At 71.3% G+C, this 53,784-nt stretch carries 50 protein-coding genes and 1 pseudogene (1 of these 51 cut by a window edge); 28 read left to right on the top strand and 23 right to left on the bottom strand.

The window, feature by feature from the left end:
- Both malQ and ABZ624_RS13845 read left to right on the top strand, forming a co-directional pair.
- A protein-coding gene (gene malQ, locus ABZ624_RS13840) for a 4-alpha-glucanotransferase (protein ID WP_360086774.1) crosses the window boundary here: on the top strand, window positions 1–2,056 show its 3' portion. The gene continues 41 nt to the left of window position 1, outside the view; 2,056 of the gene's 2,097 nt are visible here — the last part of the coding sequence; the start codon falls outside the window, past its left edge; the stop codon is at window positions 2,054–2,056.
- A gap of 58 nt (window positions 2,057–2,114) precedes the next feature.
- Window positions 2,115–2,390, top strand: a complete 276-nt coding sequence (locus ABZ624_RS13845) for a hypothetical protein (protein ID WP_360086777.1) — start codon at window positions 2,115–2,117, stop codon at window positions 2,388–2,390.
- Window positions 2,391–2,940: 550 nt separating this feature from the next.
- Here ABZ624_RS13845 and ABZ624_RS13850 read toward each other — a convergent pair.
- Window positions 2,941–3,447, bottom strand: a complete 507-nt coding sequence (locus ABZ624_RS13850; RefSeq protein ID WP_360086780.1) for a MarR family transcriptional regulator — start codon at window positions 3,445–3,447, stop codon at window positions 2,941–2,943.
- Between the two features lie 119 nt (window positions 3,448–3,566).
- On the opposite strand from ABZ624_RS13850, the gene ABZ624_RS13855 reads away from it, so the two are divergent.
- The 4 genes from ABZ624_RS13855 (at window position 3,567) to ABZ624_RS13870 (ending at window position 7,969) form a co-directional block, all read left to right on the top strand.
- Window positions 3,567–4,931 (top strand): MFS transporter, encoded by a 1,365-nt coding sequence (locus tag ABZ624_RS13855; protein ID WP_360086783.1) that lies wholly within the window; start codon window positions 3,567–3,569, stop codon window positions 4,929–4,931.
- Window positions 4,928–5,854, top strand: a complete 927-nt coding sequence (locus ABZ624_RS13860; protein WP_360086786.1) for an EamA family transporter — start codon at window positions 4,928–4,930, stop codon at window positions 5,852–5,854. Before ABZ624_RS13855 ends, ABZ624_RS13860 begins: the two co-directional genes overlap by 4 nt.
- A 147-nt stretch (window positions 5,855–6,001) precedes the next feature.
- Window positions 6,002–6,853, top strand: a complete 852-nt coding sequence (locus tag ABZ624_RS13865; RefSeq protein ID WP_360086958.1) for a DMT family transporter — start codon at window positions 6,002–6,004, stop codon at window positions 6,851–6,853.
- Between the two features lie 213 nt (window positions 6,854–7,066).
- Complete coding sequence (locus ABZ624_RS13870; protein ID WP_360086789.1) at window positions 7,067–7,969, top strand: LysR family transcriptional regulator; 903 nt, start codon at window positions 7,067–7,069, stop codon at window positions 7,967–7,969.
- 110 nt (window positions 7,970–8,079) lie between these two features.
- Here the strand turns inward: ABZ624_RS13870 and pepN (ABZ624_RS13875) are convergent, their stop codons facing one another.
- Window positions 8,080–10,656 carry an aminopeptidase N gene (gene pepN, locus ABZ624_RS13875; RefSeq protein WP_360086792.1) on the bottom strand — a complete coding sequence of 859 codons (2,577 nt, stop codon included), beginning with the start codon at window positions 10,654–10,656 and terminating at the stop codon, window positions 8,080–8,082.
- 112 nt (window positions 10,657–10,768) lie between these two features.
- On the opposite strand from pepN (ABZ624_RS13875), the gene ABZ624_RS13880 reads away from it, so the two are divergent.
- Window positions 10,769–11,275 carry a DUF1203 domain-containing protein gene (locus ABZ624_RS13880; protein ID WP_360086795.1) on the top strand — a complete coding sequence of 169 codons (507 nt, stop codon included), beginning with the start codon at window positions 10,769–10,771 and terminating at the stop codon, window positions 11,273–11,275.
- Here the strand turns inward: ABZ624_RS13880 and ABZ624_RS13885 are convergent.
- The 3 genes from ABZ624_RS13885 to ABZ624_RS13895 all read right to left on the bottom strand — a co-directional run bounded on the left by ABZ624_RS13885 (window position 11,272) and on the right by ABZ624_RS13895 (window position 13,551).
- Window positions 11,272–11,394, bottom strand: coding sequence for an SDR family oxidoreductase (locus ABZ624_RS13885; protein ID WP_360086798.1), 123 nt, complete (start codon window positions 11,392–11,394; stop codon window positions 11,272–11,274). The genes ABZ624_RS13880 and ABZ624_RS13885 overlap by 4 nt on opposite strands.
- Before the next feature lie 163 nt (window positions 11,395–11,557).
- Window positions 11,558–12,577 (bottom strand): aspartate-semialdehyde dehydrogenase, encoded by a 1,020-nt coding sequence (locus tag ABZ624_RS13890; RefSeq protein WP_360086801.1) that lies wholly within the window; start codon window positions 12,575–12,577, stop codon window positions 11,558–11,560.
- A gap of 431 nt (window positions 12,578–13,008) precedes the next feature.
- On the bottom strand, window positions 13,009–13,551 hold the full coding sequence (locus tag ABZ624_RS13895) for a CGNR zinc finger domain-containing protein (RefSeq protein ID WP_360086804.1): 543 nt from the start codon (window positions 13,549–13,551) through the stop codon (window positions 13,009–13,011).
- 112 nt (window positions 13,552–13,663) lie between these two features.
- On the opposite strand from ABZ624_RS13895, the gene ABZ624_RS13900 reads away from it, so the two are divergent.
- The 6 genes from ABZ624_RS13900 to ABZ624_RS13925 all read left to right on the top strand — a co-directional run bounded on the left by ABZ624_RS13900 (window position 13,664) and on the right by ABZ624_RS13925 (window position 20,070).
- The gene (locus tag ABZ624_RS13900) at window positions 13,664–14,110 is read left to right on the top strand and encodes a VOC family protein (RefSeq protein WP_360086807.1); all 447 of its coding nucleotides are present in this window, start codon (window positions 13,664–13,666) and stop codon (window positions 14,108–14,110) included.
- 2 nt (window positions 14,111–14,112) lie between these two features.
- On the top strand, window positions 14,113–15,027 hold the full coding sequence (locus ABZ624_RS13905; protein WP_360086810.1) for a pyridoxamine 5'-phosphate oxidase family protein: 915 nt from the start codon (window positions 14,113–14,115) through the stop codon (window positions 15,025–15,027).
- 9 nt (window positions 15,028–15,036) lie between these two features.
- Window positions 15,037–15,513 carry an NUDIX hydrolase gene (locus tag ABZ624_RS13910; RefSeq protein ID WP_360086813.1) on the top strand — a complete coding sequence of 159 codons (477 nt, stop codon included), beginning with the start codon at window positions 15,037–15,039 and terminating at the stop codon, window positions 15,511–15,513.
- Between the two features lie 211 nt (window positions 15,514–15,724).
- Window positions 15,725–17,497, top strand: a complete 1,773-nt coding sequence (locus ABZ624_RS13915; RefSeq protein ID WP_360086816.1) for a TIGR03767 family metallophosphoesterase — start codon at window positions 15,725–15,727, stop codon at window positions 17,495–17,497.
- 91 nt (window positions 17,498–17,588) lie between these two features.
- Window positions 17,589–18,725 (top strand): serine hydrolase domain-containing protein, encoded by a 1,137-nt coding sequence (locus ABZ624_RS13920; protein ID WP_360086819.1) that lies wholly within the window; start codon window positions 17,589–17,591, stop codon window positions 18,723–18,725.
- A gap of 151 nt (window positions 18,726–18,876) precedes the next feature.
- A complete protein-coding gene (locus ABZ624_RS13925) occupies window positions 18,877–20,070 on the top strand; it encodes a glycosyltransferase (protein WP_360086961.1) in 1,194 nt (397 codons plus the stop codon).
- A gap of 3 nt (window positions 20,071–20,073) precedes the next feature.
- Here the strand turns inward: ABZ624_RS13925 and ABZ624_RS13930 are convergent, their stop codons facing one another.
- The 3 genes from ABZ624_RS13930 to pepN (ABZ624_RS13940) all read right to left on the bottom strand — a co-directional run bounded on the left by ABZ624_RS13930 (window position 20,074) and on the right by pepN (ABZ624_RS13940) (window position 24,884).
- Window positions 20,074–20,877, bottom strand: a complete 804-nt coding sequence (locus tag ABZ624_RS13930; protein WP_360086822.1) for an SGNH/GDSL hydrolase family protein — start codon at window positions 20,875–20,877, stop codon at window positions 20,074–20,076.
- A 170-nt stretch (window positions 20,878–21,047) separates the two neighbouring features.
- Window positions 21,048–22,097, bottom strand: a complete 1,050-nt coding sequence (locus ABZ624_RS13935) for a hypothetical protein (protein ID WP_360086825.1) — start codon at window positions 22,095–22,097, stop codon at window positions 21,048–21,050.
- Window positions 22,098–22,304: 207 nt separating this feature from the next.
- On the bottom strand, window positions 22,305–24,884 hold the full coding sequence (pepN, locus tag ABZ624_RS13940; RefSeq protein WP_360086828.1) for an aminopeptidase N: 2,580 nt from the start codon (window positions 24,882–24,884) through the stop codon (window positions 22,305–22,307).
- A 138-nt stretch (window positions 24,885–25,022) separates the two neighbouring features.
- On the opposite strand from pepN (ABZ624_RS13940), the gene ABZ624_RS13945 reads away from it, so the two are divergent.
- Window positions 25,023–25,667: a DsbA family protein gene (locus ABZ624_RS13945; protein ID WP_360086831.1), complete on the top strand. Its 645-nt coding sequence runs from the start codon at window positions 25,023–25,025 to the stop codon at window positions 25,665–25,667.
- Window positions 25,668–25,728: 61 nt separating this feature from the next.
- On the opposite strand, the gene ABZ624_RS13950 is transcribed toward ABZ624_RS13945, so the two are convergent.
- From ABZ624_RS13950 to ABZ624_RS13970, 5 genes are all read right to left on the bottom strand, one after another.
- On the bottom strand, window positions 25,729–26,367 hold the full coding sequence (locus ABZ624_RS13950; RefSeq protein WP_360086834.1) for a response regulator transcription factor: 639 nt from the start codon (window positions 26,365–26,367) through the stop codon (window positions 25,729–25,731).
- Window positions 26,364–27,536: a sensor histidine kinase gene (locus ABZ624_RS13955; RefSeq protein ID WP_360086837.1), complete on the bottom strand. Its 1,173-nt coding sequence runs from the start codon at window positions 27,534–27,536 to the stop codon at window positions 26,364–26,366. Before ABZ624_RS13955 ends, ABZ624_RS13950 begins: the two co-directional genes overlap by 4 nt.
- A 5-nt stretch (window positions 27,537–27,541) precedes the next feature.
- Window positions 27,542–29,758 carry an MMPL family transporter gene (locus ABZ624_RS13960; protein ID WP_360086840.1) on the bottom strand — a complete coding sequence of 739 codons (2,217 nt, stop codon included), beginning with the start codon at window positions 29,756–29,758 and terminating at the stop codon, window positions 27,542–27,544.
- Window positions 29,759–29,948: 190 nt separating this feature from the next.
- The gene (locus tag ABZ624_RS13965) at window positions 29,949–30,596 is read right to left on the bottom strand and encodes a superoxide dismutase (protein ID WP_360086843.1); all 648 of its coding nucleotides are present in this window, start codon (window positions 30,594–30,596) and stop codon (window positions 29,949–29,951) included.
- Between the two features lie 125 nt (window positions 30,597–30,721).
- Complete coding sequence (locus tag ABZ624_RS13970; RefSeq protein ID WP_360086846.1) at window positions 30,722–32,110, bottom strand: amino acid permease; 1,389 nt, start codon at window positions 32,108–32,110, stop codon at window positions 30,722–30,724.
- A gap of 383 nt (window positions 32,111–32,493) precedes the next feature.
- Here ABZ624_RS13970 and ABZ624_RS13975 point away from each other — a divergent pair, with 383 nt between their 5' ends.
- A complete protein-coding gene (locus ABZ624_RS13975; RefSeq protein WP_360086849.1) occupies window positions 32,494–33,075 on the top strand; it encodes a biotin transporter BioY in 582 nt (193 codons plus the stop codon).
- On the opposite strand, the gene ABZ624_RS13980 is transcribed toward ABZ624_RS13975, so the two are convergent.
- Window positions 33,072–34,406 (bottom strand): FAD-binding oxidoreductase, encoded by a 1,335-nt coding sequence (locus tag ABZ624_RS13980; RefSeq protein ID WP_360086852.1) that lies wholly within the window; start codon window positions 34,404–34,406, stop codon window positions 33,072–33,074. The two genes, ABZ624_RS13975 and ABZ624_RS13980, sit on opposite strands and share 4 nt — an antisense overlap.
- Window positions 34,407–34,477: 71 nt before the next feature.
- Window positions 34,478–35,902, bottom strand: a complete 1,425-nt coding sequence (locus ABZ624_RS13985; protein ID WP_360086855.1) for an amino acid permease — start codon at window positions 35,900–35,902, stop codon at window positions 34,478–34,480.
- A gap of 214 nt (window positions 35,903–36,116) precedes the next feature.
- Between ABZ624_RS13985 and ABZ624_RS13990 the strand changes: the two genes are divergently transcribed.
- Both ABZ624_RS13990 and ABZ624_RS13995 read left to right on the top strand, forming a co-directional pair.
- On the top strand, window positions 36,117–36,602 hold the full coding sequence (locus ABZ624_RS13990; RefSeq protein WP_351245896.1) for a ribose-5-phosphate isomerase: 486 nt from the start codon (window positions 36,117–36,119) through the stop codon (window positions 36,600–36,602).
- A gap of 449 nt (window positions 36,603–37,051) precedes the next feature.
- Entirely contained in the window at window positions 37,052–37,861 is an 810-nt protein-coding gene (locus ABZ624_RS13995; protein WP_360086858.1) for a DNA-formamidopyrimidine glycosylase family protein, read from the top strand.
- A 29-nt stretch (window positions 37,862–37,890) separates the two neighbouring features.
- Here ABZ624_RS13995 and ABZ624_RS14000 read toward each other — a convergent pair whose 3' ends face one another.
- On the bottom strand, window positions 37,891–39,132 hold the full coding sequence (locus ABZ624_RS14000; RefSeq protein WP_360086861.1) for a GNAT family N-acetyltransferase: 1,242 nt from the start codon (window positions 39,130–39,132) through the stop codon (window positions 37,891–37,893).
- Between the two features lie 211 nt (window positions 39,133–39,343).
- Here ABZ624_RS14000 and ABZ624_RS14005 point away from each other — a divergent pair, with 211 nt between their 5' ends.
- Together ABZ624_RS14005 and ABZ624_RS14010 are read left to right on the top strand one after the other, a co-directional pair.
- The gene (locus tag ABZ624_RS14005; RefSeq protein WP_360086864.1) at window positions 39,344–40,516 is read left to right on the top strand and encodes a PP2C family protein-serine/threonine phosphatase; all 1,173 of its coding nucleotides are present in this window, start codon (window positions 39,344–39,346) and stop codon (window positions 40,514–40,516) included.
- A gap of 517 nt (window positions 40,517–41,033) precedes the next feature.
- Complete coding sequence (locus ABZ624_RS14010; RefSeq protein ID WP_360086867.1) at window positions 41,034–41,507, top strand: HD domain-containing protein; 474 nt, start codon at window positions 41,034–41,036, stop codon at window positions 41,505–41,507.
- Window positions 41,508–41,562: 55 nt separating this feature from the next.
- Here ABZ624_RS14010 and ABZ624_RS14015 read toward each other — a convergent pair whose 3' ends face one another.
- The gene (locus tag ABZ624_RS14015; protein ID WP_360086870.1) at window positions 41,563–42,258 is read right to left on the bottom strand and encodes a GNAT family N-acetyltransferase; all 696 of its coding nucleotides are present in this window, start codon (window positions 42,256–42,258) and stop codon (window positions 41,563–41,565) included.
- Window positions 42,259–42,467: 209 nt separating this feature from the next.
- Window positions 42,468–43,652 carry an acyltransferase family protein gene (locus tag ABZ624_RS14020; RefSeq protein ID WP_360086873.1) on the bottom strand — a complete coding sequence of 395 codons (1,185 nt, stop codon included), beginning with the start codon at window positions 43,650–43,652 and terminating at the stop codon, window positions 42,468–42,470.
- A 439-nt stretch (window positions 43,653–44,091) separates the two neighbouring features.
- Between ABZ624_RS14020 and ABZ624_RS14025 the strand changes: the two genes are divergently transcribed.
- A complete protein-coding gene (locus ABZ624_RS14025; RefSeq protein WP_055703542.1) occupies window positions 44,092–44,286 on the top strand; it encodes a hypothetical protein in 195 nt (64 codons plus the stop codon).
- Between the two features lie 1,543 nt (window positions 44,287–45,829).
- On the opposite strand, the gene ABZ624_RS14030 is transcribed toward ABZ624_RS14025, so the two are convergent.
- Window positions 45,830–45,961 carry a hypothetical protein gene (locus ABZ624_RS14030; protein ID WP_360086876.1) on the bottom strand — a complete coding sequence of 44 codons (132 nt, stop codon included), beginning with the start codon at window positions 45,959–45,961 and terminating at the stop codon, window positions 45,830–45,832.
- Between the two features lie 164 nt (window positions 45,962–46,125).
- Entirely contained in the window at window positions 46,126–46,344 is a 219-nt protein-coding gene (locus tag ABZ624_RS14035; protein ID WP_360086879.1) for a hypothetical protein, read from the bottom strand.
- Between ABZ624_RS14035 and ABZ624_RS14040 the strand changes: the two genes are divergently transcribed.
- Window positions 46,334–46,795, top strand: coding sequence for a hypothetical protein (locus ABZ624_RS14040; RefSeq protein ID WP_360086882.1), 462 nt, complete (start codon window positions 46,334–46,336; stop codon window positions 46,793–46,795). The two genes, ABZ624_RS14035 and ABZ624_RS14040, sit on opposite strands and share 11 nt — an antisense overlap.
- Before the next feature lie 379 nt (window positions 46,796–47,174).
- Complete coding sequence (locus ABZ624_RS14045) at window positions 47,175–47,396, top strand: DUF397 domain-containing protein (protein WP_360086885.1); 222 nt, start codon at window positions 47,175–47,177, stop codon at window positions 47,394–47,396.
- 231 nt (window positions 47,397–47,627) lie between these two features.
- On the opposite strand, the gene ABZ624_RS14050 is transcribed toward ABZ624_RS14045, so the two are convergent.
- Window positions 47,628–47,840: a hypothetical protein gene (locus ABZ624_RS14050; protein ID WP_360086888.1), complete on the bottom strand. Its 213-nt coding sequence runs from the start codon at window positions 47,838–47,840 to the stop codon at window positions 47,628–47,630.
- 915 nt (window positions 47,841–48,755) lie between these two features.
- Between ABZ624_RS14050 and ABZ624_RS14055 the strand changes: the two are divergent.
- Window positions 48,756–49,013, top strand: a pseudogene (locus ABZ624_RS14055) (IS481 family transposase); the annotation flags it as partial.
- 60 nt (window positions 49,014–49,073) lie between these two features.
- Here the strand turns inward: ABZ624_RS14055 and ABZ624_RS14060 are convergent.
- The gene (locus tag ABZ624_RS14060; RefSeq protein WP_360086891.1) at window positions 49,074–50,309 is read right to left on the bottom strand and encodes a helix-turn-helix domain-containing protein; all 1,236 of its coding nucleotides are present in this window, start codon (window positions 50,307–50,309) and stop codon (window positions 49,074–49,076) included.
- Window positions 50,306–50,626 (bottom strand): antibiotic biosynthesis monooxygenase, encoded by a 321-nt coding sequence (locus tag ABZ624_RS14065; protein ID WP_360086894.1) that lies wholly within the window; start codon window positions 50,624–50,626, stop codon window positions 50,306–50,308. The genes ABZ624_RS14060 and ABZ624_RS14065 overlap by 4 nt, the downstream gene beginning before the upstream one ends.
- A gap of 192 nt (window positions 50,627–50,818) precedes the next feature.
- On the opposite strand from ABZ624_RS14065, the gene ABZ624_RS14070 reads away from it, so the two are divergent.
- From ABZ624_RS14070 to ABZ624_RS14090, 5 genes are all read left to right on the top strand, one after another.
- Complete coding sequence (locus tag ABZ624_RS14070) at window positions 50,819–51,148, top strand: hypothetical protein (RefSeq protein WP_360086897.1); 330 nt, start codon at window positions 50,819–50,821, stop codon at window positions 51,146–51,148.
- A 2-nt stretch (window positions 51,149–51,150) separates the two neighbouring features.
- Entirely contained in the window at window positions 51,151–52,491 is a 1,341-nt protein-coding gene (locus ABZ624_RS14075) for an FtsK/SpoIIIE domain-containing protein (RefSeq protein ID WP_360086900.1), read from the top strand.
- An 83-nt stretch (window positions 52,492–52,574) separates the two neighbouring features.
- A complete protein-coding gene (locus tag ABZ624_RS14080) occupies window positions 52,575–52,793 on the top strand; it encodes a hypothetical protein (protein ID WP_360086903.1) in 219 nt (72 codons plus the stop codon).
- Between the two features lie 5 nt (window positions 52,794–52,798).
- Window positions 52,799–53,452, top strand: coding sequence for a DUF2637 domain-containing protein (locus tag ABZ624_RS14085; protein ID WP_360086916.1), 654 nt, complete (start codon window positions 52,799–52,801; stop codon window positions 53,450–53,452).
- 17 nt (window positions 53,453–53,469) lie between these two features.
- The gene (locus tag ABZ624_RS14090) at window positions 53,470–53,658 is read left to right on the top strand and encodes a mobile element transfer protein (RefSeq protein ID WP_360086919.1); all 189 of its coding nucleotides are present in this window, start codon (window positions 53,470–53,472) and stop codon (window positions 53,656–53,658) included.
- The last annotated feature ends 126 nt before the right edge of the window (window positions 53,659–53,784 follow it).

A 53,784-nucleotide genomic window follows, 5' to 3' on the forward strand; every position in this document is an offset into this window, starting at 1 on the left:
CCGGCTCGCCGAGTTGCACGGGGTCGCCACCTCCTACAGCCCCGCCCCGGGCCGCAGCGTCCCGGTCCCCGCCTCCGCCGTGGTCGCCGCGCTGGCCGCCCTCGACGTCGACGCGGCCGGACCCGACGCCGTACGCACCGCGCTCGCCGCCCGCGAACGCGCACTGCGCGAACGCCTGTTGCCGCCGACGGTCGTGCACTGGGCCGGCGACCCGCAGGGCCCCGCCGCCCTCGCCGCGCTGCCGCCCGGCACCCGTCTGCGGGTCCGGACCGAGGAGGGAGAGGAGCGGGACGTGGACGGGACCTGGAACCTCCCGCTCGGCGTGCACCGCGTCACCGCCGTCGCCCCCGACGGCCGCACCGGCCACGCCCACCTCGTCGTCGCCCCCGACCGGCTGCCCGCCCCGCCCGGCCGCTCCCACGGCCTCCTCGTCCAGCTGTACTCCCTGCTCTCCCGCCGCTCCTGGGGCATGGGCGACCTCGGTGACCTCGCCGAGCTGGCCGGCTGGGCCGGACGCACCGCCGGAGCCGGATTCGTGCAGGTCAACCCGCTGCACGCGGCCGTACCCGGTGCCCCCACCGACCCCTCCCCGTACCGCCCCTCCTCCCGCCGCTTCCCCGACCCCGTGCACCTGCGGATCGAGGACATCCCCGAGTACGCGTACGTCGCGGACCGCGAGCGGCTGAGCGGGCTGCTGGAGCGGGCCGAGCGGCTGCGTACCGCCGTCCTCGACAAGGGCGCCCTCATCGACCGCGACGCGGTGTGGGAGCTGAAGCGGGAAGCACTGGAACCGGTGCTGGCCGTCCCCCTGGGCCCCGGCCGCCGGGCCGCCTACGACGACTTCCGTGCCGCCCACGGCCAGGCCCTCGACGACCACGCCACCTGGTACGCCCTCGCCGAGACCCACGGCTCCGACTGGCACACCTGGCCCGAGGGCCTGCGCGACCCCCGCTCGGCCGCCACCGCCCGCGCCCGCGCCGAGCTCGCCGACCGGGTCGAGTTCCACGCCCGCCTCGCCTGGCTCACCGACGGCCAGCTGCGCGCCGCCCAGCGCGCCGCCCGTGAGGCCGGCATGCCGGTCGGGATCGTGCACGACCTCGCCGTCGGCGTGCACCCGGTCGGCGCCGACGCCTGGGCGCAGCAGGACGTGTTCGCCGCCGGCACGTCCGTCGGCGCCCCGCCCGACGCCTTCAACGCCCGCGGACAGGACTGGGGCCTGCCGCCCTGGCGCCCCGACCGCCTGGCCGGCTCCGGATACACCGCCTACCGCGACCTCCTGCGCGCCCTCTTCCGCTACGCCGGCGCCCTGCGCATCGACCACGTCATGGGCCTGTTCCGGCTGTGGTGGGTCCCGCAGGGCAGCCCGCCCACCCAGGGCACGTACGTCCGCTACGACGCCGACGCCATGCTCGCGATCCTCGCCCTGGAGGCCACCCGCGCCGGGGCCGTCGTCATCGGCGAGGACCTGGGCACCGTCGAGCCCGGCGTCCGCGAGACCCTGCAGCGGCGCGGGGTGCTCGGCACCTCGGTGCTGTGGTTCGAACGCGACTGGGAGGGCGACGGCCGCCCGCTGCCGCCCGACCGCTGGCGCGCCGACTGCCTGGCCACCGCCACCACCCACGATCTGCCGCCCACCGCCGCCCGGCTCACCGGCGACCACGTCGACCTGCGCGACCGCCTGGGCCTGCTCACCCGCCCGGCCGCCGAGGAACGCGCCGAGGCTGTCGCCGACGCCGCCGAGTGGCTCGCCCTGCTCGGCAGCCTCGGCCTGCTGGACCTGACGGCCGCCGGGCCGCCCGGCAGCGACGAGGAGGAGGAGATCCGTGCCGTCCACCGCTTCCTGCTGCGCACCCCGGCCCGGCTGATCGGCGTCTGGCTCCCGGACGGCGTCGGCGACCGCCGCCCGCAGAACCTGCCGGGAACCTGGGACCAGTACCCGAACTGGCGGCTGCCGATCGCGGACCGCGAGGGCCGGCCGGTGCCGCTGGAGGAACTGACGGCCGCACCCCGGCTGCGCGCCCTGCTCGCTGTGTTCACGCAGCTCAGAGACGGGTGAAGGCCCGGTACGGGACCCCGCGCGCGCGGCCTTCCGGGTGATTCGCTAACTTGAGATCGTGGACAAGAAGAACGCCCTGCGCGCCGGCGCCCTGGCCGCCGGTACGACGCTGATGATGCTGCTCATGTCGTCCCCCGCGCTCGCGCTGACCCGCGACGACGGCGACGACCCCGGCCATGGCCTGAGCGTCATCCAGACGCTGGGCCTCTACGTGCTGATCCCGCTCGCGCTCTTCGTGGGCATCGCCGGACTGGTGATGGTGCTGGACAGGTCCAAGACCAGGGTCATCGCCCCCTCGTCCAAGGCGAAGTCCGAGGCCCGCGCCAAGGCCTGACCGGACACCGGTTCTGTCGCCGGGGGCGCCCCTCCTCCCGCCGGTACGCGCCCACCGCCGTACCCGGGTGAGACGGGCGCCCCCGGCGTTTTCCGTCCGGCGGGCACGGGCCTTTACGCCGGACGCGGTGCCGACCGGGACGCGCCGGCCCGGATTCCGTGTGGGTCACGGGCTCGGTGCCGTCAGATACCGCTGGACGGTCGGCCCGAGCCAGGCGGGCAGCTCCCCGTGGGTCAGCTCCCGGGCCGGCGGCAGTCGCAGCGCAGAGCGGGTCAGGGATGGACCTCGCCGCCCTCCCCTCCCGCTTCCGCCACCTCCTCGTCCGCCGGCGGCGGCCGGCTGCACGAGGCGCCGAGCGGCGGCCGGTTCGCGCCGATCACCGCCGAGCCGTACGAGCCGGACCCCGCCCGCGCGGCCCTGCTGTCCGTGGTCCGCTGGGCGGGCGACCGCCGTACGGCCGTGCTGGTCCGCCCCGACGATACGCGGCCCGGGCCGCCGACTCGGCCACCGCCGCGGACATCGAGGCGGCGGTCGCCGCGCACATCGGCGGTCAGTGCGGGGCCTCCAGGGTCTGGGCGAGCAACTCCCTCAACAGGTCGGCCAGTTGGCCGACCTGTTCGTCGTCGAGGCGTGACAGGGCCTCCGTCTGGACCGCGAGGCCCGCGCCGACCGCGCGGTCGATGACGTCCAGCCCCTTGTCGGTCAGCGTCACCTTCAGGCCCCGGCGGTCGTGCGGGTCGGGGGAGCGGCGCAGCAGTCCGGCCTTCTCCAGCTTGTCGAGGCGACCGGTCATCCCGCCGGTGGTGAGCATGAGGGTGCCCGACAGCTGGCGCGGCGAGAGGGTGTACGGCTCGCCGGCGCGGCGCAGGGTCGCGAGGACGTCGAACTCGCCGCGGGTGATGCCGTACGGCTGGTACGCCTTCTCCATGCGGTCGCCCATGGTCCGGGAGAGGCGGTAGATCCGCCCGAAGACCTCCATCGCCCTGGAGTCGAGGTCGGGCCGCACGGCCGCCCACTGGTCGACGATCGTGTCGACGGAATCCTTGCCTGCACTCATGTGCCGAGTATCGCCTCGCGGACGGTCGCCAGCAAGAAAGTAGCTTGACGGAAAGCAGCTTGACAGAAAGTCGCTTACAACTAAGCTACTTGCCACCAAGTGACTTCGAGGGGGCAGGTATGGCGACACGAAAGAACGAACGCATCCCCGGGGAATGGGCCCTGGCGCTCACCGCCGCCGTCAACGGCGTCGGCACCGGTATGTACGTCCCGTTCACGCTGGTCTTCTTCCGTGCCGTGACCGGGCTGTCCTTCACGGTCGTCGGCGCCGTGCTCACCGTCACCGGCCTCGCGGGCATCGCCGCACTGCCGCTCGCCGGGACGGCGGTGGACCGGTACGGCGCCAAGCGCGTGCTGTACGTGCTGTACGGCGTCCGGGTCGCCGGCTTCGCCCTCTACCCCTTCGCCCACTCCCTCCCCGCCTTCGCGGCCGTCGCCCTGGTCACGGCCGCCGCCGACCGGGCCTTCCCGGCGGCCCAGCAGTCCCTGATCGGCGAGGTGGCGCGCGGGACGGACCGGGACCGGCTGCAGGCGTCGACGCGCGCGCTGCAGAACGCCGGAAACGGGGCGGGCGCGCTGCTGGCCACGCTGGTCATCTCCCTGGCGGGCAGCGCCGGTTACACGTACGCGGCCTGGGGCAACGCCCTCTCCTTCGCGCTCGCCGCGCTGCTGCTGCGGCCCCTGCGGCCGGCGCCCGCGACCGGGGAGGGCCCGGTCCGGCACCGGGCGGGCGCCGGCTACCGGCTCGTCCTCGCCGACCGGCCCTTCCTGGTCGTCACCGGCGCCAACTTCCTGAACGCCCTGAGCTATTCGGCCCTGTCGGTCCTCTTCCCGCTGTTCATGGTGGAGTGGCTGCACGGGCCCTCGGTGCTCACCGGTACCGCCTTCACCCTCAACACCGTGCTGTGCGCGGTGGCCGGGGTCGGCGTCGGCGCGCGGGTCCGCCGGGCCGGTGCCCGGCGCACCCGGGCGGCGGCGCTGGGCGGGGGCCTGTTCGCGACCGCCTTCGCCGCGCAGACCGTGCTCGGCACCGTGCGGCCGACGTCGGTCACGGTCCTGGGCGGCGCCATGGTCGCCGTGGTCCTCGTCTACACCCTCGGCGAGCTGATCCACAGCCCCGCCGCCCAGGTGCTCGCGGTCGAGGCGGCGCCCGAGGCGGTGCGCGGACGGTATCTGGCGGCGTACCAGATGTCCTGGTCGCTGGCGAAGGCGGTGGCGCCCTCCCTGTTCACGGCCCTGCTCGCGCTGGACGGCCGGGCACCGTGGGCCGTCCTCGTGCTGACCTCGGCGGTGGCCGCCACCCTCCTGATCCGCGCGGAACGCCACCTGCCGCCGGAGGCGGTACGCCCGCTGCCGGCGGAGACGGTACCGGTGCTGACGCCAGTGATCCGCACCGGCGCCCCCGCCCCGGCCCGGGTCGCCGCCCCCGTTCAGGCCGCTGCGTTCGTTCCTGCCGTCGCCGACCCCGAAGGGATCCGGTCGTGAGGCGATCCGTCACCGTCCTGCTCACCGCGCTCGCCCCGGTCTCCTGGGGAACCACCTACGCGGTCACCACTGAACTCCTGCCGCCTGGCCGCCCTTTGTTCACGGCGCTGCTGCGGGCCCTGCCCGCCGGACTCGTCCTGCTGGCGGTCACCCGGGTGCTGCCGCGCGGCGGCTGGTGGTGGAGGTCGGCGGCGCTCGGCGCGCTGAACATCGGTGCCTTCTTCCCGCTGCTGTTCGTGTCGGCGTACCGCCTGCCCGGTGGTATGGCCGCCGTCGTCGGCTCGGTGCAGCCGCTGTTCGTCGTCGGCCTCTCGGCGCTGCTGCTCGGGCAGCGACCGGCCCCGCGCACGCTCGTCACCGGCGTCGTCGCCGCGTTCGGTGTCAGCCTCGTCGTCCTCCAGGGGACCGGCACGCTCGACGCCGTCGGCGTGCTCGCGGCCGTCGCCGCCACCGCCTCGATGGCCGCCGGTACGGTCCTGACCAAGCGGTGGGGCCGGCCGGACGGGGTCGGCCCGCTGGCGCTCACCGGCTGGCAGCTCAGCGCGGGCGGTCTGCTCATCGCGCCGGTCGCCTTCCTGACCGAGGGCACACCGCCCGCCCTGGACGGCCGGGCCGTCGCCGGCTATGGCTACCTCGCGCTGGCCAACACGGCGGTGGCGTACTGGCTCTGGTTCCGCGGCATCGGCCGGCTCAGCGCCCCCCAGGTCGCCTTCCTCGGCCCGCTCTCCCCGCTGACCGCGGCCGTCGTCGGCTGGGCGGCCCTCGGCCAGACGTTCACACCCGTGCAGATGACGGGCATGGCGCTGGCGTTCGGCGCGGCGCTGGCGGGCCAGCGCGGAAACCGCCCCGAATCGTTCAGTTTCTCTGAAAAGAACGGTCGGAAACTTTCGATGGACCTGACAGATGGTCCGCTGCGACGGTAGGAGCAGCACGAAGCACGGAGCACGGAGCACCACAGCGCCGGCACCCCGTTCCTCACCGAAAGGACCCCTGTGACAGCCGTCCTGCACCGGACCAGCACCACCGTCACCCCGGCCGCCGCCCGCCGCCCCCGCGAGGCCGCCGCCCCCCTGCTCGGCCTCGCCTGCGCCGCGCTCGCCACGGTCGTCTGGTCGGGCAGCTTCGTCACCTCCCGCGGCCTGCACGACAGCGTCCCGCCCGTCCAGCACGCCTTCTGGCGCTGGGTGATCGCCCTCCTCGCGGTAGCGCCCTTCGGTGCGAGGCAGGCCTGGCGCCAGCGGGCCCTGCTGCGCCGCCACGCCCGCTACGTCCTGCTCGCCTCTCTCCTCGGGGTGGCCGTCTACAACACCCTCGTCAACCAGGCCGGACTGACCACCCCCGCCCCCATCATGGGCATGATCATGGCCGCCTCGCCGGTACTCATGGCGGTGTTCGAACGGCTGGGCGGCGTACGGCTCGGCGCGCGCCGCACCACCGGGCTGCTCATCGCCTGCGCGGGCGTGGCCCTGCTGGTCGGCGGCGGCGCGCACTTCTCGCCCGGCGACCTGTGGATGATCGCCGCGGCCTGCTGCTTCGCCGGCTACAGCGCACTGCTGCGCCGCAGGCCCGCCGAACTCTCGGGCACCGGCTTCCTGTTCACCACGTTCCTGGCCGGCACGGTCCTGCTGCTGCCCGCGCAGGCGGTGAGTGTGACCGTGCAGGGGTCCTTCCACCCCACCCCCGGCACGGTCCTGCCCCTCCTCTATGTCGGCGTGGCCTCCTCCGCGCTCGCCTTCTTCGCCTGGAACAAGGCCATCACCCTGATCGGCGCGACCCGCGCGGGCATCGTCTACTACCTCCAGCCGGTCTGCGTGGCCCTGCTGTCCTGGGCCGTACTCGGCGAGACGACGGCCCTGCCGCAGCTGCCGGCGATGGCGCTGATCCTGGGCGGGGTCGTCCTGGGCGCCGGCTCCCGGCGCTGACGGCGGAGCCGTGCCGGCGAGTCCCAGCAGGATCACGGCGAAGTGCTTGCGGCCGACGGTCCGGCTGCGCACCTCGTACCCCTGCCACGGAGTGGCGAACTCCCCGCTCCTGGCGACCGGTTCGGCGACCACCGCGGTGACGCCCGGGGCGTCCGGGGAACGGCCGGCCGCCGCGCACGGGAGACCGGCCTGTCCGCCGTGTAGCGTGCCCGCATGGCCGAGTGGGACATCCGGAAGCTGCAGATCCTGCGCACCCTGCGGGAGCGCGGGACGGTGACCGCGACGGCCGAGGCCCTGCACATGACCCCGTCCGCGGTCTCCCAGCAGCTCACCAACCTGTCCCGGCAGCTCGGCGTGCCCCTGCTGGAGGCGCGGGGCCGCAGGGTCCGGCTCACCGACGCGGCGCGTCTGGTGCTGGCCCACACAGAGCCGGTCTTCGAGCAACTGGAGCGTACGGAGGCGGCCTTGGCGGCGTACAGCCAGGGGGAGGCGGGGGAGGTGCGGGTGGGGGCCTTCTCCACTTCGGTCCCCGCCCTGGTCGTACCGGCCGTACGGGCCCTGCGGGACACCCACCCCGGGGTGACCGTCCGCATACGGGAGGCGGAGGCCGCCGAGGCCTACGACCTGCTGGCCGCCGGTGAGGTCGACCTGGCCCTGTCCCTCGCGGCGTCGGCGCCCAGCGCCGCCGACCCCCGCTTCACCCGCGTCCCCCTGCTCACCGACCCCCTCGACATCGCCCTGCCCCCCGGCCACCCCCTGGCCACGGCCTCCGCCCCCACCCTCACCGACCTGGCCGCCGAACCCTGGATCTTCGGCGGCAGCGGCCCCTGGTCCGACATCACCCGCCGCGCCTGCGAATCGGCCGGCTTCAGCCCCCACCAGGGCCACTCGGCCTCCGGCTGGACCGCGATCCTCGCCATGGTGGGAGCGGGCATGGGCGTGGCCCTGGTCCCCCGGATGGCGGCGGTCCGCCGGGACGGGGTGGTCATGCGCGACCTCGGCCCGGACGGCCCGGTCCGCCATGTGACGGCGGCGGTACGCAGGGGCGGGGAGACGGGCCGGGCGGTGACCCACGTACTCGAAGCACTGCAGAACGCGGCCAGGGCCCGGACCTGAAGGGTACGCAGTGGTGAAAGGCGGTATGCCGAGGGCCCTGCGCCGAGGAGAACGCGCACGGGAAAGGGCGCCCGGCGTGCCGCCGGGCGCCCTTGTCGGCACAAGGAGTGTTACTCCGAGGCCGCCGCGTCCGCCGCCTGGGCCTTCAGCGCGCGTTCGATGCCCGCGCGGGACTCCGAGACGAGGCGGCGCAGGGCCGCGTTCGGCTCGGCTGTGGTCAGCCAGGTGTCCGTCTTGGCCAGGGTCTCCTCGGAGACGTGGACCGACGGGTACAGGCCGATGGCGATCTGCTGGGCGATCTCGTGCGAGCGCGCGTCCCAGATGTCCTTGACGACCTCGAAGTAGCGGTCCGCGTACGGCGCGAGCAGCTCGCGCTGGTCGGTCTGGACGAAGCCGCCGATCACGGCCTCCTGCACGGCGTTCGGCAGCTTGTCCGAGTCGACGACCGAGGCCCAGGCCTCCGCCTTGGCCTCCGCCGTCGGGCGGGCCGCGCGGGCGGTGGCCGCGTGCCGCTCACCGGCCGCGGTCTTGTCCCGCTCGTACTCGGCCGCGATCTCCGCCTCGTCGAAGCGGCCGACCGCCGCCAGCCGCTCCACGAACGCCCAGCGCAGCTCGGTGTCCACGGCCAGGCCCTCAATGGTCTGGGTGCCCTCCAGCAGGGCCTCCAGCAGGTCCAGCTGCTCGGGGGTGCGGGCGGTCGCCGCGAAGGCCCGGGCCCAGGCCAGCTGATGGTCGCTCGCCGGCTCGGCCGCGCGCAGGTGGGCCAGCGTGGCGTCGGTCCAGCGGGTCAGCAGGGACTCGCGGGCGGCCGGATCGGCGTACAGGTCGATGGCGAGCTTGACCTGGCGGTGCAGCGACTGCACGACGCCGATGTCGGACTCCTTGCCGATGCCGGACAGGACGAGCGAGAGGTAGTCACGGGCGGCCAGCTCGGCGTCCCGCGTCATGTCCCAGGCCGAGGCCCAGCACAGGGCCCGCGGGAGGGAGGCCTCGAAGTCGCCGAGGTGCTCGGTGACCACCTTCAGGGAGTCCTCGTCCAGGCGGACCTTGGCGTACGACAGGTCGTCGTCGTTGAGCAGCACGACCGCCGGGCGGCGCTTGCCCGTCAGCTGCGCTACGGCCGTCAGCTCGCCGTCGACGTCCAGTTCGACGCGCTCGGTGCGCACCAGCTTGCCGGAGCCGGCGTCGAGGTCGTAGAGGCCGATCGCGATGCGGTGCGGGCGCAGGACCGGCTCGCCCTTGGCGCCGGCGGGCAGCGCCGGGGCCTCCTGGCGGACGGCGAAGGAGGTGACGACCCCGTCGGCGTCGGTGGCGACCTCCGGGCGGAGGATGTTGATGCCCGCCGTCTCCAGCCACTTCTTCGACCAGGTCTTCAGGTCACGGCCGGAGGTCTCCTCCAACGCGCCGAGCAGGTCGGACAGGCGCGTGTTGCCGAACGCGTGCGCCTTGAAATAGGCCTGCACGCCCTTGAAGAACTCGTCCTCGCCGACGTACGCGACGAGCTGCTTCAGCACGCTCGCGCCCTTGGCGTACGTGATGCCGTCGAAGTTGACGAGGACGTCGTCCAGGTCGCGGATGTCCGCCATGATCGGGTGCGTGGACGGCAGCTGGTCCTGCCGGTACGCCCAGGTCTTCATCGAGTTGGCGAACGTGGTCCACGAGTGCGGCCAGCGCGAGCCGGGCGCGGCGGCCTGGCAGGCGATGGAGGTGTAGGTGGCGAACGACTCGTTCAGCCACAGGTCGTTCCACCACTCCATGGTGACGAGGTCGCCGAACCACATGTGGGCCAGCTCGTGCAGGATCGTCTCGGCGCGGACCTCGTACGCCGCGTCGGTCACCTTGGACCGGAAGACGTACTGGTCCCGGATGGTCACCGCGCCCGCGTTCTCCATCGCGCCCGCGTTGAACTCCGGCACGAACAGCTGGTCGTACTTCGCGAACGGGTAGGCGTAGTCGAACTTCTCCTGGAACCAGTCGAAGCCCTGCCGGGTCACCTCGAAGATCGCGTCCGAGTCCAGGAACTCGGCGAGGGACGGACGGCAGTAGATGCCCAGCGGCACGCTCTGCCCGTCCTTCTCGTACACGCTGTGCACGGAGTGGTAGGGGCCGACGATCAGCGCGGTGATGTACGACGAGATGCGCGGGGTCGGCTCGAAGACCCAGACGTTGTCCTTGGGCTCGGGCGTCGGCGAGTTCGAGATCACCGTCCAGCCCTCGGGCGCCTTCACGGTGAACTGGAAGGTGGCCTTCAGGTCCGGCTGTTCGAAGGAGGCGAAGACGCGGCGGGCGTCCGGGACCTCGAACTGGGTGTAGAGGTAGGCCTGCTCGTCGACGGGGTCGACGAAGCGGTGCAGGCCCTCGCCGGTGTTGGTGTAGGCGCAGTCCGCGACGACCCGCAGGACGTTGCGCCCCTCCAGCAGCCCCGGCAGGGCGATCCGCGAGTCCTTGAAGACCTCGGAGGGGTCCAGCTGGTCGCCGTTGAGGACCACCTCGTGGACGGCCGGAGCCACCAGGTCGATGAACGACTCCGCGCCCGTACGGGCGGCGTCGAAGCGCACCGTGGTCACGGACCGGTAGCTACCGCCCTCCTGCGCACCGGAGAGGTCGAGATCGATCTCGTACGAGTCAACGGTGAGCAGCTCGGCCCGCTGCTGCGCCTCTTCGCGAGTCAGGTTTGTGCCAGGCACGCGGTCATCTCCTCGTTATGTGTCGGTTGCGCCATCCTTCCATGGGACCCACAGGGAGCGCGATGTCCGGTTCCCGCCGGTCAGCGGTGCGCCGCGGCAGGACGCTGGACCCATGACGACGACACACACCCCGCGCCCCGTCCCGCCCCGGGTTCTGAAGGAGCTGCGGACCGCCGACGACGCGGGCCGCCCCCTGGCCCCCTTCACCGACGAGGAGGGCGGCGCCCCGCTGCGCTGCTGCCTGCGCCACAGCGAGCCGGGGGAGCGGATCGCCCTGGTCTCGTACGCCCCGCTGCGCCGCTGGGCCGCCGAGACGGACGCCGACCCCGGCGCGTACGACGAGCAGGGCCCGGTCTTCATCCACGCCGGGCAGTGCCCGGGCCCGTCCGGCACCGCCGCCCTGCCCTTCACGAACGCCCACCGCGTACTGCGCCGCTACTCAGCCGACGGCCGGATCCTGGGCGGTCGCCTGGTGGAGCCCGCGGAGAGCTTCGACGAGGCCTTCGCGGACGCCTTCTCGGATGCCTTCGCGGACGCCTTCGCGGACCCGGAGGTGGCGGTGGTGCAGGTGCGGGCGGTGGAGTACGGGTGCTTCCTGTACGAGGTACGGCGGGCCTAGCCCGGGAACATCCCCCCGGTCACATCGATGAACGTGCCGGTGATGCCCGCCGCCCCGTCGGAGGCGAGGAAGACGGCCGTGGCGGTGATCTCGGCGAGGGTGGGGTTGCGGCGGGTCATGCGCAGCCCTCGGCGCGCTGACCGGCGGCCGGCTCGCAGACGGGCCGGGCCTGACCGCCGTACTGGTGACGGGGCCGCTCGCCGGGCTGGCGGCGCTCGCCCCCGGGCCGGCGTGCGGAAGGGGCGGCCACGTGACCGTGACCGCCCCTTCCGTGCGGGTGACCTACTTCGCGGACAGCTCCGCCGCCACCAGCTCCGCGATCTGGACCGCGTTCAGAGCGGCGCCCTTGCGGAGGTTGTCGTTGGAGATGAACAGGGCGAGGCCGTTGTCCACCGTCTCGTCGCGGCGGATGCGGCCGACGTACGCCGGGTCCTGGCCGGCCGCCTGCAGCGGGGTCGGGATGTCGGAGAGGGCCACGCCCGGCGCCTTCGCGAGCAGCTCGGTCGCGCGCTCCGGGGTGATCGGGCGGGCGAAACGGGCGTTGACCTGGAGGGAGTGACCGGAGAAGACCGGGACGCGCACGCAGGTGCCGGAGACCTTCAGGGCGGGGATCTCCAGGATCTTGCGGGACTCGTTGCGCAGCTTCTGCTCCTCGTCGGTCTCGTGCAGACCGTCGTCGACGATCGAGCCCGCCAGCGGCAGCACGTTGAAGGCGATGGTGCGCTGGTAGATGTTCGGCTCGGGGAAGTCGACCGCCTGGCCGTCGTGGGTGAGCTTGTCGGCCTCGGCGGCGACCTTCTGCACCTGGCCGTGCAGTTCGGCCACGCCCGCGAGACCCGAACCGGACACCGCCTGGTAGGTGGCGACGACCAGGGCTTCGAGGCCCGCCTCCTCGTGCAGCGGCTTCAGGACCGGCATCGCGGCCATCGTCGTGCAGTTCGGGTTGGCGATGATGCCCTTGGGGCGGTCGGCGACCGCGTGCGGGTTCACCTCGGAGACCACCAGGGGCACGTCCGGGTCCCGGCGCCAGGCGGAGGAGTTGTCGATCACCACGGCACCCTGGGAGGCGACCTTTTCGGCCAGCGCCCTGGAGGTCGCGCCGCCCGCGGAGAAGAGCACGATGTCCAGGCCGGAGTAGTCGGCGGTCGCCGCGTCCTCCACCGTCACGCCGTCCAGCACGGTCCCGGCCGAGCGGGCCGAGGCGAACAGGCGCAGCTGCGTCACCGGGAAGTCGCGCTCCGTGAGGATCCTGCGCATGACCGTGCCGACCTGACCGGTGGCTCCGACGATTCCGACCCTCACAGTGACTCCCTCTTTGTGTCTCATGCATGACCGGGGCTTTCCATCATGCGGCCGACCCCGGTCCACCTGTCCAATTCTTTGCGAGGCGTGCCCGAAGGGTGGGACACCATCACCCGGCGGACGGTTCCGTACGTCCGCTCCGCACCCCGCTGAGCTGGAGAAATTCCCCCAGCCTGGCACCCCGGCCGCAAGCTGTGCCGTCCCGCCCCTGCCCGTCCGGGGCACGGCCACACGGCGGTGTGACGTACGCCTCTGCGGAAGGGGGCGGGACGGCAGGTACGGCTGCGGCTGCCGGAGCGGACCGCGAGCGGCCGGGAGGGGCCCTGGGGCAGGTCGGCGTGGGCGGCGAGGGCACGCTGAAAGCGATCCGCTCCTGCACGAGCCCGCGCACGGGCCGGCCGAGGCCGGTTTCCTGCTCGACGGCGGCGCCGTCAGTTCTCCTTCGAGCGCGCGTAGTGCCGGGACGCCTTCGCGCGGTTGCCGCACACGGCCATCGAGCACCAGCGGCGGGTGCCGTTCCGGGAGGTGTCGTAGAAGTGCAGGATGCAGCCGCCGCCGGAGCAGGTCCGGATGCGCTCCGGGCCCCGGGTGATCAGGTCCAGGTAGTTCCGGGCGGCGAGCCAGGCAGGCCCCCACGACCGATCGGCGAACTCCGGCTCTTCGGCGGGGCCGTCGGGCGTCAGCCGGGCCCGGATCCGCCCGTGCGCCAGTACGGCGTCCACGAGCGGTGCCGCCTCCCGCGGCGAGCCGTGCACCGCGACCCTGATCGCCTCGCGCGCCTCACGCAGATGCTCCAGCACCTCCGCGTCGGCCGCATGGTCCCCGGCCAGCCCGTTGCCCGCGAGCCACACCGCCAGCCCCTCGGTGCCGTCGAGCAGGTCCTGGGTGACGCCTTCCCGGTTCCACCGGGTGTTGAGCAGGTCGAGGGCGAGGGGCTCACCGGTGAGGGGCCGGGGGTCGCGAGGGGCGGTCATCGGGCACTCCTTCTCTTCTAACCGCTCAATTGTATGTGAGCGGTTGACCTTCCGAGGTCTAACCCTCTAACTTTGATGACGACGGTTATACAGTTGCTCGAAGGAGAACACCATGGCTCCGCGCATCGCGCACGCAGGTCTGAACGTCACCGACCTCGACCGCTCGCTCGCCCTGTACCGCGACCTCCTCGGCTTCACCGTGCTCGCCGAGGGCAAGGAGGACGACCAGCGCTGGGCGATGCTGGGCGAGAGCGGCGGCGCCCCGCTCGTCACGCTCTGGCAGCAGGCGCAGGGGTCGTACGACAGCGGTCGCCCCGGACTGCACCACCTCGCCTTCACGGTCGACTCGATCGACCGCGTCCGGGAGTACGAGACCGCGCTGCGGGCCGCCGGGGTGGACTTCGCCCACGACGGCGTGGTCGCCCACCGCGAGGGCGGCACCTCGGGCGGGATCTTCTTCCACGACCCGGACGGCATCCGCCTGGAGATCTCCGCACCCCTCGGCCCCGACGGCGCCCCCGCCCCCCACGCCTCCGCTCCGACCTGCGGCTTCTTCTAACCATGGGCACCTATAACGCGGGTTCGCTCGCCGTGCAGGAACTGATGGGTGCACGCGACCGCGCCGACCACGTGGGCCGCTCCCTCGGCCAGGACATCAAGCCGATAGCAGCGGCCTTCCTGGAACTCCAGCCCCTGCTGGTGGTGGGAGCGGCGGATCCGGGGACGGGGAGGGTGTGGGCGGCCGCCCTCACCGGCACACCGGGCTTCGTCCGGGCCACCGGCCCCAGGCAGATGTCGGTCCTCACACGGGCAACCACCAACAACCCGCACCCGCACGACGGCCCGCACGCCCCCCTCGTGACCGCGCTGAAAACCCCCGGCACTCCCCTGGGCACCATTGCCCTGGACCCCCGCACCCGCCGCCGCATGCGCCTGAACGGCCGGCTGAGGCCGACGGACCGCGGCTTCGCCGTCACCGCGGACCAGGTCTTCTCCAACTGCCCCAAATACATCCAGCGCAGAAACGCGTACGAGACACTCCCCGAGCGCCCGCCGGCCGGCCCGCGCCGACTCACCCGACTCGGCCCCGAAGAGACGGCGTTCATCAGAACGGCCGACACCTTCTTCCTGGCCACGGTCCATCCCGGCGGAGCCGATGTGAGCCACCGCGGCGGCAACCCCGGCTTCGTCCAGGTCACGTCACCCCACGAACTGACCTGGCCGGACTACCCCGGCAACGCCATGTTCCTCACCCTCGGCAACCTGCGCACCGACCCCCGCGCAGGCCTCCTCTTCCTCGACTGGACCACGGGCACCACCCTCCAGCTCACCGGCGAGGCGCACACCGCCCTCACCCCCGGAGGCGACCGCAGCGTCCGCTTCGGGCTCACCGAGGCTCTGTGGACCCCGGCCGCCCTGCCCCTGCGCTGGTCCGCGCCCGAATATTCACCGGCCAATCCGGACGTGCCGGGCTAACGTCCAGGAATGCGACGGAACTTGAGGGTGGCGGCCTACGCCGTATGCGTCCGCGACGGACAGATCCTGCTCGCTCGTTCACCGGCCCCCGACGGAACTCCCGAGTGGGTGCTGCCCGGCGGCGGCATGGAGCACGGCGAGGATCCGTACGACACCGTCCGCCGCGAGGTCACCGAGGAGACCGGCTACCGCATCGCGGTGACCGGTCTCCTCGGCGTGGACTCGCGGCGCCATCTCTTCCCCCGCCGAGGGCTGCGGCGCCCCACCGCCCACCACGGCCTGCGTCTCCTCTACGAAGGAGAGGTCACCGGCGGCGAACTCCGCTACGAGGTCGGCGGGTCCACCGACTTCGCCGCATGGCAGGACCTTTCGGCCGTCCCGGACCTGAACCGGGTGCGCCTGGTCGACATCGCGCTGCGGCTGTGGCGGGAGCGCCCGGCGGACGGCCATCTCGCCGCCGGGCCCGTCTCCTACCCCGGGAGATGAACGAGGAGCAACCGCCCCTCGGCCACGCGCAATCCACTCCGTGACCGCGTGCCGTACCCCGTGATCCACGTACGGTGATGGGCGCTGCGCGTTGCCGCCGCGTTCACGCGCAGGTCATCCCGGGTGCCAAGCATCCAGAGTGAGCGGGGCGTTCGCACAGGCGACGGCCCGCGACCACTGCCGACGCGTTCGCACCCGGGGAGATCGCGCCATGTCGCGCATACGCTCTGTCGCCACCTCCGCTCTGGGGGTCAACCGCCGTACCGTCCTTGCCGCCGCCGGAGCGGTTTCGCTCTCCGCGGGCGTCGGCTACGCCCTGCGCCCCACCGACAGCCGGGCCGCCGCCTCCTCCTCCGCCGCCTCCTCCTCCGCCGAGGCGCCCGTCGCCGCCTCCCGGAGGGTCTCCGCCGCGGCCCCGCTCGCCCCCTACAGCAAGGGCACCACCCTCGCCTCCCTCGCCACGCCCCGGAACAGCTCCGGCTACCGGCGCCTGGCCGACGGGCCCGGCTGGAAACGGGTGGTGCGCAGCGAGCTGGCCGCCCCCAAGTCCGGCCGCGCGGGCCGCCGTACGACCCTCGCCGCGTTCGTCCAGTTCACCGACCTGCACCTGATGGACGTCCAGCACCCCCTGCGCTGGGAGTTCCTGCGCTCGGCCGACCAGCACTCCTGGCGCCCGCACGAGGCGCTCACCGTGCCCGGCGCCGTCTCGCTCGTCGAGCGGGTCAACGCACTGCGGGGCGCCCCCGTCACCGGCGCCCCGCTCCACTTCGTCATGACCACCGGCGACAACACCGACAACAACGCCCACTCCGAGCTGGAGTGGTTCATGAAGGTGATGAGCGGTGGCCGTATCAGCCCCAACTCCGGGGACCCCAGGCACTACGAGGGCGTGCAGAACAGCGGCCTGAAGCTGTACTGGCAGCCCGACTCCACCACCCGCGACGGCGACAAGGCGCTCGGCTTCCCGCACCTGCAGGGCTTCCTTGCCGCCGCGATCCGCGAGGTGCGGAGCCCCGGCCTCAATCTGCCCTGGTACTCCACCGTCGGCAACCACGACGCCCTCCCGCTCGGCGCGTACGGCTCCCACGGCGACCCCTACCTCGCCGAGGCGGCCATCGGCGGCAGGAAGCTGATGAGTGTCCCCGCCGCCGACGCCAGGAAGCTCCTGGACGCCATCAACAACGCCAAGGACCCCAAGGGCACCGGCTACCGCGACTTCCTCAAGGCCCACGCCCGCTCCATGCGCTCGGTCACCCCGGACGAGAGGCGCGCCCCGTACACCCAGGGCGACTACCTCAAGGCCCACCTGGACCCCGCCCACCAGGGCCACGGGCCGGCCGGCCACGGCTACTCCTCGGCGAACCTCGACGCGGGCACCCAGTACTACGCCTTCCGCATCTCCGAGGACGTCATCGGCATCAGCCTCGACACCACCGACCCCGGCGGCCATTACAACGGCTCGATCGGCACCGCCCAGCTCAGGTGGCTCGACCGGACGCTCAAGGACAACAAGGACTCCTACGCGGTCGTCTTCAGCCACCACACCAGCAATTCCATGAACAACACCCGCCCCGACCCGGCCCGCCCCGGCGAGCAGCGCCACACCGGCGCCGAGGTGCTCTCCGTCCTCTCGGCCCACGCCCATGTCCTGGCCTGGGTGAACGGCCACGTGCACAGGAACGTCATCACCCCGCACCAGGCCTCCGGCGGCCGGTCCTTCTGGGAGATCTCCACCGCATCCCACATCGACTACCCCCACCTGGCCCGCATCATCGAGCTGGCCGACAACAAGGACGGCACGATCTCCGTGTTCACCACCCTGATCGAGTCCGCCGCCCCGCACCGCACCGACTACGCCGACCTCTCCCAGACCGGCCTCGCCGCCCTCTACCGCGAGCTGGCCTACAACGCACCCGGCGCCAACAAGACGCTCGCGGGCGGCGCGGCGGACCGGAACACGGAGCTGGTGCTGAAGAAGGGCTGAAATTCACTCAACCGGGTTACAGCCGGGCAACCTTCGCGCACCCGGAGCAGGTTCTCTTCCCCGACCGGAACATTCCAGGTTGGGGGAAGACATGCGCGTACGCACGACGTTGGTGGGCGTCACCGCCCTGCTCGTCTCGGTGGCCCTGGCGGCACCGGCCGTGGCCGCCGCCGGCACGCACCCGCAGGGCGGCCACGCCGGCACCCGCAAGGCGATCGAGGCGGCCGTCGCGGCCGGGGTTCCCGGTGCGACCGTCACCGCGAAGGACGCCCGCGGCACCTGGTCCGCCACCGCCGGCGTGGGCGACCTGCGCACGGGTGAGCCGCGCTCCACCGCCGACCGCTACCGCGTCGGCAGCATCACCAAGACCTTCGTCGCCACCGTTCTGCTCCAGCTGGAGGCGGAGGGCCGGCTGTCCCTGGACGACACGGTGGACAGGTGGCTGCCGGGCGTCGTCCACGGCCACGGTCACGACGGCCGGCACATCACCGTCCGGCAGCTGCTGAACCACACCAGCGGCATCGCCAACTACACCGAGGACGCGGACTTCGCCCGTGACTACTTCACCGAGGCGGGCTTCGCCCGGCACCGCTACGAGACCGTCGGCCCGCGCCAACTGGTGGCGGTCGCGATGCGGCACGAGCCGTCCTTCGCGCCGGGCACGTCCTGGCGCTACTCCAACACCAACTTCGTGGTGGCGGGCATGGTGATCGAGAAGGTCACGGGACACTCGTACACGACCGAGATCGAGCGCCGCATCCTTGGCCCGCTGCATCTGAGGGCCACGTCCCTGCCCGGTACGAAGGTCACCGTGCCGCGGCCGAGCAGCCGCGCCTACTCGAAATTCACCGATCCGAACGGTCCGACGTACGACGTCACGGCCCTCAACCCCTCCTTCGCCTCCGCCGCGGGTGAAATGATCTCGGACTCCGCCGATCTCGACCGCTTCTACAGCGCCCTGCTCCGCGGAAAGCTCCTGCCGCCCGAGCAGCTGAAGGAAATGAAGACCACCGTCGAGGCCAAGGGCATCCCGGACGCGCGCTACGGCCTCGGTCTCATGGACACCCGGCTGACCTGCGGCGTTCATGTCTGGGGGCATGACGGAGGCATCCACGGCTCCGCCTCGGCGGCGGTGACGACGGCCGACGGCCGGCATTCCCTGGCGTTGAATTTCAACGGTGACTGGTCGGGGGACGCGGACGCCGTGATCGAAAAGGAATTCTGTTAGCCGCCGTTTCGCACGCGACATTCCGTGTTAACCCGTACGCAATGTCCGTACCGCCTCATATCGGCTAACCCGCTTTGGACGGGGATGGCTCGATCTTCTCGATCATTGAGGCAAGGCGGGTGGTCGCGTGCGGCAGAGGCACGGACTGCGAGTGCTGTCGGTCTACGAGGGTTTCTTCTCCGGAGGAGCCCGGATCGTGCACAGCGACGTCGTACGGGGACTGGCCGAGGGCGGCCAGTCCCACCAGGTACTCAGCATCCACGGCGAGGTCCGGCGCGAGGCCACCCGGCAGCGCATGGAGGACGACGCCTGCTACCGGGCGCTGACCGCCGACGGTATCGGCGTCACCTCGCTCGGCCGCAGCGCGGGCCTGGTGGACGGGGCTCTCGCGGCGAACGTTTTCAGCGGGCCCGAGATGGCCGAAACGGCTCGGGCGATGGCCGGGGCCGATGTGATCCTCTCCCTGAAGGAACAGCCGCTGGCCCTGCTGAACCAGGCCGGCCTGCCCCGCCGCCCGGTCGTGGTCTGCCTGCACCGCTCGGACCCCGAGAACCAGGGCCCGGCACTGGACGAGCTGAAGGCCGCCATCGCCGACGGCACGGTGGCCGCGTGCGTGTGCTGCGCCGAGTCCACCCGGGCCGCCTACGAGTCCGCCGGCATCCCGGGCCGGCTGCTGCACGTCATCCCCAACGGCGTCGACCTGCTCCGCTTCCGCCCGGACCCGGCGGCCCGGCTGGCGTTCCGCGCGTCCCTGGGCATCCCGGCCGCCGCTCCGGTGGTCGTCTTCGCGGCCCGCTACGCCCCGATGAAGAACATCCCGCTCCTCCTGCGTGCCGCCCGCGCCTGGCTCGCCCGCGAGCCCGAGGGCCAGGTCCTGATGTGCGGCGCGGGCATGAACGACACCAATCCGGCCCTGTGGGCCGACGTCGAGATCGCGTTCGGCGCGGACCGGCGGCTCGCGGAGCGGATCCGCCTGCTCGGCGTGCGCCGCGACATGGAGACCGTCTACGCCGGCGCCGATGTCGTCGCGCTGACCTCCGTCTCGGGGGAGGCGGCGCCGCTGTGCCTGATCGAGGGCATGATGTGCGGCGCCGTGCCCGTGACGACGGACGTGGGTGACAGCGCGGAGATCGTCCGGGGCCACGGTTTCGTGACCCCGCAGGACCCCGACGCCATCGCGTCGGCCTGGGCGGCGGCGGTCGCCGGCCGCCACGGCCTCGCCCCCGCCCTGGCGGCGAGCCGCGAGCGCTTCAGCCGTACGCGCATGATCACGGCGTACGCCGCGCTGCTGGACGGCGTCCACACGGGCACCGCGCAGCTGCCGACGCTGCCCGGACCGCTGTAGCGGTCAGGACACCCGGGTGAGGGCAGGGAGGTAGCCGAGGGACTGCCCCGGTGCCGTGGGGTGGTACGACTCGGTGATCGCCGGCACGTCGACGCCGTGCAGCCAGGGGCTGGCCGAGCAGATCTCGTGGCCGGCGAAGGCGGCGGTGACGTCGGCGAAGGTGAAGCCGTGGTCGGCGGCGCCCTTGGCGATCACCTCGTTGAGGTGGTCGACGGCGCCGTTGACGGCGGCGCGGTCCTTGTCCGCGAGGCCCAGACGGCAGGTGCCGCTCAGGTGGTACAGATGCGGATAGCCCAGCACCACGACGCGGGCGGCGGGCGCCCGGTCCCCGATCGCGGTGTAGAGGCGGTCGAGGTCGCGTGCGAGCGTCCCGTCCATCGAGGTGCGGGCACGGGAGACGGCGGACCGGCACCGGGTGTCGCCGCCCAGCGCGCAGGTCGCCATGACCGCGGCGAAGCCCGAGTCGCTGCCGCCGACGGTGAGGGTGACCAGGCCCGTGCGCGCGCTGAGATGGCCGAGCTGGTCGGCGAGGACGTCGGTCGTCCGGGCGCCGTTGCAGGCGGCGAAGGCGAACGACGACGGTGCATGGGCCTCGGCCCACAGGACCGGGTACGCCCGGGCGCTGCGCTTGCACTCCTTGCCGGAGGAGAGGTAGTCGCCGGCGCCGACACCGGCCGAGTAGGAGTCGCCGAGGGCCACATAGCCGGTAGGCGCGGGCGCCACTTCCGCCGTCGCGGGGTCGGCGAAGGCGCAGGCAGCCGCCAGGAGGAGGGAGCAGGCACCCGCCGCTGTTCGGGACTGTCTCATGAGTCCCCTCCTATCGCGGGCCGCCCGCCCCCGCCCGCCGTGCTCGTCCGTTGCGGTGAACCCTCACCCGGGCGGCGCAAGAGAAGTTGACGGGCGGCGGCACGCACGAGGAGGGGCCACCGGATGCGGTGGCCCCTCCTCTCCCCTCCTGGTGTCCTCCCCGGCCGTCACTACCGGGGAAGCACCACGACATAGGCGGCCGGGTCGCGGTCGGCCGACGCCATCAGAGCCGTACGGACCACCGCCGCCTGCTGTTCCATCCCGTCCCGCAGCTTCTTCGGGGTGATGTACACGACCGTGATCCCCAGGCGTTCCAGGTGCTCGCGCTTGCGGGCGTACTCCGACCACAGCGCGTCGTCGTCCTGCTGATGGCCTTGCCGGGTCGCGCGCGTGTCCAGCTCCACCGCCACCGCCTGGTCGGGCCAGTACGCGTCCAGGCCGCCGAGGTGCGGGCCGCCGGGCAGGCGCAGGTCGACGTTCCAGACCGGGTCGGGCAGCCCGTACTCGGCGACCATCCGGTACAGCCGGTCCTCGGCGATCGAGCGGCCCTCCGCCACGAGCGCGTCCACCGCGTCCACCACGTGGGGGCGGTTCAGCAGCTTGGCGTGGGTCAACTCCCTCACCACCGAGGCGGGTTCGCAGTGACCGCCGCGCACCGCCTCGGTCAGCAGCCGGCGCACCGCCTGCGCGTCCGTCAGCTCCGCCACCGCGTCCGCCAGCGCCCGCGGCACCGGCGCCACCGGCAGGCCCGTCACCATCCGGGGCCTGGGCAGGGAGGGGGTGCGCAGGACCCGGACGTAGCCCGAGGAACGCAGCCGGCGCAGCCGCGGGACCAGGACGTCGACGTGGTCCAGGGAGAGCAGCGGCGGGGTGGCCGAGAAGCCGTGGAGGGTGAGGGCGGCCAGGCCCGTGATCATCGCCTCCGCGTAGACCGGGCGGTGCGGCTCCTCCGCCGTCGGCTGGGCCGGGACGCCCGGCGTGGACTCGCGGGCCGCGTACAGCAGGGCCCCGTGCAGGCGCTCCTCGCTCGTCGGCGGTCCGGGGTGCAGCAGGACCACGTTCGGCAGCATCAGCTGCCAGGGGCCGTCGGGGCGGCACTGCTCGGTCAGTTCGGCCGTCGTCACGCCGTGGGCGCGGAGCTGAGCCGCCGTCAGGACGCGGCGGTGGACCTCGGAGAGGTGACGGAGGGGGCGGGGGGAGAGCGGGGTGTTGTGCGTCATGGCCTCGGGATTCCCGCGCCCGGTCCCCGCTTTAACCGCTGTTACACGCCCGTCGAGAAATGCGCACAAGGTGGGACTAAAGGTCAGGTGTTCGGATGCCGAGTAGGGAAGCAAAACCCCTGGTCCGATCGGGTGCGGACCAGGGGTTACGGCTATGCTTGCCCGAATTTCGTAACGGTCACCGGCCGGGAAAGCTCAGGCCAAGGCTCAACGGCCGGCGGCCGTCGCATCGCACTCCTGTGCACGCAGCGCCCGCGCCAGGTCGTCCCGGGCCTCCAGCACCAGCCGGCGCAGCGCCGGCGCCGCGTCCCGGTGCGCGTCCAGCCACGCGTCCGTCGCCCGGAGCGTCTCCGGGCGGTCCTGGAGCGCCGGGAACAGGCCCTGTACGACGTCCATGCCGATCTGGATCGACCGCTCCCGCCACAGCCGCTCGATCGCCGCGAAGTACTTCTCGGCATACGGCGCGGTCAGCTCCCGCTGCGAGGGCTGGCGGAAGCCCGCGATCGTCGCCTCCACCAGCGCGTTGGAGAGGGCGTCGGACTCCACCACCTGCGCCCACGCCTGCGCCTTCACCGCGGCCGAGGGACGTGCGGCCAGGCAGCGCACCTGGTGCCGCTTGCCGGACGCCGTGTCGTCGCGGGCCAGCTCGGCCGCGAGCACCGACTCGTCCGCCACCCCGTGCGCGGCCAGCGGCTCCAGGAACGCCCAGCGCAGCTCCTGGTCCACCGCCAGGCCCTCGACCGTCGACGTGCCGTCCAGCAGCTCCCGCAGCAGCTTCAGGTCCGGCTCCGCGGAGGCCACGGACGCGAAGAACCGGGCCCAGGCCAACTGGTGCTCGCTGCCCGCCCCGGCCGCCCGCAGCTCCCGCAGCGCTCCCTCGGCCAGCAGCTCACTGCCGGTCTCCCGCCACTCGGGCGCCGCATAGTGCACCAGCGCCGAGTTCGCCCACGTGTGCAGCATCTGCAGCACCCCGATGACGGACTCGCGGCCCGCGAACCGCAGCACCAGCTCCACGAAGTCCCGCGCCGGCAGCAGCGCGTCCCGGGTCAGGTTCCACAGCGCCGACCAGCACAGGGCACGGGCCAGCGGGTCGGTCAGCGCGCCCAGGTGCTCCTTCAGCGTGGCCAGCGAGGTGTCGTCGAAGCGGATCTTGCAGTACGTCAGGTCGTCGTCGTTGACCAGGACCAGCTCCGGGGCCTCGGCACCCACCAGGTCCGCGACGACCGTGCGCGGGCCCACCACATCCGTCTCCACGCGCGCGTACCGCTCCAGCGCGCCCTCGGGCGTGCGGCGGTACAGGCCCACCGCGACCCGGTGCGGACGCTCCTCGGGGTGCGATTCCGGCGCCTCCTGCACCACCGCCAGCTCGGCCACCCGGCCCTGCGCGTCCAGCAGCACCTGCGGCGTCAGTGCGTTGACCCCGGCCGTCTGCAGCCAGGAGCGGGCCCACGCGCTCATGTCCCGGCCGCTGGTCTCGCCCAGCACCGACAGCAGATCGCCGAGGCGCGTGTTGCCGTACGCGTGCCGCTTGAAGTAGCGGCGGGCGCCCTCCAGGAACGCGTCCTGACCGACGTACGCCACCAGCTGCTTGAGCACCGAGGCGCCCTTGGCGTAGGTGATGCCGTCGAAGTTCAGCTTGGCGTCCTCCAGGTCACGGATGTCCGCCGTGATCGGATGCGTGGACGGCAGCTGGTCCGCGCGGTACGCCCAGGCCTTGCGGCGGTTGGCGAAGGTGATCCAGGCGTCCTTGAAGCGGGTCGCGCCGACGTTCGCGAACGCGCCCATGAAGTCCGCGAAGGACTCCTTCAGCCACAGGTCGTCCCACCACTCCATCGTCACCAGGTCGCCGAACCACATGTGCGCCATCTCGTGCAGGATGACGTTGGCCCGCGCCTCGTACGACGCCTGCGTCACCTTCCCGCGGAAGATGAACTCCTCGCGGAACGTCACCAGACCCGGGTTCTCCATCGCGCCCAGGTTGTACTCGGGTACGAACGCCTGGTCGTACTTCCCGAACGGGTACGGGTAGTCGAAGTGGTCGTGGAAGAAGTCCAGGCCCTGCTTGGTGACCAGGAAGACGTCGTCGGCGTCGAAGTGCGGGGCGAGACCCTTGCGGCACATCGCGCCGAGCGGGATCTCCAGCCTGGTGCCGTCCTCGAAGGTGCGGGTGTAGGAGTCGGTGACGTAGTGGTACGGGCCCGCCACCACACATGTGATGTATGTCGAGACCGGCTTCGTCTCCGCGAACCTCCAGACGCCGTCGGTCAGTTCACCGGTGCCGTTGCTCCACACCGTCCAGCCCTCGGGCGCCCGCACCTCGAAGCGGTACGGCGCCTTGAGGTCCGGCTGCTCGAAGTTCGCGAAGACCCGGCGGGAGTCGGCCGGCTCGTACTGGGTGTAGAGGTAGACCTCGCCGTCCTCGGGGTCGACGAAGCGGTGCAGGCCCTCGCCGGTGCGGGAGTAGGCGCACCGGGCGTCCACCACCAGCTCGTTCTCGGCGGCCAGGTCCTCCAGCATGATCCGTGAGCCGTCGAAGACCTCGCTCGGGTCCAGGTCACGGCCGTTGAGCGACACGGCGGTCACGCTCGGCGCGACCAGATCGGCGAAGCTCGCCGCGCCCGGCTCGCTGCAGCGGAAGCGGATCGTGGTCACCGAGCGGAACGTGCGCGGCTCCCCGTCCCCGTCGCCGACGGCGGACCTGAGGTCCAGGGACACGTCGTACCCGTCGACGGACAGCAGAGCGGCCCGCTCCCGGGCCTCGTCGCGGGACAGATTCTCACCGGGCACGGGCGGTACTCCCTCGTGATCACATGGATGACGGCTGGACAGGACCGATCCTGTCATGTGCCCCTGACGGGCAGCACCGGGGAATGGCCGGGCGGACACGGGCGTTCCCCCGGAAAAGCGTTTCCCTTGAGGAGAGACATGTCGGACAAGACCCCCGTTGACTTCTGGTTCGACCCGGTGTGCCCCTGGGCGTGGATGACCTCCCGTTGGGTCCTGGAAGTGGAGAAGGTCCGCGACATCGAGGTCCACTGGCATGTGATGAGCCTGGCGGTGCTCAACGAGAACAGGCTGGAGGAGCTGCCCGAGGAGTACGCCGAGAACATGCGGCCCGGGGGCAAGACCTGGGGGCCGGCACGGGTGGCGACCGCGGCCCAGCAGCTGCACGGCGACGAGGCGGTCGGCAGGCTCTACACCGCGCTCGGCACCCGCTTCCACAACGAGGGCCTCGGGGTGAACCGCGACAGCATCGCCGCCGCCCTCGCCGACGCGGACCTGCCCGCCGACCTGATCGAGTTCATCGACAAGGACACCTACGACACGGAACTGCGCGCCTCCCACAAGGAGGGCATCGAGAAGGTCGGCCAGGAGGTCGGCACCCCGGTCATCGCCGTTCCGGGCCCCGACGGCGAGGAGGTCGCCTTCTTCGGGCCGGTCGTCACCCCCGCCCCGAAGGGCGAGGAGGCGGCCCGCCTGTGGGACGGCACGCTCGCGGTCGCCTCGGTGCCGGGCTTCTACGAGCTCAAGCGGACGCGGACCGCAGGCCCGGACTTCAGCAACCTGTAGCCCGTAGCACGGGCCCGGCGGCCGGCGCCGGGCCCTCTCCCGCGCCTGGGACCCGAGCCCCTTACGGCCTGCGCAGCAGCCCCCGCTCCATCGCGACGACCACCGCCCGCGTCCGGTCGTTGACGTCCAGCTTGGCGAACAGGCGCAGCAGATGCGTCTTGACGGTGGCCTCGGTGATGACGAGGCGGCGGCCGATCTCGGCGTTGGTGAGCCCGTCGGCCACCGCGCTCAGCACATCGGTCTCGCGGGCGGTGAGCGGATCGTGGGCGGGACGCCGCATCCGTGCGACCAGCTTCTCCGCCACCCGGGGCGCGAGCACGGTCTCGCCGCGGGCGGCCGAGCGGATCGCGTCGACCAGCTGTTCCCGGGTGGTGTCCTTGAGCAGGTAGCCGATGGCGCCGGCCTCGACCCCGCGCTCGATGTCGGCGTCGGTGTCGTAGGTGGTGAGGATCAGCACCCGGGTGCGCGGGTGACGGGCGGCGATCTCGGTGGTCGTCGCGACACCGTCCAGCACCGGCATACGCAGGTCGACCAGGGCCACGTCCGGGTCGTGGCGGGCGACCAGCCCGAGGGCGGCGCGGCCGTCGCCCGCCTCGCCGACGACCTCGATGTCCGCCTCCCCGTCCAGCAGGGCGATCACCCCGGCCCGCATCACGGTGTGATCGTCCACCACGACGATCCGGAGCCTGTCCTCGGTCATGCCGCTCCCTCCACCGGGATCACCGCGAGGATCCTGGTCCCGTCCCCGACCGAGCTGGTCACCGTGAGCCGCCCGCCCAGTTCGGCAAGCCGTTTGCGCATCCCGTCGAGCCCGAAGCCGGTGGAGGCCTCGACCACGAATCCGGTGCCGTCGTCCGTGACCTCCAGCTCCACGCCGTGCGGACGCCGGGCCAGCACCACCCCGACCGTCGAGGCACGGGCATGCTTGCGCACGTTCGCCAGGGATTCCTGGGTGCAGCGCAGCAGTGCGACCCGGGTCTGCTGGTCACAGTCCAGGTCGGCCAGCTCGGCGGCCACGCTCAGCCCGGTGTCCTCGGCGAACCGGTCCACGATCCGCTGCAGGGTCTGCGCCACCGAGCCGGCGTGCGCACCGCCCGGCGGCCGGCCCGAGCCGACCAGTTCCCTGGCCTCCGCCAGGTTCTCCCGGGCGGTCGTCTCGATCGACACCAGCTGCCGGGCGGTGCGCCCGGGATCCGCGGCGAGCCCGGCGCGGGCCGCCTCGGCCAGCACGACGATCGAGGCGAAGCCCTGCGCGAGCGTGTCATGGATCTCCCGCGCCATCCGCTCCCGTTCCTCCGCCGCGCCCTGCCGCAGATGCGCCTCGGCCAGCTCCGCCTGGGTGCGCTCCAACTCCTCGATCAGCCGCGCGCGTTCGCTGCTCTGCTCGACCACCGCGCGGGCCCACAGCCCGATCAGGACACCGACCGCGACCACGATCAGCGTGCCCACGGCCGTCTCGCCGAAGAACTTGCCGGACCAGCCCTGCCGGACCCAGCTACCCGCCAGGGTCGCGGCGGTGGCCAGCCCCAGGAAGGTCAGGGAGATCCTCGGGGTGCGGCCGAACATCCAGTAGTGCGGCAGCGTGACCATGAACAATGCCGCGTAACTGGTGCCCAGACAGGCCAGCCCGGCGAGGGCCAGCACCAGCACCGCGAGGTAGCCGTGCGGTCGTACGACGGGATGGGCGGGGAAGCGGACCAGCACGGCGAGGTACAGGGCCACGCTGCCCAGGAGGGTGAGGGCCGCGTACCGGGCGGCGCCGTGGCTCAGGGCCGTGATCCCGACCGCCATCGTGGCGAACAGGACCCAGCACACCGCGTGCCAGCGGCGCAGTGAGGTCGCCCACAGGGCGTCGGCGGTCGTGGTCATGGCTGTCAACCTACGTCCACCAGGGCGGAGTTCGTGGCGGTGGTGGCGGTCCGGGCGGGCCGCAGTGGCCACCAGGCGCGCTCGCCGAGCAGCAGCAGGGCCGACGGAAGGATCAGCACGCGCACCACGAAGGCGTCCAGCAGGACGGCCGCGGCGAGCACGAAACCGATCTGCTTCATCTCGATGAGGTGCAGGAAGACGAAGCTCACGAAGACGGTCGTCATGATCACGGCCGCGCTGGTCACCACGCTCGCCGAACGCCGGACGCCCTCGACGACGGCCTGCCGGGCGGGCGTGCCGGCGAGCACCGCCTCCCGGATCCGGCTGACCACGAAGACCTGGTAGTCCATCGACAGACCGAAGAGGATCACGAAGAGGAACAGCGGCACCCGGGAACCGATGGACCCCGTGGAGTGGAAGTGCAGCAGCCCTTCGGCCCAGGTGTGCTGGAAGACCAGCACGAGCAGACCGAGCGAGGCCGCCGCCGACAGCAGGTTCAGTACGACACCGAGCAGGCCGAGCACGACCGAGCGGAACGCGTACAGCGTCATCAGGAAGGTCACCAGCAGCAACGCGCCCATGACCAGGGGGAGTTTGCCGTCCTGATGGGCCGGATAGTCGGTGTAGCGGGCCACGTCGCCGCTCACCGCGTACCGTGCCCCGGCGACCTTCCCGACGGTGGCGGGCAGGTAGTCGTGCCGCAGATGCTCCAGCGAGTCGCGCGCCTGCGGGGAGTCGCCCAGGTAGGGCACCCGCAGTTCCAGGGTGCTGCTCCGGTGGTCGGCGGCGGTGCGGACGCGGGCGTAGTCGGTGAACAGCGGGTCGGCCGCGGCCCGGCGGGCGAGGGAGCGCAGTTCCCCGGTGACCTGGGCGGACCGCGCGGCAGGGGCCTGCACGACGACCTGGTGGGTGACCCGGCGCTCGGGGAACTCCGCGTTGAGGCGGTCGTACACCCGCATGGCGGGGATCGCGCGGGAGTGGGTGTCCCGGCTCATCTCGGTGATCTTCAGGCCGGTCAGCGGAAGGACGAGGGCGAGCAGGGCGAGGGTCGAGCAGCACAGGGTGGCGAGCGGATGCCGGGCGGCGGGGCGCAGCAGCGCGGACCAGAACCGGCCGTCGCCCCCGCTCCGCAGACGCCGTGAGGGCCTGCCGTGCTCCGCCTTCCGCCGCGCCCTGCGCTCGGCCCGCCTGCCCAGCACGGTCAGCAGCGCGGGCAGCGCGGTCAGCGAGCTGGCCACCGCGACCAGGACGACCACGACCGTGCCGGTGGCGAGCGAGGAGAAGATCACGTCCGAGGCCAGGTACAGCGTGGCGGTGGAGGCGACCACCGCCAGCCCGGAGACCACCACGGCCCGCCCGGACGTGGCCGCCGCCAGCTCCACCAGCGCTTCGGTGCCGAGCCGGCCACCGCAGCGGGCGCGCTCCTCGCGCTCCCGCTTGAGGTAGAAGAGCGTGTAGTCGACGCCGACCGCGAGGCCGATCATGAGGATGACGTTCTTGCCGACTCCGGCGTCGGGGGTGAGGTGCGAGGCGACCATCGCCAGCCCGATGGCCGCCGCGATCGACGACAGCGCGAGCAGCAGCGGGACGGCGGCCATGGTGAGCGAGCCGAACACGATCAGCAGGGTGACGAGGGTGACGGGCAGGCTGATCTTCTCGGACAGGGCCAGATCGTCGTCGCGCTGCTGGTCGGCCCCCTTGCTGACGGAGGCGGAGCCGGTCTCCTGCACCAGCAGCTCGGGGTGCGCCCGCTGCACCGCCCGGGTCTGCGCGACGAGTGCGCCGACCTTGTGGTCGGCGTCCAGTTCCTCGCCCTTGAGGGACACCTCGACCATGAGGACGCGTCCGTCGGAGGACCGTACCGGGGCGGCCACGTCGGCGACCTCGGGCAGCTGTCGCATGCGTGCGGTCAGCTCGTGTACGGCGGAGGCGGCGGGCCCCTCGTCCAGGGCGACGAGGGGCGTCCCGCCCGAGCGGAGCCGAGAGCGGGGGAGGGCGGAGACCAGGATCTGTTCGGTGGACGGGCGGTCCAGGTGCCCTTCGGCGGCCATGGCCTCGGCCCGCCCGGCCTCGCCCACCCGGTAGTCGGCGGTCTTCGCGCTGTCGGTGCCTACGGCGCTGCCGACGCCCAGGCACAGCGCCATGAAGAGCAGCCAGCCGACGAGCGCCCGCCAGGGGTGCCCGGCGCTCCAGCGTGCCATGCGCACAGTCAGTGAGTTCATACCCAAAAGCCTTGCTGAGCAGGGCATTCGGTGGACACGGGTGCCCGGTGGAACTTCGGGTCAGCCGTTCGGTGGACCCTCGGGGTGGGGAAGACCCCCGCAAGTCACGTCCTCGCGGGGGTCTTCTCTCATCCGCCTGCCCACGTGAAGGGTGAGAAGACGATCACGAGGCAGGACGATCCGGGGCGCCTCAGGGCGCGAGCAGCAGCACGTCCGCGCGGGACGTGGCGGCCTCGTAACGGCGGGCGACGTCCTGCCAGTTGACGACCTGCCACATGGCCTCGACGAAGTCCGCCTTCTGGTTGCGGTACTGGAGGTAGAAGGCGTGCTCCCAGGCGTCGAAGACCAGGACGGGGGTGGAGCCCTGGCCGACGTTGCCCTGGTGGTCGTAGACCTGCTCCACGATCAGCCGGCCGCTGAGCGGCTCGTACGCCAGCACGCCCCAGCCCGAACCCTGGGTGGTGGCCGCCGCCTTGGACAGCTGGGCCCTGAAGGCGGCGAAGGAGCCGAAGGACTCCTTGATCGCGTCGGCCAGCTCGCCCACGCCGTCCTGGGCGAGGGGCTCGCCGCCGCCGTCCTTCGGGCCGGTCATGTTCTGCCAGTAGATGCTGTGCAGGATGTGGCCGGACAGATGGAAGGCCAGGTTCTTCTCCAGACCGTTGACGGAGCCCCACGACTCCTTGTCCCGCGCCTCGGCCAGCTGCTCCAGCGTGTCGTTGGCGCCCTTCACATAGGCCGCGTGGTGCTTGTCGTGGTGCAGTTCGATGATCTCCGGGCTGATCACGGGGGCCAGCGCGGAGTAGTCGTAGGGCAGGTCGGGCAGCGTGTAGACGGGCATGGGTGATCCCCCTCCGAAACCTTATTGCAAGTAGCTTGCAACTACACGCTAGCAACAAGAGCGGGCGGGCACAGAAAGGCCCCCACGTCTCTCGCACGTGGGGGCCTCGCCGGTGCCGGCCGGTGTCAGCGCCGGGCGCGCGCCCGCTGCCAGGCATAGCCGACCGCCGCCAGGGCCAGGGTCATGGCGCCGGTGGAGTACAGCTGGATCCGGGTGTCCTGCTCGCGGGCCATCAGGGCGAAGATCGTGACCATGCCGGCCAGCGAGATCCAGGTCAGCCACGGGAACGCCCACATGCGCACGACCAGCTTCTCGGGAGCCTCACGCTCGATGCGGCGGCGCAGCAGCAGCTGGGAGACCGCGATGAACATCCAGACGACCAGGATGACCGCGCCGATCATGTTCAGCAGCCACTTGAAGACGTCGTCCGGCCGCCAGTAGCTGAGCAGCACACAGACGAAGCCCAGCACGCAGGAGGTCAGGACGGCGATCCGGGGGACCCCGCCGGAGAGCTTCGCCAGCACCTTCGGGCCCTGGCCGCGCGCGACCAGCGAGTAGGCGATGCGCGAGGAGCCGTAGATGTTGGCGTTCATCGCGGAGAGCAGGGCGACCAGGACGACCACGTTCATCAGCTGGCCGGCGCCGGGGATGCCGAGGTGGTCCAGCGTGGCGACGTACGGGCCCTTCGTCACGACCTCCTTGGAGTCCCACGGGACCAGGGTGACGACGACCGCCATCGAGCCGATGTAGAAGAGGGCGATGCGCCACATCGCCGTACGGACGGCGGAGGCCACGCCCTTGACCGGGTTCTCCGACTCGGCCGCCGCGATGGTGACCGTCTCCAGACCGCCGTAGGCGAAGACGGAGGCGAGCAGGCCGATGATCAGGCCGTTGCCGCCGTGCGGCAGGAAGTGGCTCAGGTGCGCGGTGCCGGGGGCGTGCGTGCCGGGCAGCACGCCCGCGATCGCCAGCACGCCGAGGATCAGGAAGAGGGAGATCGCGCCGACCTTCAGCGCGGCGAACCAGAACTCGAACTCGCCGAAGTTCTTCACGGCGGCCAGGTTCGTGCCGCAGAAGACGACCATGAACAGCGCCACCCAGAGCCACTCGGGGGTGCCGGGCAGCCAGCCGGAGACGATGTGCGCGGCGCCGATGCCCTCCAGGCCGACGGCCGTGCACAGCAGCACCCAGAACGACCAGCCGACGGCGAAGCCCGCCCAGGGGCCGATCGCCCGCTCGGCATGCGCCGAGAAGGAGCCCGACGACGGGTACGCGGCGGACATCTCACCGAGCATCCGCATCACCAGCATCACGAGGAGGCCGGAGAGCGTGTAGGCGATGACGATCGAGGGGCCGGCGGCGGCGATGCCCGCGCCGGAGCCGACGAACAGACCCGCGCCGATCACCCCGCCGAGGGCGATCATCGACAGATGGCGCTGCTTGAGGCCGTGCGAGAGGGAGCCGTCGTCCCGTTGCTGTGGCGGCGTCTCCGTGGTCGTGCTGCTACTGGGCATGGGCGCGGCTCCCCCGTGCAATGGGCGGGCAAAAACCCCGCCAGTCTGGGCGGCCCGTCCGCTCGCGCGAAGGGGCTGCCCAGTATCCGGACATCTGTCGCGCCCAGAGTAATCGAATGATTACACGATGACCGGTCTTGGGTGCGAGGCGTCGCCATGCGTTTGGCGAGACTCCACAGTCCCCACCGCGCCCCGCCGGAGTGAGCCACCCGCCCCTGTCTCAGTGACCAGTGTCACGCCCTGATCGGTGTAACCCGCACTCTTTGTCCGGAGTCCACCAAGGTCTCGTTCCGCCCTTTGTCGAGCGCTGACGGTGATCGGCCCTAGGCGGCTGGGATAGCGTCACCGTGTCCCAGCATGTCCCCGTCACCCGCGGAGTCCCCATGAGCACCGCCACCGCCACCGCTCGCCCCGGCGCAGTCCTCGCCGACCTGCTCCCCGCGTCCCGCGTCCGCGACGCGGCCCTCGTCATCGGTGGCGCCGTGCTCACCGGCCTCGCGGCCCAGGTGGCCGTTCCCGTGCCCCACTCCCCGGTGCCGGTGACCGGCCAGACCTTCGCCGCGCTGCTCGTCGGCACCGCGCTCGGCGCCCGCCGCGGCTTCCTCTCCCTCGCCGTGTACGCGCTCGCCGGTGTCGCGGGCGTGCCGTGGTTCGCGGACGGCACCTCCGGCGCGGCCTCCCTCTCCTTCGGCTACATCCTCGGCATGCTGCTCGCCTCGGCGGCCGTCGGCGCCCTGGCCCAGCGTGGCGCCGACCGCTCGCCGCTGCGCATGGTCGGCACGATGATCCTCGGCGAGGCGATCATCTACGCCGTCGGCGTGCCCTACCTGGCCCTCGCCGGCCACATGCCCCTCTCCCAGGCCGTCGCGCTCGGCCTCACCCCGTTCCTGATCGGCGACGCCCTCAAGGCCGCCCTGGCGATGGGCGCGCTGCCCACCGCCTGGAAGTTCGCGAACAAGCGCTAGGCCGACAGGGCCTGGACGCCGTAGTTCCTGCGGAAGAGGTTCGCCGGGTCATAGGTCTCCTTGACCCGGGCGAGCCTCTTGCGCGTTTCGGGGTCGTACAGCCCGGTGTTCCTGTCCCCGGCCCCGAAGGCGAAGTTGAGCGACCGGCCGAGGGTGTCCTCGGCCAGCAGCGCGAACGCCGGGTCCAGCACGGCCCGCGCCTGCTCACGCTCGCCGACCGTCAGCAGCCGTACCAGGAACCGCCCCTCGCGGTACGGCACCGCGTTCGGCGCCGGCCGGCCGAGCGCCCCGCCCAGGTGGTTGATCTGCACCACGCACATCGGCTCGGCCTGCGGCCCGGTCGCCTTGAGCAGGTCACCGGCCCGCTCGACGTCCAGGTCCCGCAGGACCGCGCTGTCCCCGTGGTAGGCGTGCGGGAAGTCCGGGTCGCTGTGGATGGTGTGGCTCTCTGCGTACGGCATCACGCGCAGCGAGTCCGACAGCAGCGGGCCGGTCTCCCGCAGCGGGGCGACGATCCGCTCCCCGCCGGCGCCGGTGTGGGCGACCCGGATCGAGACGACGTACTTCCCGCGCAGGTGCGGGGGCAGCGCGGGCAGGTCCGGGTACGGTACGGCCGCGAAGGACGAGGTCAGCCCGTCCGGCACGGTCCGCGTCCAGTCCTCGTACGCCCGTAGCACGGCCGCCGGGTCCACCACGCGCCCGTCGAAGGCGAGCGAGCCGCCGTACAGCGTCCGCACCGGTACGAGCCCGATCTCCAGCTCGGTGACGAGTGCGATGCTCTGCCCGGCACCGAGCAGCGCCCAGTACAGCTCGGGGTCGGAGTCCGGGGTGACGTGCCGCAGCTCTCCGTCGGCGGTGACGACCTCCAGCCACCGCACATGGTCGGCCGCGTACCCGAACTCCCGGGCCAGGATGCCGAGTCCGCCGCCCAGGGTGTACGAGACCGCGCCCACGCCCGGCGCCGAGCCGTTCAGCGGCGCCAGCCCGTACGGCTCGGCCGCCGCGACCACCTGGCCCCAGCGCACCCCGGCCCGGACCCGGACGGTACGGGCCCCGGGGTCGACGCCGACCTGGTCCATCCGCCGTGTGGTGACGAGCATCCCGCCGTCGTAACCGCCCGGCAGCCCGTGCCCGGTCGCCTGCACCCCGACGGGCAGCCCCTCGGCCGCCGCGTACCGTACGGCGGCCACCACGTCGGCCGCCGAGCGTGCGGGCACGACCACGTCGGGCCGCTGGGCGAAACCGAGCTGGAAGCCGGTGAGTTCGTCGTCGTAACCGGCGTCGCCGGGGCGGAGGAGAGACAGGTCCAGGTGTTCGTCCACATAGGTCATGGATGCAGCATGGCCGCACAGCCTGACACATGCCGTCAAGCTGTGCGGCCATGTTCAGCCGGGAGGGTGGATCAGCCGACGGACACCTTGTCGGCCGGGGCGTCCACGGCGGGCGCCGGGCGGTTCGCCGCGAGCCTCTCCTTCACCACGGCGATCAGCACCACGACCGCCGCCACACCCAGCGACAGCAGCACGGTCGTACGACCACTGCTCTCGCCCTTGGTGTCGGTCAGCATGTAGCCGAGGACGAAGACGATGAAGGCGGCCGTCACCCAGGTCAGGTACGGGTAGAGCCACATCTTGACGACGAGCTTCTCCGGCGCCTCCCGCTGGATGATCTTCCGCATCCGCAGCTGTGAGAAGCAGATGACCAGCCACACGAACAGGGCGACCGCGCCACTGGAGTTGACCAGGAAGAGGAAGACGGTCTTCGGGTAGGCATAGTTGAAGAAGACCGCCACGAAGCCGAAGACGACCGACGCCAGGATGGCCGCCAGCGGCACACCGCGGGAGGTGGTGCGGGCGAACGCCTTCGGGGCGTCACCGCGCTGGCCGAGCGAGAAGGCCATCCGGGAGGCCGTGTAGAGGCCGGAGTTGAGACAGGACAGCACCGAGGTCAGCACGATGACGTTCATGATCTCGCCGGCGTGCGCGATGCCGAGGGAGTCCAGCGCGGCGACGTAGGAGCCCTGCTTCTTGATGGACGGGTCGTTCCACGGCAGCAGCGAGACCACGACCAGGATCGAGCCCAGGTAGAAGACGCCGATACGCCAGATGATGCTGTTGGTGGACTTGGTGACCGCGCGCTGCGGGTCCTCCGACTCGCCGGCCGCCAGGGTCGCGATCTCGCTGCCCATGAAGGAGAAGACGACCAGCAGCACACCGGTGAGGATGGCGCCGGGGCCGTGCGGCAGGAAGCCGCCGTGGTTGGTCAGGTTGCCGAAGGACGCCTTGTCGGCGTGTGCGCCCGGCAGGACGCCGAACACGGCCAGCAGACCGATGACGATGAACGCGCCGATCGCCACGACCTTGATGCCGGCGAACCAGAACTCGAACTCGCCGTAGGAGCTGACGGAGACCAGGTTGGTCGCGGTCAGCACGGTCATCACGATGAGCGCCCAGGCCCATTGCGGCACGTCCGGGACCCAGCCGTGGAGGATTCCGGCGCCGGCGGTGGCCTCGACGGCCAGCACGACGACCCAGAAGAACCAGTAGAGCCAGCCGATGGAGAAACCGGCCCAGCGGCCGAGCGCACGGTCGGCGTGCGCGGAGAAGGAGCCGGAGGCGGGGTTGGCCGCGGACATCTCGCCGAGCATGCGCATCACGAGGACGACGAGCGTGCCGACGAGGGCGTACGACAGGAGGATGCCGGGTCCCGCGGTGGCGATGCCGGAGCTGGAACCGACGAAGAGGCCGGCCCCGATCACACCACCGATCGCGATCATCGACAGATGGCGGTTCTTCAGTCCTGCTTGAAGGCCCGAACCAGGGGTCATGGACGGATTTCCTTTGCGCCAGGAGGAGCAGCTCGTATGAGCGGTGTACGAGTCGGTCCAGTGAATCCGAGGCGAACGAATTCGGGAACCTCTGAATCCGTATCGTTACTTGAGGTTCCCTTGAGGTTCTATGGCCCCGCTCACATTTTGGGCTTGTTTGAGGGCGCCGCCACCCGAGGCTGCTGCCCTCAAACAGGCGTGTCACACTCATTGCATGCGCGTGTATCTCGGCTCCGACCATGCGGGCTACGAACTCAAGAACCACCTCGTCGACTGGCTCAAGGCGGCGGGTCATGAGCCCGTCGACTGCGGGCCGCACATCTACGACGCCCAGGACGACTACCCGCCCTTCTGTCTGCGCGCCGCGGAGAAGGCGGCCGCCGACCCCGACGCCCTCGGCATCGTGATCGGCGGCTCCGGCAACGGTGAGCAGATCGCGGCGAACAAGGTGAAGGGCGTGCGGGCCGCGCTGGCCTGGAGCGAGGAGACGGCGGCGCTGGGGCGGCAGCACAACAACGCCAACGTGGTGGCCGTGGGGGCCCGGATGCACAGCACCGAGGAGGCGACGAAGTTCGTCGAGGTGTTCCTGAACACCCCCTTCTCCGGTGACGAGCGGCACATCCGCCGGATCGACATGCTGTCGGCGTACGAGACGACGGGCGACCTCCCGCCGATCCCCGCTCACCACCCCCAGCAGTAGGCTCCGCCGGCTGGACCGCCCCTCTCGACCGACCCGGACAGCCCCGCCCTCGACTCCACCCGGCCGACCTGCCCACCCGACTCGGCCGGCTGGAAGGACGGGCGGTACGGCTCGGCGGGCTCGATGGGTGGGGGATGCGGCTCGGTCGGGCGGCGGGTGGGCTGTGCGACACGGTCGGCTCGACGGGTGGGGGGGTGCGACACGGTCGGCTCGACGGGTGGGCAGTATGCCCCGGTGGCTGGAGGCGGGCGGCAGGGCTCGGGCGTCCGGACGCCGGGCTGTGCAGGTCGGTCGGCTGGAAAGCCGGCCGCTCCGGCTGTTCGGCCGAGACGTGAGCCATCCTGAGACGGCATCCTGCCCCGAGACGTCAGTACCCCCGCCCAGACGCTCAGCCCTCAGCCGACCGAGTCGGGCGGGCGGGCGAAAAGGACCCGAAAGGACACCCCGCCTTGCCGGAAGGGCACACCATCCATCGGCTGGCCCAGGACTACGCCGCCCGCTTCCGCGGCACGGCCCCCCGCGTCACCAGCCCCCAGGGCAAGTTCTCCGACGCCGCCGCCCTCCTGGACAGTGCCGCGCTGACGGCCACCGAAGCCCACGGCAAGCACCTCTTCCTCCGCTTCCGGGACACCGACTGGGTCCACATCCACCTCGGCCTGTTCGGCAAGGTCGGCTTCGGAGACGCCCCCGCGCCCCCGCCGACCGACACCGTCCGGCTCCGGCTCGCGAACGACACCTCGTACGTCGACCTCCGCGGCCCCACCACCTGCGCGTTGATCACGGACGAGGAGAAGCACGCGATACACGCCCGCCTCGGCCCCGACCCGCTCCGCGAGGACGCCGACCCCACCGCGGCGTACCGCAGGATCTCCCGCAGCCGTACGACGATCGCCGCGCTGCTCATGGACCAGAAGATCGTCGCCGGCGTCGGCAACGTCTACCGCGCCGAGGTCCTCTTCCGGCACGGCATCGACCCGTACCGGACGGGCAGGGAGATCACACCGGCCGAGTGGGACACCCTGTGGGCCGACCTCGTCGCGCTGATGCGCGAGGGCGTGCGGAACAACCGGATCGACACCGTACGGCCCGAGCACACCCCGGAGGCCATGGGCCGGCCGCCGCGCGTGGACGACCACGGCGGCGAGGTGTACGTCTACCGACGCGCCACCCTGCCCTGCCACATCTGCGGCACGGAGATCCGCACCGCCGACCTCGCCGCCCGCAACCTCTTCTGGTGCCCCACCTGTCAGAAACGATGACCGCGACGCCCCACGAGGTGATCTAGGCCCTAGAAGCCGTGCGGCAGCCACGGGGCCATCGCCGAGCCGAACGCCACCGACGCCTCCGCCAGCGCCCCCGGCCGCAGCTCCCGCACCCGCCCGGCCCCCGCCAGCGACAGCAGGGAGACCCCGCCGAGACAGGCCGCGCCCAACTCCCGTACGGACAGCACCAGCTCGGCCGTATCGGACGTGCGCTCGCAGGACGCCCCCTCGGCGTCCCCCGTGAGCCGCCAACGCCCCGCGTTCCATGGGCAGAAGGTGTCCTCGACGTCCAGTACGACGTCCACCGGGGCGAGATACGTACGCGCCGACAGGGCCGCGCCCACGTCCACGAGACGGAGGTGCCCGGCGTCCCGCAGCCGCGGCCGGCAGCGGCGGATGTCGGAGACCAGGTGCTGCCAGGCCTCGTCGACCGGCCGTCCCCGCACCGTCAGTGTCGTCATCAGGTCGATGCCGAACAGGAAACGCCACAGCGCGGCCTCGGTCGCCGGATCGAGGGCGGCCAGGTCCTCCAGGGTCACCGTGCCGTCGTGTCCGCCCGGACCCCAGCCCTCCTTGGTGCGGAAGCGGGCGTACCCGGTGACCTCCCCGTCCTGTTCGGCGACCACACACTGCAGGGCCGACGCCCCGTTCCGCCCGCGATCCGGGTCGAGCAGACCGGCCTGCTCCCAGCCGGGCTGCCGGAGCAGCATGCCGGGGCGGCGGGGCACCAGTGCCGCGTACACCGCCTCGCACTCCTTGAGGACGTCGGCGGGCGGGGCGTAGCGCAACCGCACCTCGTCGGTGCCCGCGGGCAGTGCCAGGGTGACCCGGCCGGTGTCGATCTCGGCGTTGAGCTGGTAGGTCGCCGTGCCGTACCCGAAGCGGCCGTATATCGCGGGCTCGGAGGCGAACAGGGCCGCCAGCGGCTCGCCCCTGTCATGCGCGTCGTCCAGCAGCCGCCGCATCATCGACGTCAGGATCCCGCGCCGCCGGTGCGTCGCGGCCACGCTGACCATGGTCACACCGGCCGTGGGCACCACCGCTCCGCCCGGCACGGTCATCCGGAAGCTGAAGGCTCCGGACGTACCGACGATCGCGTCCGCGTCCCAGACGGCCAGGGAACGATCGAACTCGGTGACGGATCTGTCCAGTTCGCGCTCTTCGGGCGAGGTCGGCCCGCCCCCGAACGCACGGACCAGGTGGTCCCACCACCGGTCGAACTCCTCAGGGCGCAGCGTCCTCAGCTCGGTCCCGCGGTCAGTTCCCATGAGCCATGCCTATCAGGGCATTGCGGGACGAGCCAGTGAATTTCTCCCGGTCGGCGGCGTGATGGCCCCGGGTGCCGTTCACTGTGGGGACGAACCAGGAGACGAACCACGAGACGAACGACGAGACGAACCGCGAAGTTGGGCCTCGCACGGGGGACAAGTGGGACCTCCCGTGCCAAGCAGCCGGTCCGATGGATAGGGTCCCGAACTAATGGCAGCAGGACGAGGGCGGCGCGCGAAGGCCGAGACGTTCACGGCCCGGTGGAAGAAGCAGTGGCACCGGGCCCGCGTCGGCCTGCGCAGAAGCGCCGTGGACTACTTCCGCGGCGACGGCTCCGACTGGATCGCGTTCGCCGGGCTGCTGCTCACCATCCCCCTCCTCATGGCCATGACGCTCGTCGACTCGGTGTGGTGCTCCCCGGCCACCCTGGTGCTGCCGATCGTCGCGGGCGGCCTGCTGCTGCGTCCGGCGAGCCTGCTCGGCCTGTACGCGGCGGGGGCCACCGCGCTGATCGTGGAGTCGGTACGGCTCGGCCCCTACACCGAGGGCCCTTCCCGGGTCACCCCGGGCATCGTCCTCGTCGTGGCGGCCTGCGGCTTCTTCGGCCTGCTCACGGCCCAGTTCCGCAGCCGGGTCGGCGTGCCCTGGCGGCGCGGCGGCACCATGCTGTTCGACCTGCGCGAGCGGATCCGGGTGCAGAGCAAGCTGCCGAAGCTGCCGCAGGGCTGGCACCACGAGATGGCGCTGCGCCCGGCCGGCGGCCAGTCCTTCTCCGGGGACTTCGTCGTCGCGGCCCGTACGAACGGCGGCCGGACCCTGGAGGTCGTCCTCACGGACGTGTCCGGCAAGGGCATGGACGCGGGATCGCGCGCCCTGCTGCTCTCCGGCGCCTTCGGCGGCCTCCTCGGCTCGCTGCCCCCGCACGCCTTCCTCCCCGCCGCCAACGGCTACCTCCTCCGCCAGGACTGGGACGAGGGCTTCGCCACCTCCATCCACCTGGTCCTGGACCTGGACTCCGGCGACTACGAGCTGTACTCCGCCGGCCATCCCCCGGGCCTGCAGCTGAGCGCGGGCAGCGGACGCTGGGAGGAGAAGGCCGCCGAGGGCCCGCTGCTCGGCGTGTACGACGGCGCCCAGTTCGACTCCGTGAAGGGCTCCCTGCGCCCCGGCGACGTCCTGATGCTCTTCACGGACGGCCTGGTGGAGACCTCCGACCGGGACATCGTCGAGGGCATCGACCGCCTCACCGGTGAGGCCGACCGCTATGTCGCCGGCGGCTTCCACGGCGCCGCCTGGCACCTCATCGAGGCGGTCGCGAAGGACGTGAACGACGACAGGGCCCTCCTCCTGATCTGCCGCCAGGCGTCGACGCTCGCCCGCTGAGGCCGACCACGCACCGCTGACCACAGGCCACGCCCCCGCCCCGGGCGAGGTCGTCCTCCCGCGCGGTACGGCCCCGGTCGGCAGCCGCGTCCCCCTTGCCACGCGCGACGGCACCACCCGCTCGTACCCTGTCTCCGGCACCACCCGCTCGTACCCTGTCTCCGGCACCACCGCCCGACTGCCCCGCGGCACGGTCAACCTGGGCGGCGAGGACACGGCGAACCCGGCCCTCGGGACCGCGTTCCTGTGCATGCCGGCCGTCGCCCTGCCCGGCCCGCTGGTCGCCCGCGCCCGCGCCTGCGCCGCCCCGTCCGGGCTGCCCCTGCGCACCGCCCACGCCCCCGGGCGTGCTCGCCGCCGCCAACGCCCGCCCGAACGCCCGCCGGCCGGCCCCCGTGATCACCCGACCGTGCCGGCGATGCGTCCTGCTCCGCGCCCTGACCGCGGTCACCCTCCCGGCCCGCGCCGCCCTGCGGCCGGAGACATCGCGCGGCCGGCTTTGCGGGACACTGGGCCGATGACACAGCTCACGCTCGCCGAGGTCGAGGCTCTCGCCCGTGCCGCCCATGAAGGCCAGACCGACAAGGCGGGGCGGCCGTACGCCGAGCATCTCGCCGCCGTCGCCGCCGGCGTGCGTGCGCGGGGCGGGGACGCGGAGCAGCTCGCGGCGGCCTGGCTGCACGATTCCGTCGAGGACGACGCGCTGTCCCGGGAGTGGCTGGCACAGGCGGCGCTGACCGCGCGGACCAAGGCCATCGTGGACGCCCTCACCAAGCGGCCGGGGGAGGAGCCGGAGGCGTACGCGCAGCGGATCCTCACCACGGAGGGCGCCCGGCTGGTGAAGGAGGCCGACCTGGCGCACAACGCGGACCCGGACCGGCTCGCGGTCCTGGACGAGCCGACCCGGAAACGACTGACCGAGAAGTACGCCCGGATGCGCGCACTTCTCGGTCTCGGCCAGGGTGGGGCAGGAGCGGGCCAGGTGTCCTGACCGGCGAAGACGAGCGCAAGCAGACCGCCACCGCCGTCCGGGCCCGCGCCCGTGCCTAGCCGGCCCCCGGCCCCGCGTCCGTGACGCGCATGGCTGCGCTCAGTGGGGCCAGTACGCGCCAGCCCAAGGCCTCGTACAGCGCCCGGCCCTCCTCGGTCGCGCCCAGCACGGCCGCCCTCGCCCCCTGACGGGCGCCGGCGTCGGTGAGCGTGTCCAGGACCACGCGTCCGAGGCCCCGCCGCTGATGGGCCGGGTCGGTCTCCACCTGGTCGACGACGGCGGTCGCACCGGTGACGGCAATCTGCCCGCGCGCCGCGAAGGCCCCGTCGGCGGCCCGCACCACGACCCGGGTGACGCCGCCCCGGCGCCAGCTGCTCAGCCGGTAGCCGTCGGGGAGGCCGGGCGGGGCCTCCGTCTCGGCTTCGGCCTCGGCTTCGGCCTCGGCCTCGGCCAAGGAGGCGGCCATGAAGGCGGCGTGACCGTCCAGCAGCCCCCATCCCGGCGGCAGCCACGCCTGAAGGGCCGGCGCCGGCACGAACGCCTTCAGCGCGACACCGGCGGCGCTGTTCTCGGCCAGCTTCCGGACGGTCGCCTCGTCGGCGGCGGTCAGTACATGCCGGGCCACCTCCTTGGGCAGGCCGACCTGGACCGTGAAACCCCAGGGTTCGCGCGTCGGCTCGGCCGCCCCGCGCGACACGACCCAGCCCTCGACCCATGCGCGTACAGCTTCGGCAGTACTTCCGAAAGGCACGGCCCCTCCATGAGCAGGTAATAGGTGCTGACGGATTGCGTCTATTACATGATGCCATGCGTGGCCGGTTTCGCGAGGGCGGGCCGCCCATGAAGGCCGGACCGGCACGGCGGGGCGGCCGTACGCCGGCCCGGAAACGACGGACCGAGAAGTGCGCGCATCCGTGCGCACTTCTCGGTCCGGGGAAGCCGGGTACCAGGAGCCGGGTACTAGGCGCTGACCTTCTCGCGCTCCTTCTTCTGGCGCTCGCGGGCCAGTTCCGCCGCGTCCTGCTTGAACGCCCACTCCAGCTTCGGCTCCATCGCGAAGCGGAAAACCCGCTGCACCGGCCGGGTGCACAGCAGCGTGACGGCGGCGGCCGCGAGGACGGTGACGGCGAGCGAACCGAGCAGGCCGTACCGCTGGGCGAAGTCGAAACCGCCCGCGTAGAGACAGCCCTTCACCACGAAGCCGTGGAGCAGATAGCCGTACAGCGTGCCCGCTCCGAGTGCGGTGAACCACATCCTGCGGCGCGGCACCCAGGCGAAGAAGCATGCGGTCAGCAGCAGGGCGCAGCCGAACAGCGCCAGCGTCATGAGCGGCCCGGCCCACCAGGGTGCCCCCAGGTCCTGCGCGGCACTCTCCCGGTAGAACCAGCCGACGTCCATACGGGGTGCGCTCCACCAGCCGACGGCCAGTGCCGCTGCCACCACCGGCACCGACGCGATCCGCACCCACCTGCGGCGCAGTGCGGTGAAGTGCTCGGGCTTCAGGCACAGGCCCAGCACGAAACAGGGCAGGAACTGCAGGACGCGGCCGAGGTCAAGACCGCTTCCCGTCCCCGCGGAGACCGAGCCGAGCATGGCGATCCCCAGCGCGACGGGCACCGGCCAGCGCACCAGCTTCCACAGCGGGCTGAGCAGGCGCCAGACGAACAGCGCGCACAGGAACCAGGTCAGGTACCAGGGGGCGAAGAGGTTGAACGGCTCGTCGGTGACGTGGCCGACGTAGCGCCGGAACAGCGAGTAAGCCGCCTGGAACAGGACATACGGCACTGCGACACCGGTGATCAGGCGCTTCAGCCGGTCCGGTCGCAGGTCGAAACTCCGGGAGAAATAGCCGGAGATGATGATGAACGCCGGCATGTGGAAGGTGTACACCACGTCGTACAGGCCTTCGAGGATCCGGCTGTCGCTCTTCACCGGCGCCCAGGAGTGGCCCACCGCCACCAGCACGATCGCCAGGTACTTGACGTTGTCGAAGAACGCGTCGCGCTGTTTGCCCGGTCTGTCCGCCGGGGGCCGCCGCCCCTGCGTACCCGTCGGGGTGCGCGGACCGGCCACTCCGTCCGCCGGCGGCTGTGCCGGGGGGAGCGGCCTGCGGTTCTGGCCGGGGAGCGAGGCGGCGTCAAACATCTGAGGCACCCTAGCGTCGTCTGTGGGATCTCGTAAAACTCCCGCAGACATTCCTGGTTAGCCGCTTCGTATACCCCCGATTTACCGAACTCGACGCCTGAGCCTACGTGATGATGGGCACACGGCAGGCCGCCCGTTCATCCTTGTTGTCCTGTTCGTCCTGGCCGATCGGTGCATACCTCATGCCTGTGCGGTCAATTCGAATTACCTGCGCAGATGGTGTGTGCGCAACGAAACGAAGTCGCGCAATATCCCGGGGGGACATCCGCGGACGCTTCCTCGAATTGCTGTGCGGCGCGTCCTCCGTGCCAAGCCCGGGCCCGACGTTGCGTCATGGGCCGCATAGGCTGCCCGGGTTGGTGGCACGATGGTTCTGGCGGGGGTGCGCGGGCCGTACCTCCGGGCCGGGAGAGCGGACCGACCGAGGGCGTGATCAGTTGTGGCCATTTCACTGTCTGTGGTGCTGCTGTTGGCGATCATCCTTGTAGTGCTGCTGCGAGGGGGGAACATCAAGGCAGGACCCGCGATCGTCGCGGTCCTCTTCGGCTTCTTCCTCGCCTCGACCGGCATGGCCCCGTCCATCGACCGCTTCCTGAACTCGATAGCGGACTCCATCAGCTCGATCAAGTTCTGACCGGTGCGGGGCAGCCGGAGCGGAACGTGCTGAACAACTGAAGCAACGGGGAACCGCGGGGGACCGCGGGGAACCCACGGGTAGGGCGCTGCGCCAGACGGCCCCGGCGGAGACCGGCGACTTCCGGACCGAGGGCCGCATGGGCAGCGGCTGCATGGGTGTGGTGTACCTCGCCCGGTCCGCCTCCGGCCGCCGGCTCGCGATCAAGGTCGTCCACGGCCGGTACGCCGCCGACGACGACTAGTTCCGCATCCGGTTCAGCCGCGAGGTGGCCGTGGCACGCCAGGTCAGCGGCGCCTTCACGGCCCCCGTGCCGGACGCGGAGGCCGACGCCCGCCCCCTGGACGGCCACGCTCTGTATCCCCGACAAGGATCTCGGCAGCCCACGTCCGCTACCACGGCCCACGTCTGCTGCCACCCCGCGTCGGCCGCTACGGCCTGCCCCCGCCGCCACGGCCCGCTCTCGCCGCACCGGCAGCGCGAACTCGCCGCCGGCCTCGCCGAGGCGTCCGTCTCTGCCAGGAGAAGCACTCCAAGACCCGCCCCACCCCGACGCCCCGACGAACTCCTGCGCGGTCCTCAGCGACGGCCGGCTGCCCGACGCGCGCCCCCGACGCCGGCCTCGGCCCGACCCGGCCGCCCCGGACCCGTCCGGGGCGGCCACCGAGCCGGCTCGCCGCCGTCGCCACGCCGCCGGGTGGCCCTGCCGACGGGCTGGCACGTCCGGCACCGGCTGGCCGGGGACCCAGCGGGGAAGAATCCGAACATCGCGGTCGCCTCCGCCGCCTGGAGCGGCCCCTTCGGCGGCGTGTCACTTCTCAGACGTCCCTGGTGTGTGCCGGCAACGGCATCAAGGCCGCCCGGTTCGCCCTGGCCGACGGCCGAAGCACCTGGACGCTGCCCATGGGCCGCAGGCCCGTGTCCCTGACACGGCGGTGCCGTCGCGACCCGGCCACCGGACACGAGCTGTGGCAGCTCCACGTCCTCCCACCAGTGCATCTCTGAACAACGCCAAAGGCCCGGCTCCGCCGAAGCGGAACCGGGCCCCTGGGCCGGTCACAGTGACCGATGAGAGCGGGCGACGGGAATCGAACCCGCGTAGCTAGTTTGGAAGATCGCGTACGCGGATCCTGCCTGACCTGGCGCGACACTGACCTACCTGTTCCCGGCCCTACCCACCGACCGTTCCCCGTTGCTCCCCGTTGATTGCTGCCGGATCGGGCACGTAGGGGGCACGTGCGGCTCTCTGCCGCACGCTCAGTCCGGACCTTGATCGGCTCTCATGCGGCCTCTGAGTCGTCCCGGCGCACAGGAGGTCGATCACAGGGGACTGTCGACGTCAGCCAACCGGTTGGAGTTCTCGGCCGATAGCCCGCGCGGGTTCGGTGCTGATCGCCGCTGTCCGTGCCTGTTGGCGTCAACCGTTGGTGTCAGGCAACGGGCTCCCTCTTGACGGATCTGTCCCATCTAGCTTCACGGATACCCTCGAAGAAAACCCCTTCGTCCATCATCACGCCGATGAGTTCCTTGTCGGACAAACGGGTTACAGCCACTCCCCGGTGATCTCGACGTTTTTGATGCGCGCGAGGTCCGCGCCGAGCATCCCTTGCCGAACCACGACAGCCGGCTCCGGGGTGGCAGTGTCGCACGGCTCCGGCATCATCTCGGCGATCACGACGCGTCCTCGATGCTGGGCAGCGGCAGCCGACCCTCCCGCCTCGCCTTCACTTCGAGGGTTTCCGCGATCAGGTGGGCGGGGACCTTGCTGCGGAGGCTGAAGTGCAGGAAGGTGAGGGCGCATTGGCTTACCTTGCGGGGCTGTCGGAACCGTCATGGCGGTCACAGCGCGGCCTTCTGGTGCTTGTGCTTGGCGCGGGTGATTCCGAATCTCAGCCCGATCCGGGTCCGAGCCCGTCCGAAGGCGACACGATCCATGCCGACCCACGCCTCCCACCGGTAGGGGCCATGGCCGTGGACCTCGACATCGAAGTCGTTGTTGAGGGGCAGGGGTTCTGCGGGGCTCCAGGTGCCGCCGGAGTAGGGGCGGATGAGGCTCATCGGTTTCTTCCTTCAGGGTGTGATCGATGTTCATAGTGGGGTGGGGCTGGAGCCACCGGTCGTGGAGTGCGCGGATCCCGTCCTCGCCGACCCGCCTCCCGAGCGGCCGGGCGCAGTCACGGCGGATGCAGTCGGCGAGCGGCACGCCGCGGAGGTCGTGGATCACGAGGTGGGCGCCGAGGTGTTCCAGACGGCGGATTCCTTCAACATTGAGGTTGGTCCGGTCCGCCACGACATCCCGCCCAGCGGCCAGATGTACTGCCGCTTCCGCTTGAAACGTCGCCTGCACCGCCAGCCCCTGCCCGCGGTACGGATCCCCCGACTGCGGACAGCCCGGCCACAGGCGACGACGGTGGGCATCGAGCTCGACGTGTGCGGCGCAGTGCAGGTCGCAGCGGCGATCTTGAGGGCCGTCGTTTTCCCTGCACTTGGCAGCCCACGCACGACGTGATTGGTGGGCATCAGGCAGCCTTCGCTGTCACGGGCTGCTTGCTGTAGATGGCCATCGGGTCTCTCTCAAAAACGGGCAGGCTAGTTTGGGTTACGGCCGGTGCCGTGGTCCGGCGGCGGGCCATCGATCGGCTCACGGTTGCCGCAATGAGATCGCTGCCATTCACAACCAGTTGAGACACTGAGTCGCTTCAGACAAGCCGAGTGTGTCGACTGCCTTGGATCCGCGCGTCAGGTATCTAGGACATGAGGCCGATGTCGGAAACCAGAAGCGCAGAACACTCCCTATCACCCAAATGATGTAATCCGGTCCGCCACATCTGCGAATTCCCCTGATCCTGGTGCAGGATAGATCGATCACTCGATGGAGGAGGATTGTTATGCAAAAGGTGGAGGATTTATGCAGCCAAGATGTGCGTTACGCAGTGTGGCGCAAGAGTAGCTACAGCACCGGGACGAACAATTGCGTGGAGTTGGCCAACCTACCCAAGGGGTGGGGTGTGGCCCTGCGTGATTCTAAGAACCCAGCCCGCGGGGATCTGCGTTTCACGCATGATGAGTGGACTGCTTTCTGTGCTGGCGTACGGAACGGCGATTTGTAGTCTTCATGGTGTGCCTGCCAGATAGGCCTGGCAGGCACACGGGGGGTCGACCGCATCGCCTCAACGCGAACTACGGGGTAGCAGTGACAAGGGTGTCAGGGCGCCTCGCCGCGGAGCTTTCCCTGTATGCGGATGAATCGGAAACGCCAACGGAACATGACCCGGAAAATCCTGTACCTGCGCTAGATGGGTCACGCGCTCTTGTTTTCCGAATGAAGGGCTAGGTAGTCCTCAGTCGATGCCCCGAACGATGTGAGATTCAATTGAGTCGTCTTCATAACCAGCCAGACAAATTGCTGGCGAAGTGACCAGCTGCGCAGCATCTGTGGCTCTATTGACGAAAATGGTGTCGGGCATGCGCCTTGCCGCAGGGAGGTCGTTGGCGAGACCACCATTGGTGGTTTCCTGGGCTTCGCTGCTATCTCTGTAGACTGGGATATCCATTACTGCCGCTCCGGACTGTAGAGTGACTGTTGCTCCCTCTGTACCCAGTATTACCTGGTTGCAAAATGTCGATTAGTGAAGGCTTCGCTATGGCTAGTAATTCACCGCTGGGTTCGGAGTATTCGTTTCTACGTTCCCGCGACCACCCGCGGCCAGGCGCTAGCTCCCCAGGGCTGAACAACCCGGCCGCAGGCAGACACTCAATCAACCACGTTCCGGGTCTAACGAGTATCTGTGAGCAGTGAACCGCCCCGATCCGCACCTGTGTAGAGCGGCAGTACGGGCAATCCTGTTCACTTCGTGCAAGGTTGTGGTTTTGTGAATACCACGTACGGGTCCTGTCCTCCCTACTCCGCTTCCCTCGCCACCACTCTCCCCAGCTCCCATCCCGTACGCCGTCGACCCACACACCGTGGAGCGGGCGTGGTTCCTGGCGTCCAGGTGGAGCGCGCCACTGTACGAACGACCTGGACGCCAGGGGCCGCGTCTGCTCGGCTCTGCCTGGGTCGATGGTGTGCGGGATGGGAGCCCCCTGCATCGGCCACCACGGCCCCGCGGTCGGCGACGGCGCCCCCTCCATCCCGGTGCCGGCCGATCCCCCGCCGGAGGCACTGTTCTGACCGTCGCGTACGCGGTGATCGACTCATGGCCACCGGCCCTACCCACCAGTGGGCGCGCGTCGGCGCAGCGCGGGCGGAGCGGGCCGAAGGCAGGAGCGTCGCCCGCAGCGGAGCCGGGAAGCGCGCCCGGCGGAGCGGAGCGCAGCCGGGGCTTGATGAGGTAGAGAAATCTGTAACAGGTCGGTCTAGAGGACAGCTTGTCTTGTCTCGGTTGATGCTTGACGTTGTGGCTTCACCTGATGCTTGACACCGCTTGCCTCGGCTTGGCTGTGCGCGTCTGATCCGCGTGCAGGGAGGGCCGCCACCACTGCTGCCTCCGCCCGCCGAGCAGATTGCCGAGCGGACGGTCAGCAGCGTCGGCGGCTTCATGGTCGCCGGACAACGCGTCCAGCTCGGCCGCGGCTATGCCCACCAGGTCGTCACCGCCCACCTGAGCGAGGACGTGATCCGGGTCTTCCACAGCGGCGAGCTGATCACCACCGTCCCGCGTGTCACCAGGAAGGAGGTGGTGGTCCGCAAGTCCGGCGAACACAACCGCCGGAAGATCGTCTAGGGCAGACGTCAAGCATCACCCGACGCCAACCCGTCAACCATCAACTGAGACTCGACAGGTCTAGAGGACAGCGCTCCGCTCGGCCAAGTCACGCAGGGCTTCAGGCACCCGGGGACCGGAGAGCTGGATCAAGTCGCGGATGACCTCGCGGGCCAGATGGTGGTCTTGGATTTGCTCGGGCGCCAATGCCTCCGCCTCCAAGATCGCGGCTGTGGCCTCGCCGACGTGTCGCCGCTGCGCGTGCGCTCGCGCCACGTCAAGCAAGAAACGCGACTGCCGCTCGGGCGACAGGCCCGATGTGTCAACGTCCTGAGCCACGTCCAGGGCAAGCCCTGCGTCCCCCAGTTCAACCGCTGTGCTCACGGCGTGGACTTCCACGTTCGTCGGCCCGAACTCCGTATCGAAGTCGTTGCGGTCCTCCCCCAACCGCGCCGCGATCCCTCGTGCCCGCTCAATGTGTTCATGAGTCCGCGCTCGGTTGCCCTCCCTCGCATTGATCACCGCAAGGACCAGGTTCATGGCACCCAACAGTGAGAGCTCTTCCAGTGGGCATGCCGGCGCTTCTGCCCTCGGCGCCATGACGGCCACAGCGGACTTCGCCGCTTGCTCCGCCTGTTCCATGTGTCGCTGCCTCATGAAGGCGTGCGCCATGCGAAACAGACTCGCGACCACCTCCAACGGCTGGCCCGCCAGTTCGGCTGCCTGCAGGGCCCGGTCTGCCGCGATCCATGCTGCATCCGCCTGGTCCTGCCGCGTGAAGCTGGCTGCGGCCACCTGGTACGCCTTGGCGCGCAGGAAGTGAAGCTCGGTGCGGTTGCCCGCGGGCGCATGACGTACTGCTGTCTCGATAGAGGGCAACAGCTTGGCGAGGTGATCGCTCAGCGCCGCATACCTCGAGGCGTGCACGAGAGTCCACGCCTCCTCCACCTGCTGGCGGAAGTCGGCAAGCGATGGGCTCGCTTCGGCCGGCGGTTGCTGAAAGAGGCTGCCCAGTGCTGGGTGGCCAGTGAGGGCTACTCGTAGGCCGTCGAGGTCGTTGCTCCTCGCCTGGGCCTCTGGTTCGGATTCCTCCGCCGGGGGAGCGTCCGGCCGAAGCTCTCGCACGGACACATTGAGCGCGTCGGCCAGAGCTTGCAGGACCGATAGCCGCTCGACGGGCTGTACGCCTCTCTCGACCTGTGACACCCAGCTCTCTGAGCGCCCCATCGCGGCGGCAAGGTCACTCTGTGACATACCGGCGGCACGACGAAGCTCCTTGACTCTGGGGCCCAGGGCCTTGGTGTCGGAGATCGTCACTCCTCAGCTCCCGTGGGGTACTTGCCGGCGTACGGCTGGAGGCGGTCCACCTCGGTCTTCTCGACGTACTTGTCGCGCTCCGTCAGGAAGTGACGCGTGTGGGGCTGACGCTCGTGCTCCTCGAAGGCGGCGTGATCGGCGTACAGCTCGAAGAAGGTGCGCTGATTGGGCGCGCCCTCGACCTCATGGCACGCGTAGACCAGCGTTCCGGGCTCGTGTGCTCGGATCCCTTCGGCGGTCTCGCGGACCAGTGCGTCAAACGCCTCGGCAGCTCCCTCGCGCAGCGTGAAGCGAACAAAAAGCCCAAAATTGGCCATCTCTGTCTCCTTGTAGTCGCCCTCAGTCTCGCAGACCCGGAGTTGGGCTACTAGTCACAGTTTTTCTGTTGACTCGCAGTTTTTCTGCGAGTAGCTTCGGTGGTGTCGCAATACCAAGGCGCCCTGGGCCCCGTGCCATCCGCCGGGATGACGACGCCGGCCTAGGGCTCGTCCCACGAGGGAGAGCTAGGAATGCCGTCCTTCAAGATCGACACTTCAACCGCTGTGGTGTTCGTGGCGACCGCACCGACGCCGAAGCTGGCCAACGCGAAGACCGGTGAGCGGGCCATTGACCGAGAGACGGGCGCGGCCCTGTCGACGGTGGGCCTGCTGGTCTCGGACGAGGGGGAGGGGAACCTTTACCAGGTGACGATCCCGGAGACGGGCTACCCCGAGGGCTTGGCGCCGGGCATGCCCGTGCGGGTCGTCGGGCTGAAGGCCCGTGACTGGGAGAACGAGTTCAACGGTCAGAAGCGCCACGGCATCTCGTTCCGCGCGGTCGCGATCACCTCGGCGGCCTGACCATGACCGACGTGACGATGTGGCTGGAGGCCACGGCCGGTTTATCCGCCGCCGGTGGTGTCGGCTACGCGAAGGTGCGAGCCCCGCGCGCGTACTGGGCGCTGGTCGGACTCCCGGCCACGCTGGTGCGGTTCGGGTTCTCGTACCGGCCCACGATGGATGTGTGCGGGCTGACGGTTCGGCCGTCGGGCCTACGGGCGTTCGTGACCCGGAACCTGGCCAGGCGTGAGGTGCAGCCGATACCGCCGAAGATCCGCCGGGTGCGGGCCACCTCGACCGGGTTGCGGGTGACGCTGCGGCTTCCGGCCGGTCTGGAGCCCGCCGACGTGGCCGCCGCCTCGGAACGGCTGCGTCATGCCTGGGGCGTGCACTCGGTGACCGTGCGGGAGACCAAGCCGGGGTTCGTCGAGCTGCGGATGACCGGGTACGACGTGCTGCGCCGGGTGCGGATGCCCCGTAAGGCCGTGCCGCACGACATGATCGTGCCGGTCGCGCTGCGGGATGACGGGACCGCCTTCGAGCGGGACTACGTGAAGGCTCCGATGGCGCTGACGCTGGGCGCGAACGGGTCGGGCAAGTCCATGTACCAGCGCAACCTGATCAAGGGCCTTGCCAAGCTCCCGGTCGCCCTGGCGGGTATCGACTGCAAGCGCGGGGTGGAACAGTCCGCGTACGGGCCGCGCCTGTCGGCGCTGGTGACCACCCCGGATGATGCCGCCTCCCTCCTCGCGGTCCTGGTCGCGGAGATGGAAGACCGCTTCGACCTGCTGAGCACGTCCGGCGTCTCCGACATCTGGGAACTTGCGGAGGCTGTGCGGCCTGTGCCGGTGATCGTCCTGGTGGACGAGGTGGCGGAGCTGTTCCTGATCGCCTCACGCAAGGACGAGGAGCGCCGCGAGCAGATCGTGACCGCGTTGATTCGGCTGGCGCAGATGGCCCGCGCGGTCGGCATCTACCTGGAGATCTGCGGGCAGCGCTTCGGCTCCGACCTGGGCAAGGGCGCCACCATGCTCCGCGCCCAGCTCACCGGCCGGGTTGTCCACCGTGTCAACGACAAGCAGACCGCCGAGATGGGCCTGGCCGACGTCGCCCCCGACGCCGTACCGGCCGCCAGTTTGATCCCGATGGAACGGCCCGGGACCGCCGTTGCGGCGGACGCCTCGGGTGGCTGGTCGAAGATCCGCACCCCGGAAACCTCCCGCGACGAAGTGATCGCGGTTTGCCGGGACTTCGCCCATCTGGTCCCGGACCTTCCCTTCCTCGAACCGTTCCGTCCCAACGCGCCCATCGAGGTGCCGGCGGAAGGACCGTCGCTGGTCAAGCCGCGACCGGTCACCGAGTAACACGCCCCCTGCTCCACGGTCGGCGCGACCGCTTTCGCGCCAGGTCCCTGGCCCCGCCATGCCGAAAACCGGAAGGAACCCCGATGGGCCGTAAGCACTGGAGCGAGTACACCCCCGCCGAACGCGATGACGTCAACCGGCTGGGCTATCTGTACGAGTCCTTTGTCCACCACCTGACCCACCACCCCGAGCGGGACGCCTTGACGGCCGTGATGGCCGGTGCCTTCGGCGCCGAGTTCGCCCTCAGTGACGCCGGCGCCTATCCGCCCGCCGGACACGGCTACCCCCGCCTGGAGGCCTGATCTCCATGGCTGCCACCATCCGCCCGGACCCCGTTCTCATCCAAGCCGTGATCGCCGGTGCGCTGTCCTTCGCCCACCTGCACGACCTGGCCGAAGCAGCCGGTCAGTCGGGCTGGAAGGGCTGGGCCTATCCGGTTTCCGTCGATCTGCTGTTGGTCGCCGCCTGGCGTCGGCTGCGGACCGCCCGGCGGGAGCGCTCGGCCTGGACCTGGTTCGTCATCGCCCTGGGCGCCTCGCTCGGCGCCAACATCGCCACCGCCGGACTCCTGGACCTGCACCAGGTGCCCGCATGGCTGCGGATCCTCGTCGCTGGCTGGCCCGCCCTGGCGTTCCTCGGTGGAACCCTCCTCGTCCACTCACCCACCACCCCGATACCGGCAGAACCGGAGACCGAGGAACCGACCACGCCCGAGGTCGCGCATCGCACCGATGATGCGGCCCCGGCACCCGAGTTGGCTCCCGCGTCGGAACCGGCCCCCGTGGAGAGCGCGGCTGCTGCTCCGGTCGTCCCGGCCGCCCTGTTGGACCACGCCCGCAAGCTCGCCGAAGCCCACCAGGCCTCCACCGGCTCCCCGATGCCCGCCGACACGCTCTCGGCCCGCCTCGGCCTGCCCGCCGAGATGACCCGCGCCATCACCAGTCAACTCCAACTCGTTTGACCCGACAGGAGGTCACCGTGTCCGCTCACCGCCGCTTCCGCGACGTGATCCGCATCGGCCCCGTGCAGGTCGCTACCTCGTACAACGGCCGGGGCCGCGAGACCCACACCGCCGCCTGCACCGCGCCGGGCTGTGGCTTCGACGCCGACTACTCCACCCGGGCCGGCGCCGAACTCGCCGCCCGCACCCACCGCTGCAAGGCCTAGGGCCTGTTGCGAAAGTTGATCTTGTTCGTGATGATCACGTCCTGTGGGACGTGGGGATCTGACGAACGGGCAGTGGGCCCGTCTTGAGCCGCTGCTGCCGCGGGGCATCAAGCCGGGTCGTCCGCA

It is taken from the genome of Streptomyces sp. NPDC007205 (assembly GCF_040634095.1).
In the GTDB taxonomy this organism is placed as follows: Bacteria; Actinomycetota; Actinomycetes; order Streptomycetales; family Streptomycetaceae; genus Streptomyces.

What these genes read in the sequence shown, in the direction of transcription:
- ABZ624_RS13990 (WP_351245896.1), top strand. Translation starts at nt 36,117, where the DNA reads ATGCGCGTGTATCTCGGCTCCGACCATGCGGGCTACGAACTCAAGAAC.
- ABZ624_RS13980 (WP_360086852.1), bottom strand. Translation starts at nt 34,406, where the DNA reads ATGACCTATGTGGACGAACACCTGGACCTGTCTCTCCTCCGCCCCGGC.
- ABZ624_RS14010 (WP_360086867.1), top strand. Translation starts at nt 41,034, where the DNA reads ATGACACAGCTCACGCTCGCCGAGGTCGAGGCTCTCGCCCGTGCCGCC.
- ABZ624_RS14045 (WP_360086885.1), top strand. Translation starts at nt 47,175, where the DNA reads ATGCAAAAGGTGGAGGATTTATGCAGCCAAGATGTGCGTTACGCAGTG.
- ABZ624_RS13970 (WP_360086846.1), bottom strand. Translation starts at nt 32,110, where the DNA reads ATGCCCAGTAGCAGCACGACCACGGAGACGCCGCCACAGCAACGGGAC.
- ABZ624_RS13920 (WP_360086819.1), top strand. Translation starts at nt 17,589, where the DNA reads ATGCGCGTACGCACGACGTTGGTGGGCGTCACCGCCCTGCTCGTCTCG.
- ABZ624_RS13965 (WP_360086843.1), bottom strand. Translation starts at nt 30,596, where the DNA reads ATGCCCGTCTACACGCTGCCCGACCTGCCCTACGACTACTCCGCGCTG.
- ABZ624_RS13930 (WP_360086822.1), bottom strand. Translation starts at nt 20,877, where the DNA reads ATGAGACAGTCCCGAACAGCGGCGGGTGCCTGCTCCCTCCTCCTGGCG.
- ABZ624_RS14050 (WP_360086888.1), bottom strand. Translation starts at nt 47,840, where the DNA reads ATGGATATCCCAGTCTACAGAGATAGCAGCGAAGCCCAGGAAACCACC.
- ABZ624_RS14020 (WP_360086873.1), bottom strand. Translation starts at nt 43,652, where the DNA reads ATGTTTGACGCCGCCTCGCTCCCCGGCCAGAACCGCAGGCCGCTCCCC.
- ABZ624_RS13910 (WP_360086813.1), top strand. Translation starts at nt 15,037, where the DNA reads ATGCGACGGAACTTGAGGGTGGCGGCCTACGCCGTATGCGTCCGCGAC.
- ABZ624_RS14035 (WP_360086879.1), bottom strand. Translation starts at nt 46,344, where the DNA reads ATGAGCCTCATCCGCCCCTACTCCGGCGGCACCTGGAGCCCCGCAGAA.
- ABZ624_RS14070 (WP_360086897.1), top strand. Translation starts at nt 50,819, where the DNA reads ATGCCGTCCTTCAAGATCGACACTTCAACCGCTGTGGTGTTCGTGGCG.
- ABZ624_RS14040 (WP_360086882.1), top strand. Translation starts at nt 46,334, where the DNA reads ATGAGGCTCATCGGTTTCTTCCTTCAGGGTGTGATCGATGTTCATAGT.
- ABZ624_RS13880 (WP_360086795.1), top strand. Translation starts at nt 10,769, where the DNA reads ATGACGACGACACACACCCCGCGCCCCGTCCCGCCCCGGGTTCTGAAG.
- ABZ624_RS13900 (WP_360086807.1), top strand. Translation starts at nt 13,664, where the DNA reads ATGGCTCCGCGCATCGCGCACGCAGGTCTGAACGTCACCGACCTCGAC.
- ABZ624_RS14000 (WP_360086861.1), bottom strand. Translation starts at nt 39,132, where the DNA reads ATGGGAACTGACCGCGGGACCGAGCTGAGGACGCTGCGCCCTGAGGAG.
- ABZ624_RS13955 (WP_360086837.1), bottom strand. Translation starts at nt 27,536, where the DNA reads ATGACCACGACCGCCGACGCCCTGTGGGCGACCTCACTGCGCCGCTGG.
- ABZ624_RS13895 (WP_360086804.1), bottom strand. Translation starts at nt 13,551, where the DNA reads ATGACCGCCCCTCGCGACCCCCGGCCCCTCACCGGTGAGCCCCTCGCC.
- ABZ624_RS13960 (WP_360086840.1), bottom strand. Translation starts at nt 29,758, where the DNA reads ATGAACTCACTGACTGTGCGCATGGCACGCTGGAGCGCCGGGCACCCC.
- ABZ624_RS13885 (WP_360086798.1), bottom strand. Translation starts at nt 11,394, where the DNA reads ATGACCCGCCGCAACCCCACCCTCGCCGAGATCACCGCCACGGCCGTC.
- ABZ624_RS13985 (WP_360086855.1), bottom strand. Translation starts at nt 35,902, where the DNA reads ATGACCCCTGGTTCGGGCCTTCAAGCAGGACTGAAGAACCGCCATCTG.
- ABZ624_RS13950 (WP_360086834.1), bottom strand. Translation starts at nt 26,367, where the DNA reads ATGACCGAGGACAGGCTCCGGATCGTCGTGGTGGACGATCACACCGTG.
- ABZ624_RS14075 (WP_360086900.1), top strand. Translation starts at nt 51,151, where the DNA reads ATGACCGACGTGACGATGTGGCTGGAGGCCACGGCCGGTTTATCCGCC.
- ABZ624_RS13935 (WP_360086825.1), bottom strand. Translation starts at nt 22,097, where the DNA reads ATGACGCACAACACCCCGCTCTCCCCCCGCCCCCTCCGTCACCTCTCC.
- ABZ624_RS14085 (WP_360086916.1), top strand. Translation starts at nt 52,799, where the DNA reads ATGGCTGCCACCATCCGCCCGGACCCCGTTCTCATCCAAGCCGTGATC.
- ABZ624_RS14080 (WP_360086903.1), top strand. Translation starts at nt 52,575, where the DNA reads ATGGGCCGTAAGCACTGGAGCGAGTACACCCCCGCCGAACGCGATGAC.
- ABZ624_RS13905 (WP_360086810.1), top strand. Translation starts at nt 14,113, where the DNA reads ATGGGCACCTATAACGCGGGTTCGCTCGCCGTGCAGGAACTGATGGGT.
- ABZ624_RS13855 (WP_360086783.1), top strand. Translation starts at nt 3,567, where the DNA reads ATGGCGACACGAAAGAACGAACGCATCCCCGGGGAATGGGCCCTGGCG.
- ABZ624_RS14065 (WP_360086894.1), bottom strand. Translation starts at nt 50,626, where the DNA reads ATGGCCAATTTTGGGCTTTTTGTTCGCTTCACGCTGCGCGAGGGAGCT.
- ABZ624_RS13870 (WP_360086789.1), top strand. Translation starts at nt 7,067, where the DNA reads ATGGCCGAGTGGGACATCCGGAAGCTGCAGATCCTGCGCACCCTGCGG.
- ABZ624_RS13945 (WP_360086831.1), top strand. Translation starts at nt 25,023, where the DNA reads ATGTCGGACAAGACCCCCGTTGACTTCTGGTTCGACCCGGTGTGCCCC.
- ABZ624_RS13915 (WP_360086816.1), top strand. Translation starts at nt 15,725, where the DNA reads ATGTCGCGCATACGCTCTGTCGCCACCTCCGCTCTGGGGGTCAACCGC.
- ABZ624_RS13975 (WP_360086849.1), top strand. Translation starts at nt 32,494, where the DNA reads ATGAGCACCGCCACCGCCACCGCTCGCCCCGGCGCAGTCCTCGCCGAC.
- ABZ624_RS14005 (WP_360086864.1), top strand. Translation starts at nt 39,344, where the DNA reads ATGGCAGCAGGACGAGGGCGGCGCGCGAAGGCCGAGACGTTCACGGCC.
- ABZ624_RS13850 (WP_360086780.1), bottom strand. Translation starts at nt 3,447, where the DNA reads ATGAGTGCAGGCAAGGATTCCGTCGACACGATCGTCGACCAGTGGGCG.